Origin of the sequence: Rhizobium sp. TRM96647 (assembly GCF_025780115.1) — a bacterium.
In the GTDB taxonomy this organism is placed as follows: domain Bacteria; phylum Pseudomonadota; class Alphaproteobacteria; order Rhizobiales; family Rhizobiaceae; genus Mycoplana.
In genome coordinates this window covers 1-54,254 of record NZ_JAOXHF010000003.1, presented here as the reverse complement: position 1 = coordinate 54,254, position 54,254 = coordinate 1, and the positions used below count along the sequence as shown (strand labels likewise).

Sequence of the window (54,254 nt, the reverse complement as noted above, 5' to 3'; positions counted from 1 at the left end):
CGATCGCGACGACGCCGCGGGTGAGCGTGAAGCGCGGCAGGCCGGTCACCTCCTTGCCCTCGAAGACGTTGTAGTCGATCGCCGATTGCTGGGCCCCGGCAGAGATCGTCTTTTTCCGCTTCGGGTCCCAGACGACGATGTCGGCATCGGCGCCGACGAGGATCGCGCCCTTCCTCGGATAGACGTTGAGGATCTTGGCGATGTTGGTCGAGGTGACGGCGACGAATTCGTTCATCGTCAGGCGGCCGGTGTTGACGCCGTGGGTCCACAGCATCGGCATGCGGTCCTCCAGCCCCCCGGTTCCGTTCGGGATCTTGGTGAAGTCTCCGACGCCGAAGCGCTTCTGCTTGGTGGTGAAGGCGCAGTGGTCGGTGGCGACCACCTGCAGCGAACCGGAGGCCAGCCCCGCCCAGAGTGAGTCCTGATGCTGCTTGTTGCGGAAGGGTGGCGACATGACGCGGCGCGCGGCATGGTCCCAGTCCTTGTCGAAATACTCGCTCTCGTCCAGCGTCAGATGCTGGATCAGCGGTTCGCCGTAGACGCGCATGCCCTTCTGGCGGGCGCGGCGGATCGCCTCGTGTGCCTGCTCGCAGGAGGTGTGGACGATGTAGACCGGGCAGCCGGCCATGTCGGCGATCATGATCGCCCGGTTCGTCGCCTCGCCCTCGACTTCGGCGGGGCGCGAATAGGCGTGGGCCTCGGGGCCGTTGTTGCCTTCGGCCAAAAGCTTCGCCGACAGCGAGGCGACGACGTCGCCGTTCTCGGCATGGACCAGCGGCAGGGCGCCGAGCTCGGCGCAACGCTGGAACGAGGCGAACATCTCGTCGTCGTCCACCATCAGCGCACCCTTGTAGGCCATGAAGTGCTTGAAGGTGTTGATGCCCTTGTCCTGCACCACCGTCTTCATCTCGTCGAAGACCTGTTCGCTCCACCAGGTGATGGCCATGTGGAAGGAATAGTCGCAATTGGCCCGCGTCGACTTGTTCTCCCACATCGTCAGCGCTTCCAGCAGCGACTGTCCGGGCGAGGGCAGGGCGAAATCGACCACCATGGTGGTGCCGCCGGAAAGGGCCGCGCGCGTGCCGCTCTCGAAGTCGTCGGAGGAATAGGTGCCCATGAAGGGCATCTCGAGATGGGTGTGCGGGTCGATGCCGCCCGGCATGACATAGCAGCCGGCCGCGTCCAGCACCGTGTCGCCGGCAAGGTTCGGGCCGATCTCGACGATCCTGCCGCCCTCGATCCTGACGTCCGCCTTGTAGGTGAGGTCGGCGGTGACGACGGTGCCGCCCTTGATGACTGTGCTCATATCTCTCTACCTTCGCAACCATGAACCGGCGGCCTTGTGCCACCACGAAAAAGGGCGATGCTTTCGCGCCGCCCACCAATTCATTCGACGATTTTGGCCGTCTCTATCACCGCGTGGAACAGCACGTCCGCGCCGGCGCTGGCCCAGTCCTTGGAGATCTCCTCGGCCTCGTTGTGCGAAAGGCCGCCGACGCAGGGGCACATGATCATGGTGGCGGGCGCGACCTTGGCGGCCCAACAGGCGTCGTGGCCGGCGCCGGAGATGATGTTCATGTGGCTGTAGCCCAGGTCCTCGGCCGCCTTGCGCACAGCGGAGACAAGGGTCGGGTCGAAGGTGACGGGGTCGAAGTGGCCGACCGCCTCGACGGAACAGCCGACGCCGAGCGCCTCGCAGATCGTCGCCGCTTCCGCCTCGATCCTGGCCCGCATGCCGTCGAGTTTCTTCTGGTCCGGCGAACGGATGTCGACGGTGAAGATCACCGTTCCGGGCAGAACGTTGCGGGAATTGGGGGAGAACTTCACCTGGCCGACGCCGCCGACGCAGCCCGGCTGGTTCTCGATCGCCACCGCCTGCACCATCTCGATGATGCGCGACATGGCAAGCCCGGCGTTGACGCGCATGTTCATCGGCGTCGAGCCGGTGTGCGCCTCGCGGCCGGTCAGCGTGAATTCGAGCCACCACAGGCCCTGGCAGTGCGTAACGACGCCGATCTGCTTCTCCTCCGCCTCGAGGATCGGCCCCTGCTCGATATGATATTCGAAATAGGCGTGCATCTTGCGCGCGCCGACCTCCTCGTCGCCGACCCAGCCGATGCGCTTGAGTTCGTCGCCGAAGGCCTTGCCGTCCGGGTCCTTGCGGGAATAGGCGTAGTCGAGATCGATGGCGCCGGCGAAGACGCCGGAGGCGAGCATGGCAGGCGCAAAGCGCGCGCCTTCCTCGTTGGTCCAGTTGGTGACGACAACCGGGTGCTTCGTCCTGATGCCGAGGTCGTTCATCGAGCGGATGACTTCGAGCCCGGAGAGGACGCCGAGCACGCCGTCATACTTGCCGCCGGTCGGCTGGGTGTCGAGGTGCGAACCGATGTAGACGGGAAGGAGCTCGGGTTCGGTGCCGGGGCGGGTGGCGAACATCGTGCCCATCCTGTCGACGGAGACGCTCATGCCGGCCGCCTCGCACCAGCGCCTGAACAGGCTGCGGCCTTCGGCGTCGGCATCGGTCAGCGTCTGGCGGTTGTTGCCGCCGGCAACGCCCGGGCCGATCCTGGCCATGTCCATGAGGCTGTCCCACAGGCGGTCGGCATTGACGCGCATGTTCTCGCCGGGTGCGGCCATTTCGCTAGCTCCCTCTTTTTCGGCTCCTCGTGAAAGCCGTTATCTGTTCCCGCCGGTCACCGGGCGCGTTTGTCGTTTTTCTGCGCCTACCGAACAGCAGTTGCCTTTGTTCTGCAACTGGCTGATAATTTGACCGGTTGGTAAACATTACAGCTTCCGGTGCGGCACTCAAGTCGAAAAAGCGAAAAGCCACGGGCCTCGCCCACAGGAATGGCAGAGAGTTAAACTGGTGATTTTGACGGCACTTTCCCGTCCGTGCGAAGGCTAGGAAGCAGATGGTTCTACCGAGGGCAGCCAGGACCCAACGGCGCACGCGCATCCAGGAGGAGAAGGAGGAGCGGATTCTCGAAGCGGCGCTCGAGGTGTTTTCGCTGCACGGTTTCCGCGGCGCCACGGTCGACCAGATCGCCGAGGTGGCCGGCATGTCGAAACCGAACCTCCTGTACTATTTCCGCACCAAGGAGGCGATGCACCGGGCGCTGATCACGCGGGTGCTCGATACGTGGCTGGATCCCCTGCGCGAATTCGATGCGGCGGGAAATCCGGTTTCCGAGATCCGCAGCTACATTCGCCGCAAGCTGGAGATGGCGCGCGACTTCCCGCGCGAAAGCCGTCTGTTCGCCAACGAAATGCTGCAGGGGGCGACCAATATCGAGGACGAACTGAAAGGGCCGCTGAAATCGCTGGTGGACGAAAAGGCGGCGGTGATCCGCGCCTGGGCGAAGGCGGGCAAGATCGCCAGGTGCGACCCCTACCACCTGATCTTCTCCATCTGGTCGACGACGCAGCATTATGCGGATTTCGACGTGCAGGTGCGGGCGGTGCTCGGACAGGAAAAGGCGGGCGACGGGCGCTTCGAGGACGCGGCGCGCTTCCTGGAGCAGCTTTTTATCAATGGCCTGGAAGTGCGCGACGCGGCCCCGTGAAGGCCCCTTGGACGACCCCTTGAGGGCGTTGTGTCAGGCGGCCGTCTCGACGCGGTTCCGGCCGCCGGCCTTAGCCTGGTAGAGGGCCGCGTCGGCCGTTGCCAGCAGGGCATCCAGCGAGGGGCGGGCGATGGTGGCCTGGAGCGCAAGGCCGATGCTGACCGTGATCGTCAGGCGGGATCCGTCGCCGATATCGACCGGGCGTTCTTCCACGGCGCGGCGAATGCGTCCGGCCAGGGCCTGCGCCTCGGCCTGCGTTGCCTGCGGAAGAAAGACCGCAAATTCCTCGCCGCCGAGGCGCCCGAACAGGTCGCCCGGCCGAAGGGCCGCACGCACGGCGGCTGCGAAGGCGACGAGGGCGACGTCGCCGGCGGCGTGGCCATGGCGATCGTTGACCGATTTGAAGCGGTCGATATCGAGCATCAGCACGGCGGCGGTGCCGTCCGACGAGAGATGGCGTTCGCTGCGCTCCAGGAAGGTGGCGCGGGTCAGCGCGCCGGTCATCTCGTCGTGCTCGACCATGTCCTTCAGCCGCTTCAGCAACTGGTTCCGGTTCGCGTTGATGCTGGCGACCGCGAGCGGCGCAAGGGCGATGAGGGCCAGCGCCAGCCGGATGGACTTGCCCCAGGCCACGAGGTCGGTGTCGGCGGGCAGGTCGGCGAACGCGCCGGTGATGATGACCATGCCCCAGATGGTGAAGCAGAGCGTCAGGCTTGCGGTGGCGAACAGGGAATAGCTCACCGCGCACCACAGAAGGGCGGGCACGGGGAAGGCGAAGGAGCCGGGGCCGCCGATCAGGCTGCCCAGAAGGATGGAGGCCGCAAGTGCGATGGCCGGGGTCGCCCGTCGCAGGCCCTGCGCGGAGAGATCGATCCGCCTCGGCAGGCGGATATCGGCAAGCCGCGGCGCCGCCAGCATCACCGGCAGCATCACCGCGGTGTTCGCCAGTTCGGTGCTGAACCAGAGTTCGAGGCTGGTCGCGAAGTCGCGGCCGAAATAGGCGGTCGAGACCCCGGCGCCGACGAAGGCGCTCATGGCCGCGGCGCAGCAGCAGACGGCAAAGAGGACCACGATCGACTGCGGCCAGCGCATGCGCCGGTGGTCCTCGGCCAGCGCGCGGAACAGGACGTATCCGGTCAGGGCCTCGGTCAGGTTGGCCGCGGTGAGCCAGAGGGTCATGCGCAGCGTGCCGCCGGTCACGAGGTCGGCTGCGACATAGCCGGCGAAGGCAGCGATCCAGCCGCCGAAGGAGGCCAAGCGGGGTTCCCGGATCATCAGGCCGAGCAGGACGGCGTTGGCCGGCCAGAAGGCCGCCAGGAACCCGACCGGGCGGGTCATGATGCCGAAGAGCGCTGCGCAGAAGATCACCGAGGCGACCAGGAGCATGTCGGCCGGCAGGCGCATGGCCTGCGCCCCCCGGCAGCGTACCTGCTTCGTGCCGGACTTGATCGGCCATCTTCGCCCCTCGCTCGCCCTGACCGCCGAAGACGGCCTTCCCGGATGCCCCGCTGCAACGAGCCGTTGCCGAACGCGCGCCGTTGCGCGCTCGGGATCGGGGCGCCGCCTCGAAAGCATGGAGACGGTGGTCCAGGCAAGCATAATTGTTGGTCGCGGCTAGAAATACGGGGATGCGGGCAGGGGCGTGTGTCACAGATGCGAGCATCGCTCGCAATTCAGGGGCTTTGGGTCTGCGAAGAGGCCACCGGCAGCGCCGGCGGCCTCACGTCGGTTATTCGGCGGCCTGGCGCGCCATCGGGTTGTTCGGATGTGTGGTCCAGTTGGCGTAGTCGGGGTCGACCGGCTTGCCGGTGCGGCGGTCCGTGGCGCCGGCGGGCAGCGCATCCATGGTGATGCAGTTCTCGACCGGGCAGACGTTGACGCAGAGGTTGCAGCCGACGCATTCCTCTTCCAGAACCTCGAAATGGCGCACCCCGTCGACGAACGCGGTGATCGCCTGGTGCGAGGTGTCCTCGCAGGCGATGTGACAGCGGCCGCACTTGATGCAGACGTCCTGGTCGATATGCGCCTTGGCGATGTAGTTCAGGTTCAGGTACTGCCAGTCCGTCGTGTTCGGCACGGCGCGGGCGATGATGTCGTCCAGCGAGCGGTGGCCCTTCTCGTCCATCCAGTCGGACAGGCCGGTGATCATCTCCTGCACGATCTTGAAGCCATAGGTCATCGCCGCCGTGCAGACCTGCACGTTGCCGGCGCCGAGCGCCAGGAACTCGGCCGCGTCGCGCCAGGTGGTGATGCCGCCGATGCCGGATATGGGCAGCCCGTAGGTCTCCGGATCGCGGGCGATCTCGGCCACCATGTTGAGCGCGATCGGCTTGACCGCGGGGCCGCAATAGCCGCCATGCGAGCCCTTGCCGCCGACAGTCGGGTTGGGGGCGAAGCTGTCGAGATCGACGGAGACGATCGAATTGATCGTGTTGATCAGCGAGACCGCGTCGGTGCCGCCGGCCTTGGCGGCCCGTGCCGGCTTGCGGATGTCGGTGATGTTCGGCGTCAGCTTGGTGATGACAGGCATGCGGGTGTACTGCTTGCACCAGCGCACCACCATCTCGATATATTCCGGCACCTGGCCGACCGCCGATCCCATGCCGCGCTCGGACATGCCGTGCGGACAGCCGAAGTTGAGCTCGATGCCGTCGGCGCCCGTCTCCTCGACGAGCGGCAGGATGGATTTCCAGGCGTTCTCCTCGCAAGGCACCATGATCGAGGCGACCAGCGCCCGGTCCGGCCAGTTCATCTTCACCTGCTTCATCTCCTGCAGGTTGACCTGCAGCGGACGGTCGGTGATCAGCTCGATATTGTTCAGCCCGAGCAGCCGCCGGTCTGCGCCCCAGATGGCGCCGTAGCGCGGACCGTTGACGTTGACGATGGGCGGGCCTTCCTCGCCGAGCGTCTTCCAGACTACGCCGCCCCAGCCCGCCTTGAAGGCGCGCTCGACGTTGTAGGCCTTGTCCGTCGGCGGCGCGGATGCCAGCCAGAAGGGGTTCGGGGACTTGATGCCGACGAAGGAGTTGCGGAGATCAGCCATGTCTATTTCTCCCTTCAGGCGACGGCAACGGCGGGATCGGCCGCAGCGGCCAGCGCCCGGTTGATGGAATCGGCGGCGTCGCGGCCTTGCGCGACCGAGGTGACCGTCAGGTCCTCGCCGGACCTGATGCAGTCGCCGCCGGCCCAGACCCGGGCCATCGAGGTCTTGCCTTCCGCGTCGACGGCGATGCGACCGCCGTCCAGCCGCAGGTTGGGCACGCTCGCCGGATCGAAGGTCTGGCCGATCGCCTTGAAGATCTGGTCGGCGGCGAGGATGCCGGTCTCTCCGGTTCCCGACAGCTTGCCGTCCTGCATTCCGGTGTATTCGACCTCGATGCCGGCCACGCGGCCGTCCTTGCCGATGACGCGCTTCGGCTGCAGCCAGTGGCGGATCATCACGCCCTTGGAGGTCGCGAGCTCCTGCTCGAATTCCGAGGCGTTCATGTCCTCCTTGCCGCGGCGATAGCAGATCGTGACCTCCTCGGCGCCGAGAAGCTTGGCCTGCACGGCGGCGTCGATCGCCGTCATGCCGCCGCCGATGACGACGACGCGCCGGCCGATCGCGATGTCGGCCTTGTTGTCCACCTGGCGCAGGGCGGCGATGAAATCGACCGCGTCCTCGACGCCGGAAAGCTGCTCGCCTTCGACCCGCAGCGCGTTGACGCCGGCAAGGCCGATGCCGAGGAAGACCGCGTCGAAGTTCTCCGCCAGTTCGCCGAGCGTGAAGTCGCGGCCGAGCTTCTGGCCGTTGCGGATCTCGATGCCGCCGATCGACAGCAGGTAATCCACCTCGCGCTGGGCGAAGTCGTCCGTCGTCTTGTAGGTGGCGATGCCGTATTCGTTGAGGCCGCCCGGCTTGACCCGCGCGTCGAAGACGATGACGTCGTGGCCGCTCATGGCGAGGCGGTGGGCGCAGGCAAGGCCGGCGGGGCCGGCGCCGACCACGGCGATACGGCGGTGGGTCCGCTCCGGCCGCGTGTAGAACTGGATGCCGCGCTCCATCGCGGTGTCGGTCGCGTGGCGCTGCAGCAGGCCGATTTCGACCGGGCGGTCTTCGGCGGTGTTGCGTACGCAGGCCTGCTCGCACAGCGTTTCGGTGGGACAGACGCGCGCACACATGCCGCCGAGGATGTTCTGGTCGAAGATCGTCTTGGCCGCGCCGACGGCATTGCCGGTCGAGATCTGGCGGATGAACATCGGGATGTCGATCGCGGTCGGACAGGCCGTCATGCAGGGCGCGTCGTAGCAGAAGTAGCAGCGGTCAGAAGCGACAAGAGCCTGGTGCCGGTCCAGCGGCGGATGCAGGTCGGTGAAATTCTTCTCGTAGTCGGCCGGCGAAAGCCTGCCCTCCCGGATTCCGGAGATACTCGTTCCCATTATTGTCTCCCATTGTGTGGGCTTTTGACTGGAGAAACGGTAACACGGTTTATTTTTTTATCAAACGGTAAAAGTTCGGTCGGAAATGCCGGATTTCCAGGGTCTGGAAGGGTTTAAAACTTGAGCGTCACGGTTGTGTTTTTGCCTGCCGAAACGGGTGGTTTTCCGTTTCCTCCGGCCGCCCGCAGGACGGGTTTGACAGGACGGGGGAAATGATGGCAGCAAATCCCGAGAGCAGGTTAGAGGTCTGAAAGCGATGGCAAGGCGATCCGAAACGGGGGGCAGGCTGGACGACGCGGCGCGGGCCGGGTGGCTCTACTATGTCGCCGGTCGCACCCAGGACGAGATCGCCTCGGCCATGGGCATTTCGCGCCAGTCGGCCCAGCGGCTCGTCTCGCTCGCAGTCGCCGAGCGGCTGATCAAGGTCCGGCTCGATCATCCGATCGCCGAATGCCTCGAACTGGCGCAGCGTCTCAAGGAGCGATTCGCTCTCGTCCACGTGGACGTGGTGCCGACCGATCCAACCTCGACCTCCACCACGGTCGGCATTGCCGAAGCCGGGGCGGCGGAGATCGAACGCTGGCTCAAGCGGGCGGAGCCGATCGTGCTTGCGGTGGGCACGGGGCGCACGCTCAAGGCGGCGATCGACCAGTTGCCGGCGATGGAATGCCCGCAGCACCGCATCATGTCGCTGACGGGCAATATCGGCCCGGACGGTTCGGCCGCCTACTACAACGTCATCTTCAGCATGGCGGACGCGGTCAAGGCGCGGCATTTTCCGATGCCGCTGCCGGTGCTCGTCTCCTCGGCCAAGGAGCGCGATCTCCTGCACGAGCAGAGCCTGGTGCAGTCCACCCTGAAACTGGCGCAGGAGGCCGACGTCGCCTTCGTCGGCGTCGGCGAGCTCGGCCCGGACGCGCCGCTGTGCGTCGACGGCTTCCTCGACCGGGAGGAAATGGCGCAACTGATGGCGGAGGGCGCTGCGGGCGAGATCTGCGGCTGGATGTTCGACCGTGAGGGGAAGCTTTTGTCCGGCAGCATCAACGAGCGCGTCGCTTCCGTTCCGCTTCCCTCCCGCGACAATGCCGCGGTCATCGGGCTCGCCAAGGGCAGCCGCAAGCATCTGGCGATCCTCTCGGCGCTGAAGGGGCGGATGATCAACGGGCTCATCACCGACGAGGCGACGGCGAAATATCTGCTGCAGGCGTAAGCTGCGGGAGGAAAATGCCCGACCGCCGCCTTGTCCTCACCCTCCGTCGCCATAGTTGATAGGGCGCAAACCCATCGAGGCGCAACCACGACGGACCGGCGCGGACGCTGCCGGCAAGGGAGAACCAGATGAAAATCCAGAAGAACGGATCGGCCCACTGGAGCGGCGGGCTCAAGGACGGAAGAGGCCAGATTTCCACGCAGAGCGGCGCGTTGAAGGACTATCCCTACGGCTTTGCCGCGCGGTTCGAGGGCGTTCCCGGCAGCAATCCGGAGGAACTGATCGGTGCGGCGCATGCCGCCTGCTTCACCATGGCGCTGTCGCTGATCCTCGGCGAGGCCGGGCTGACCGCCGACAGCCTCGATACCCGGGCCGACGTCACGCTGGAGAAGGTCGCAGACGGCTTCGCCATCACCGCGATCGACCTGAAGCTGCGCGGGGTGGTGCCGGGCGCCGACGAAGCGACCTTTACCGAACTCGCCAACAAGGCGAAGGCCGGTTGCCCGGTCTCGAAGGCGCTGGCGGCGGTTCCGATCAGCCTCGCCGTCTCGCTCGGATAGGCTTGCGGGTAGGGCGTCTGGCAGACGCCGTCACTTCGCCCGCTTGAAGGTCCATTTGACGACGTATTCGCCGTCGCCCTTCATCCTGGTCTTCGTCTTGAGCCTGACGGGGCCGCCCAGCGCGGCCTCTGCGGCCTCGAAGGCCTGCCGGGCCTCGGCGATCGCCTTGTGGTAGGCGCTGTTGTCGCGCCGCGGGCTCTCGGCGACCGCCTTGATCAGGGCGCGCATCTCCGGTGTGTCCCGATCTGGTGTGTCCTTGCCCATGGCCGATCGCGCTCCGTCGCCGATGGCCGCGATCGTTGCCGCGGCTTGCCGTCGGGGTACACCAGCCGTCACGCGTGGATCAATCCGTTCGGCTGCATTCCGGCGGGCCGGGTGCCTTATTCCTGGGCGGCGTGCATATTTCCCCAGCGGTCTTTTCGACTGGAAACAGCGCTATATATCAATCGCATGACCACGACTTTCGGCGGGGCAGCGTAAAATGGCCGTTGACATTTTGGGCAATAAGTTGAGTAATTGCCCACGAGCGAAGCAAATGCTCATAACCCTTCTGGGAGGAAGTCATGAATTTGAAGACATTTCTGCTGGGCGCCTGCTCGGCTGTAGCCCTGTGCGGATTTGCGAATGCGGAGACCCTGACGATCGCCACCGTCAACAACGGCGACATGATCCGCATGCAGGGGCTGACGTCGGAGTTCACCAAGGCCAACCCCGACATCCAGGTCGAGTGGGTCACGCTGGAAGAGAACGTCCTGCGTGAACGCGTCACCACCGATATCGCCGCCAGCGGCGGCCAGTATGACATCGTCACGATCGGCAACTACGAGGTTCCGATCTGGGCCAAGCAGCAGTGGCTGCTGCCGCTCGATGGTCTCGGTGAAGCCTATGACATCGACGATCTGCTGCCGGCGATCCGCGGCGGCCTTTCGGTCGATGGCAAGCTCTATGCCGCGCCGTTCTACGGTGAATCGGCGATGATCATGTACCGCAAGGACCTGTTCGAGAAGGCCGGCCTTACGATGCCGGACAGCCCGACCTGGGAATTCATCGGCGAAGCCGCGCGCAAGATCACCGACCGCAACGCCGACATCTCCGGCATCTGCCTGCGCGGCAAGGCCGGCTGGGGCGAGAACATGGCCTTCGTCTCGGCGCTGACCAACTCGTTCGGCGGCCGCTGGTTCGACGAGAACTGGGCACCGCAGTTCGACCAGCCGGAATGGAAGGAATCGCTGCAGTTCTACGCCGACCTGATGAAGGATGCCGGTCCGTCCGGTGCCTCTTCCAACGGCTTCAACGAGAACCTGACGCTGTTCCAGCAGGGCAAGTGCGGCATGTGGATCGACGCCACGGTGGCTGCCTCCTTCGTCTCCAACCCGAAGGACTCGACAGTCGCCGACAAGGTCGGCTTTGCACTCTTCCCGAGCAAGGAAGGCGTCGCCAACCACGGCAACTGGCTGTGGTCGTGGAACCTCGCCATCCCGGCAAGCTCGCAGAAGGCCGAGGCCGCACAGAAGTTCATCGCCTGGGCGACCAGCAAGGAATACACCGACCTCGTCGCTTCCAAGGAAGGCTGGGCCAACGTTCCTCCGGGCACGCGCACCTCGCTCTACAACAACGAGGAATACAAGAAGGCTGCCGCCTTCGCAGTACCCACCCTTGCTGCGATGGATGCCGCCGACATCACCAAGCCGACCATCAAGCCGGTGCCCTATACGGGTGGCCAGTTCGTCGCGATCCCGGAATTCCAGGCTCTCGGCACCACGGTTGGCCAGCTGTTCTCGGCTGTCATCGCCGGCCAGTCCTCGGTCGACGACGCGCTCACGGCAGCACAAGCCACCGCAACGCGCGACATGACGCGTGCCGGCTACATCAAGTAGGGTTCCTCCCGAGAGCACGGGCTGTCCGGTCTTGTGACCGGGCGGCCCGCCCGACGGGCGAAGCGGCCCATCCGGCCTGCCGTTGCCCGACGGGCGTCCGACAACAAGAAACGCGAACTGCCACGCAGTCGTCCCCGCCTCGAAGCGGTGCGCCGGCCATGCTGGCTCCAGGGAGGGTCGTTCGAGATGGCAACGCAGAACACCAAGACGTTGGCGCGCCTGATGATGGCGCCTGCCGTCATCGTTCTCCTGGTGTGGATGGTCGTGCCGCTGGCGATGACGCTGTGGTACTCTTTCCAGAACTACAACCTTTTGACGCCGCAGAACGTCAGCTTCGCAGGCTTCTTCAACTACATCTATTTCTATACCGATCCGGCCTTCTTCCAGTCGATCTGGAACACGCTCGTGCTCGTGCTCGGCGTGCTGCTGATCACCGTGGTCGGCGGGATCGCGATCGCGCTCCTGATCGACCAGCCGATCTTCGGCCAAGGGATCGTGCGCATCCTCGTCATCTCGCCTTTCTTCGTCATGCCGCCGGTGGCGGCGCTCATCTGGAAGAACATGATCATGCACCCGGGCTACGGGGTGCTGGCGGATCTGGCGCGCTTCTTCGGCTTCCAGCCGATCGACTGGTTTGCGCAGTTCCCGCTGTTTTCGATCATCATCATCGTCGCCTGGCAATGGCTGCCGTTCGCCACGCTGATCCTGCTGACCGCGCTGCAGTCGCTGGACAGCGAGCAGAAGGAAGCGGCCGAGATGGACGGGGCGAATGCGTTCAACCGCTTCATCTACCTGACGCTGCCGCATCTTTCGCGCGCGATCACCGTCGTCATCCTGATCCAGACGATCTTCCTGCTCGGCATCTATGCGGAGATCCTGGTCACCACCAATGGCGGACCGGGCTACGCGTCGACCAACCTCACCTTCCTGATCTACCGCACCGCGCGTCTCGGCTATGACGTCGGCGGGGGCGCGGCCGGCGGCATCATCGCGGTCGTTCTCGCCAATTTCGTCGCCATCTTCCTGATGCGCGCCGTCGGCAGAAACCTGGACCGATAGGAGAAGATCATGGCCCGTACCGTTTCCAGAGGAAGCAAGATCGGCTGGACCATCGCCGCCTGGCTCGTGGCGCTGCTGATCTTCTTCCCGATCCTCTATGCCTTCATCACCAGCCTGAAGACGGAGCCGGAGGCGATCGCCGGCTTCAGCCTGATCCCGTCCGGCACCTTCGAGAACTACGTCACGGTGCAGACGCAGCGTGACTATTTCAAGCCGTTCATGAACTCGGTGGTGCTGTCGATCGGCTCGACCATCCTGGCATTGTTGTTCGCCATCCCTGCGGCCTGGTCGATGGCGTTCTCGCCGACCAAGCGGACGAAGGACATCCTCATGTGGATGCTGTCGACCAAGATGATGCCGGCGGTGGCGGTGCTGATCCCGATCTTCATCCTGTTCCGCAATTTCGGCCTGCTCGATACCCGTATCGGCCTGACCGTGATGCTGACGCTGATCAACCTGCCGATCGTCGTGTGGATGCTCTACACCTATTTCCGCGAAATCCCCGGCGAGATCCTCGAGGCGGCCCGGATGGACGGCGCCTCGCTGTGGAAGGAAATCGTCTACGTGCTGACGCCGATGGCGGTGCCGGGCATTGCCTCGACGCTGCTGCTCAACATCATCCTCGCCTGGAACGAGGCGTTCTGGACGATCCAGCTGACGACCACCAGCGCGGCGCCGCTGACGGCCTTCATCGCCTCCTTCTCCTCGCCGCAGGGACTGTTCTGGGCGAAGCTTTCGGCGGCCTCCACCATGGCGATCGCGCCGATCCTCATCCTCGGCTGGTTCAGCCAGAAGCAACTCGTTCGCGGCCTCACCTTCGGCGCGGTTAAGTAAGGGCACGATCCATGGGCAGCATTACCCTCAGCAAAGTGTCGAAGACCTTCGGCGAAGCCAAGGTCATCCCCTCCATCGACCTGGAGATCAACGACGGCGAGTTCGTCGTCTTCGTCGGCCCGTCGGGCTGCGGCAAGTCCACGCTGCTCCGCCTGATCGCGGGGCTGGAGGACGTGTCGGGTGGCCAGATCCTGATCGACGGCAAGGACGTGACCGGCAACGCGCCGGCCGAGCGCGGGCTCGCCATGGTGTTCCAGTCCTATGCGCTCTATCCGCACATGAGCGTCCGGAACAACATCGCCTTCCCGCTGAAGATGGCCAAGCTCGACAAGGCGGCGATCGACCGGAAGGTCGAGGATGCGGCAAGGGTGCTGAACCTGACCGACTATCTCGAGCGCCGGCCGTCGCAGTTGTCCGGCGGCCAGCGCCAGCGCGTCGCCATCGGCCGGGCGATCGTGCGCGAACCTTCGGCCTTCCTGTTCGACGAGCCGCTCTCCAACCTCGACGCGGCGCTTCGTGGCACGATGCGGCTTGAGATCAGCGAACTGCACAACACGCTGAAGACGACGATGATCTACGTCACCCACGACCAGGTCGAGGCGATGACCATGGCCGACAAGATCGTCGTGCTCAACCGCGGCAACATCGAGCAGGTCGGCTCGCCGCTCGACCTCTACCGCTCGCCGCGCAATCTCTTCGTCGCGGGCTTCATCGGTTCGCCGCGGATGAACCTGATCAAGGGCGAGATCGCCAAGGGCCACGGTGCGCATACGATCGGCGTCCGGCCGGAGCATATCGACCTTTCGACCTCCGCCGGCGCCTGGCGCGGCACGGTGGGCGTCGCCGAACACCTCGGCTCCGATACCTTCCTGCATGTGACCGCCGACGGCATCGGCACGCTGACCGCGCGTGTCGGCGGCGACCTGCCCGTCCGGCATGGCGATCAGGTCTATCTCACCCCGCAGGAAGGCCGGATCCACCGCTTCGACGACAAGGGAATGGCGATCCGATGACGGGAACTTCGATGAAGAGACTGGAAGGAAAGAGCGCGCTGATCACCGGTTCGGCACGCGGGATCGGCCGCGCCTTCGCCGAGGCCTATGTGCGCGAGGGCGCGCGGGTGGCGATCGCCGACATCAATATCGAGCGGGCACGGCAGACCGCAAGCGAGATCGGCGCCGCTGCCTATGCCGTGCAGATGGACGTCACCAGCCAGCAGTCGATCGACGATGCTGTCGGCGCCTGCGTGAGCGAGGCCGGCGGCATCGACATCCTGGTCAACAACGCGGCGCTGTTCGACCTGGCGCCGATCGTCGAGATCAGCCGCGAGAGCTACGACCGGCTGTTCTCGATCAACGTCGCCGGCACGCTGTTCACCATGCAGGCGGTCGCCAAGCAGATGATCGCGCAGGGGCGCGGTGGTAAGATCATCAACATGGCGAGCCAGGCTGGCCGACGCGGCGAGGCGCTCGTCGCCGTCTACTGCGCCACCAAGGCGGCCGTCATCAGCCTGACCCAGTCGGCCGGGCTGAACCTGATCTCGCACGGCATCAACGTCAATGCGATCGCCCCCGGCGTCGTCGACGGCGAGCACTGGGACGGCGTCGACGCGCTCTTCGCCAAGTATGAGAACCGGCCGCGCGGCGAGAAGAAGAAGCTGGTCGGCGAGGCCGTGCCGTTCGGCCGGATGGGGACGGCGGCGGACCTGACCGGCATGGCGACCTTCCTCGCTTCGCCCGAGAGCGACTACGTCGTCGCGCAGACCTACAATGTGGACGGCGGCAACTGGATGAGCTGACAAGGCCGTGCCGCATTGCCGCGGTGGCCAACGTGATTGATGAGAGCCGGCGACCGCGGATGGCGGGCACCGGCGGAGACAGGCTTGCGCCCAGCGCCCCGGATGCGGGCCGGGCCCGCGCGTGACCGGAAGGAAACGACCATGACCACCAAACTCTCGCTGGACAATCTCGAAACGGTGAAGAACACCGCGGGCGTGCCCTCCTATCCGCGCTCGGCCCTGAAGGCGGGCATCGTCCACTTCGGTGTCGGCAACTTCCACCGTGCGCACCAGGCGGTCTATCTCGATGACCTGTTCAATGCCGGCCGCGATCATGACTGGGCCATCATCGGCGCCGGCGTGCTTCCCTCCGACGAGGCGATGCGGGCCAAGCTCGAAGGCCAGGACTTCCTGACGACGGTGGTCGAACAGGACAACAACCGCACCGGCGCGCATGTGACCGGGGCGATGATCGACTACCTCAAACCCGGCGACGTCGCAGCCGTCGTCGCCCAGCTCACCGATCCCGCCATCCGCATCGTCTCGCTGACGATCACCGAAGGCGGCTATTTCATCGATCCGGCCTCGGGGGTCTTCAACCCCGCCCATCCGGCGATCGCCGCCGACGGCGAGAAGCCGGACGATCCCAAGACCGTGTTCGGCCTCATCCTCGCTGGGCTGAAGGCGCGCCGGGACAAGGGCATTGCTCCCTTCACCATCATGTCCTGCGACAACATTCCCGGCAACGGCGAGGTCACCCACGCCGCCGTTTCCGGCCTCGCGCGGCTCTCCGATCTGGACTTCGCAGACTGGATCGACGCCAACGTGGCCTTTCCGAATGGAATGGTGGACCGGATCACGCCGGCGACCGGGCCGCGCGAGATCGGGATCGTCGCCGACGAATACGGCATCGACGACCAGTGGCCGGTATTCTGCGAGGAATTCAAGCAGTGGGTGCTGGAGGACAAGTTCCCGCAGGGACGGCCGGCGCTGGAGACGGTGGGCGTGCAGTTCGTGCCCGACGTCGCGCCCTACGAGCACATGAAGATCCGCATCCTCAACGGCGGCCATGCGGCGATCGCCTATCCGGCGGCCCTGCTCGACATCCACTTCGTCCACGAGGCGATGGAGGACGACGATATCCGCGCCTTCCTCGCCAAGCTCGAGAAGGAGGAGATCATCCCGGTGATCCCGCCGGTGCCGGATACCGATCTCGGCGATTACTTCAAGCTGATAGAGAAGCGCTTCTCCAACCCGAAGATCGGCGACACCATTCCGCGGCTCGCGCAGGACGGCTCCAACCGCCAGCCGAAATTCATCCTTCCCTCGACCGCCGACCGGCTGCAGCGCGGCGAGGACGTCGTCGGCCTGTCGCTGGTCTCGGCGCTATGGTGCCGCTATTTCGCCGGCACGTCGGACAGCGGCAAGGCGATCGTCTTCAACGACGCGAATGCCGAGCGGCTGCAGGCGGCGGCGTTGAAGGCCAAGGACGACCCGGCCGCCTTCCTTGCGCTGTCCGACATCTTCGGCGAGGTTGCGGCCTCGGAACTGTTCCGGCGGCGATTCGCCAGGGCGCTTTCGAGCCTGTGGGAGAAGGGGACGCGCCAGACGCTGCGGCTCTATCTCGACGACAAGCTCGCGGACTGAGGCCGCGCAAGCGCAACGGCACGCCGCATCCGCGGCCGGAACTGGGTATGTGAGGCGATGGCGGCAGGTCCGATCGAACTGGTGATCTTCGATTGCGACGGCGTTCTCGTCGACAGCGAACCGATCTCGCTCGCCGTTCTCGTCGAGGCACTCGACGTGGCCGGCGTCAGCATGGGTGCCGACGAGGCGGCGGAACGCTTCCTCGGCAAGAGCCTCAAGACCATGTCGGAGATCCTGCACGACGAATATGGCCTGGCGATCGACGACCACTTTCTCGAAGGCATGCGCAAGACGCTCTATGCCCGCTTCCGCGAGGAATTGCAGCCGATCGAGAACATCCGCCAGGTGGTCGAGGCGCTGCCGGTCTCGTGCTGCGTCGCCTCCTCCAGTCAGCCGGAGCGCATCCGCCTGTCTCTGTCGGTGACGGGGCTGATCGACTGCTTCGAGCCGAACATCTTTTCCGCCAGCATGGTGCGCAACGGAAAGCCGGCGCCGGACCTGTTCCTGCATGCAAGCGAGGTCATGGGCGTCTCGCCGGATGCCTGCGTCGTGATCGAGGACAGCCCCGCCGGGGTAATGGCGGCGCAGGCCGCCGGCATGCGGGTCTGCGCGTTTGCCGGAGGATCGCATGCGCGAACCGGCCGGCATCGTGCAGCCCTCTCCATCCTGAAGCCCGACGTGCTGTTTGACGACATGCGGGAATTGCTCCAGTTTGTCGGCAACGCACAGCCGACGGGAACATGATTTCATGCGCGATCTGATCGTTGCGGTCGACATCGGGACCGGAAGCGCCCGTGCCGGCGTCTTCGATCGGGCGGGCAGCCTGCTTGCGCGCGCCGAGCGGCCGATCGCGATGAACCGGCCGCGGGAAAACGTCGCCGAGCACGATTCGGAAGATATCTGGAGCGCGGTCTGCGGGGCGGTGCGGGCGGCCTGCGCGGCGGCGGGTGCTGCTGCCGGACGGGTGGCGGCCCTCGGTTTCGACGCGACCTGCTCGCTCGTCGTGCGTGACGGTGAGGGCGGCCAGCTCGCGGTCTCGGGCGGCAAGGACCCGCGCTGGGACACGATCGTCTGGCTCGATCACCGCGCGCTAAAAGAGGCCGATTTCTGCACGGAAACGCAGCATCCGGTGCTCGACCATTCCGGCAAAGTCATGTCGCCGGAAATGCAGATGCCGAAACTGATGTGGCTGAAGCGCCACCAGCCGGAACAGTGGGCCCGGGCCGGCTATTTCTTCGACCTCGCCGACTTCATGACCTGGAAGGCGACCGGCTCGACCGGGCGCTCGCGCTGCACCATCACCTCGAAATGGAACTACCTGGCGCATGAGCGGGAGGGCTGGCGGGAGGACTTCCTGGACCGGATCGGGCTGTCGGACCTGCGCAGGCGCGGGGCGCTTCTGGACGAGACGATCCCGGTCGGAGCTCCGATCGGACGCTTGAGCGAACGGGCCGCGACCGAACTCGGGCTCGACACGGAATGCATCGTCGGTGCCGGCATGATCGACGCCTATGCGGGCGCGCTCGGGGTGCTCGGCCAGTTTGCCGGCGAACCGCGTGCACTCGAGCGCCAGCTGGCGCTGATCGGCGGCACCTCCAGCTGCATCGTCGCCTTTTCGCGCGAGAAGAAATTCGGTTTCGGCATGTGGGGTCCCTACTACGAGGCCGTCCTGCCGGGGCACTGGCTGGTGGAGGGCGGCCAGTCGGTGACCGGCGGGTTGCTCGACCATATCGTCAGGCTCCACAGCGCCGGCGGCGATCCGGTGCCGACCACCCACCAGAGGATCGTCAGGCGCATCTACGAACTGCGGGCCATGGAGGGCGACGACTTCGCCGCACGGCTGCACGTCCTGCCGGACTTCCACGGCAACCGCTCGCCGCTCGCCGATCCGCACGGGCTCGGCGTCATCAGCGGCCTGTCGCTGGATGCGACCTTCGACAGCCTGTGCCGGCTCTACTGGAAGACCTGCGTCGCGGTCGTGCTCGGCATCCGTCGCGTCATCGACACGCTCGGCGAATGCGGTTACGCGCTGGAGACTCTGCACGTGACCGGCGGCCACCTCCACAATCCGCTGCTGATGGAACTCTACCGTGACGTGACCGGCTACCGGGTCGTGGTGCCGAAGGCGAGCGATTCGGTGCTGCTCGGAACGGCGATGGCGGCATCGGTCGCAGGCGGTCTCTATCCGGATATCGCCACAGCCGGCAAGGCCATGCATCCGGGCGGGGAGGAGCTCCCTTCCGATCCGGGCAGGCGCGCGCTCTACGATCGTGAATATCGCCGTTTCCTGGCGCTCTACCGCCACCGTGACGAGCTGGAAAAAATCCTCTGAGGTGCCGAAAAAAGTTTGAACGCGGCGGAACCTTTTTTCTGTGTCGGTGTTTCTACACTGTCACCGGCCAGCGCATTCCCCCAGTGCGAGGCCCTCGAAGCCGGTGAACACAGCCGCTCGCCGTGTCCCCTCCGGCCAGCGGGAATTCAGGCAGCCAGCGCCCCCCGCGCTGGCTGCTTTATTTTTGCCGCCGGCGGATCCCATGGTGACAGCGGAGACGAAAAAAGGACGAGGCGCAGGCCTCGTCCTCAGGTGGTGCTGCAACTGGATCCGGTGAAACGTTCAGGCGGCGACGGCGTGAACGGGGTTGGTCATCAGCGCCTGGTTGATGAGGACCTTGACGGTGTCCGGATGGAAGGGCTTGCTGACCAGGTAGGCCGGTTCGGGGCGTTCGCCGGTCAAGAGCTTTTCCGGATAGGCGGTGATGAAGATGACGGGCAGTTCGGTGCGGGAGAGGATGGCCGTGACGGCGTCGATGCCGGAGCTGCCGTCGGCAAGCTTGACGTCGGCGAGAATGAGGCCCGGCCTGGTCTCGAGCCACAGTTTCTCGGCTTCGGCCTGCGTGCGTGCGATGCCGGTCACGCGATGGCCCATGTCGCTGACCATGTCGGCCAGGTCCATGGCGATCAGCGGCTCGTCCTCGATGATCATGATGCCGACCTCGGTTTGCGCGGCAATCTCGCGGAAGGCCGTGTCGAGCAGGGTGCGGACCTCGGCCTCGTCGGTCTCGAGGATCTCGGCCACATGCGCGGTCGGGAAATTCTCCATCGTCACCAGCAGGAGGGCCTGGCGGACGCGGGGCGGAACCGCGCCGAGATCGACCGGCGACGGGGCGCCGGGGCGCAGCGAGACGGTGTCGCTGACGGAAATGGGCAGCGACGCGACCATCCGCGACAGCAGCCGGAAAAGGCGCACGCGGTCGTCGTCGCCCTCGGCGAATGCGGCGGGATCCATCAGGATCGCTTCGAGCGTGGCGGCGACATAGGCGTCACCCGAGGCCTGCGTGCCCGTAAGCGCGCGGGCGTAGCGGCGCAGGTAGGGCAGATGAGGCGTTAGGCGGTCGGAAATCGGCATCGTAAGCTCCCCTGTGATGCGGACGGCTGCATTGTCGGTCAACCGGAAAACTAACATGATGAATTTTGGTTCCGCGCCTCGGAACCTTTTTCGGACGGGCGCATTCCTGTGTCGAATTCCCTTGAGGGGGACGATGGAAGCAGTCGAAAGTCAGAGATGTGAAACAACAGCAAAGACAAGAATATCCAATGACGACAGAGGGGGTTGACGGGCAGATCGCCCACAGGCTTCGCTCGTTCTATCTCTCCGTCCAGGAAGAGCCGATCCCGGAGAAATTCCTCGAACTCCTCGAAAAGCTCGACCTTGCGGAGCAGCGGGGGAAGAGTACGGCCGAGCAGGACGGAGACATGCAGCTGGGGAGCAAAGATCGGTGAGCGCACAGGAACCGGCAAACACTTTCAAGCGCGAACTGCTCTCGATCCTTCCCAGCCTGAGAGCCTTCGCCATTTCGCTCGTCGGTCGCCATCACGAGGCCGACGATCTGGTGCAGGACACCATCATGAAGGCCTGGGCCAAGCAGGACCAGTTCGAGATGGGCACCAACATGAAGGCGTGGCTGTTCACGATCCTTCGCAACGAGCTCTACAGCAAGCTGCGCAAGCGCGGCCGCGAAGTGCAGGACAGCGACGGCCTGCTGACGGCCAATCTCGCCCAGCATCCCGCGCAGTATGGCAAGCTCGACATGCAGGATTTCCAGCGCGCGCTGGAACAACTCCCGGATGAACAAAGGGAGGCGATTATCCTTGTGGGTGCGTCCGGTTTCTCCTATGAAGAGGCCGCCGAAATCAGCGGTTGTGCCCTTGGGACGATCAAGAGCCGCGTCAACCGTGCAAGGCAGAAACTGCAGGAGATCCTGCAGATCACGAACGAGGGCGAGTTCGGTCCGGATGCGGTGTCGGCACCGCTGACGTCGCGAGCCTTCATGACATAAGGGGACGACCGCGCCTGTCCTGGGCCGGCAGGCGAGGGGCAGGTTTCGGAGAACAATCATGCAGGTTCTCAGCATGACGCAAAGGCACGCAAGGGCACCGTCCGCGTGGCCGGCAGGTTCGCGATGAACCGCCGGCCGTCGTCCGTGCCGGTGGCCGTCGCCACTGCCCTGACCTCCCCGGCGCGGCTGGAGGCGGTGCGGGCGACGTTGCCTGCCTATGCCGGTCCGGATGCGGACTTCACGGATATCGCCGATCTTGCGGCGGGCCTCTTTTCCGCACCGATCGCGCTCGTCACCCTGATCGGCGACACGACCCAATGGTACCTCGCCCGCAAGGGGCTGGGCGAGGTCAGTTCCAGCGCGGCCGATACCTTCTGCGCCCGCCTTCTTGCGGAGAGGGGCGCCCCCATCGTCGTCCCCGACGCGCGGGCCGACAGCAGGTTCTCCGACTTGCCGAGCGTCACCGGCGCGCCGCATGTGCGCTTTTATGCCGGGGCCCCGATCCTCCATGCCGGCCAGCCGATCGGCAGCGTCTGCGTGCTGGACGTCGAGGCCCGTGCCGGCGCCAGCGACGACGCGCTGCTGCATCTGCAGCAGCTTGCCAAGCTTGCGGGCTCGCTGCTGCTCCTCAAGGAGGAGGCGCGGCGCAGGGCGCTGGCCAATGCGGCGATCGCGCGCGAGGAGCAGCGGCATGCCGCAGCGCTCAACGCCGCCAATGTCGGGAGCTGGCTATGGGACATCAAGGCCGGGACGGTGATCGGCAATGCGCCGCTTCTGCGCATGCTGGACCTCAAGCGCGGCGAGAACCTGACGGCGCGCCAGATCTTCTCGGCGATCCACGCCGCCGACAGGGGCGCCGCCATCGGCAAGCTCCGCAACGCGCTGGAAACCGGCGGTGAATATGACGGCATGTTCCGGGCAGGCTCGACCGGACGCTGGCTCCTGGGCCGCGGGCGCGTGCATGAATGGGACGCGGACGGAAAGCCTTCCATGTTCCTCGGCATCACGCTGGACGTCACCGAGGGCCAGCTCGCCTCGGAGCGGATGCGGCTGTTGCTGCGCGAGCTCAACCACCGGGTCAAGAACACGCTCGCCATGCTGCAGTCGCTGGCGCGGCAGACGCTGCGGCAGACCAAGGATCCGGAGGCCTTCATGGCGGCCTTCGCCGGGCGGCTGCAGTCGATCTCCGAGGCGCACGGGCTTCTCAGCGACCATGAATGGGGCATGATCTCGCTGACCGCCCTGTTGCAGGCGCAGATCCGCCCCTTCGTCGATGATTTCCAGAGGCAGGTCGAGATCCACAAGGACGAGGTCCGGCTCGGTCCAGACCAGTCGATCGGACTTGGGCTCGTCCTGCACGAACTCGCCACCAATGCGCGCAAATACGGCGCGTTGTCCGTCCCGGGCGGCAGGCTGGTGATCACCGCCCGCGTCATGCAGGAAGACGGCCAGTCGGTGCTGCACATGACGTGGCACGAAATGGGCGGGCCGCATGTCGAGCCACCCAAGGCCAAGGGCTTCGGGCTCATCCTGATCGAGCGCAGCCTCGACAAGGTGCTCGGCAGCGACGTGCACCTCGAATTCCTGCCGAGCGGCTTGACCGCGATCATCAGGCTTCCGCTCGACCAGGTGTGAGAGGCGTCGCCGATCCGCGTGCCCGAGGAACCGGGTTGGATGCGGCGCACGACGCTTCAATGGCTTCACGTTTCAAAGGCTTCAACGGACAGACCGACCAGCCCACGATGGCGGGCCGGCCGGTCTGTCCGGGTGTTTCAAGTATTTCCGGGAGGATCAGTCGTCGTCGCGCCTGCGGCGCCCCGGGCGCAGGAACAGCGCCAGCGCGACGCCGAGGGCTGCGGTCGCAAGCGGATTGCGGACCGCACCGCCGGCCGCGATCGCTGCAAGCTGCGTGCGCGCGCGCATCTGCTCGCGCCGCCTGCGGCGAAGCCTGGCGTCGCGATTGTTCAGATAGAGGAGCACCGCGATCAGGACGAGCGCCAGGGTGGCCACCCCGCCGGCGAGCCCGAGCAAAGCGGGAACCGTGCCGTAGCGCTCGGCGAGGCTGACCGAAATGGCCGCGACTGCCAGCACATAGGCGGTCAGCAGGAGCAGGCCGGCAATGCCGGCGAAGATGGCATTGCGCTTCGAGCGCTGCAGGGTTTCCTCTATCCTGTCCTCGACCCGGAAGACCATGTTCTGGGCGAGGGCGGTTACGATCGACAACATGAATTCCCGCTCCTGGATGTGGTTTCGTCGCGCCTTGCCCGGCCCGCCGGTGCATGCGGCAGCTGTCCTGTGCGAGCCGCCGCGATCAGGGCCGCGGCTTGCGTCTCAGGACGGCGGCGATGGCCGCATGCGTGCGTCAGGCAAGGTCCCCAAAGGCGAGTGTCAGCGCCGCAGGATGGCGGCGATGACGAAGCCGGCGACGGCGGCGGCGCCGAGGGTGGCGAAGGGATGTTCCTTGACGGTGCGGCGCACCTCGCGGCCGGTGTCCCTGTAGCGCGCCGTCAGCTCGGCCAGGATGTCCTCGCCGTTGGCGATCAGTTCGTCGAGGCCGTCGGTCGCCTCCGCGCGGGCGTGCCTTGCGTTCTCGCGGGCCTTCCTGCGGAACATCGAGAAGCGGTCGCGGGCGTCTTCCGCCCCGTCGGCCACGTCTTGGGCGACGAGCTTGGCCAGCGTGGAAATCTGGTCGCGCAGCTCGGCGATCTGGTCCTCGACCGTTTCTGCTGCCTCGGAAACCGTGCGGTCCTTGCCGCGGGAGAACATTCCGGATGCCATTACACCCTCCTTTGCCTGTTCGAACGCAAAACTAAAGTTGTGCCGGCACAACAACGTCGACGGGCTGGAAAGGTTCCGCTCCAACGCGGTGAGAGAGGGTCCTACAGAACAGCCGTCTGCGGCAGAATGAACGGAGTTCCCGCGGCAGGCAAGCCACTGACGCGCATGCGGCAGCCGAAGACCTCTTCCATCGCCGCGTCGGTAAGCACCTCCGCCGGTGCTCCCGCGGCGGCGACCTTTCCCCGCTTCATCATGACCATGTGATCGGCATACATCGCCGTCAGGTTGAGGTCGTGCATCACGGCGATCACCCCGCCGCCGCGCGTGCAGTAGTCCCTGGCGAGCTGCATGATGGTCAGCTGGTGGCGGATGTCGAGGCTGGAGACGGGCTCGTCGAGCATCAGGAAGCAGGGCATGCCGTCGAGGACCGGGTCCCAGATCTGCGTCAGCACGCGGGCAAGCTGGACGCGCTGCTGCTCTCCGCCGGAGAGCTCCTGGTAGAAGCGGCCCTCGAAGCCCTCAAGATCGACGGCGGCCAGCGCCTTGGCGGCAATCGCCTGCGCATGGGCCGCGTCGTTGTTCAGCCCGGTCGACAACCCCATGCGCACGATCTCGCGAACGGTGAAGGGGAAGGCGATCGTGGTCGCCTGCGGCAGTACGGCCCGCCGCGTGGCGAGTTGCCAAGGCTCGAGCGCGCGGACGTCGTCGCCGTTGATGGTCAGGTCGCCGGTGCTGGCGATCTCGCCGGAGATGGCCTTCATCGTCGTGGTCTTGCCGCTGCCGTTCGGGCCGACGATCGCCGTCACCTGGCCGGCCTTTGCCATGAGCGACAACGTATCGACGATCAGCTTTCCGGAAAGCCGGACGGAGAGGTTCTTGGCGCAGATCATGTCGGTCCCGAATGCGTTTGGTCGCCCGCCGCCGTTACAGGCCGGTGGACGTACGGTGCCGCAGCAGCACCCAGAGGAAGAACGGCGCGCCCGCGAGCGCGGTGACGATGCCGATCGGCAGCTCGGCCGGCGCGACGATGGTGCGGGCGAACATGTCCGCGGCCAGGAGCAGGATGCCGCCGAGAAGGGCTGCGGCGGGCAGCAGGTAGCGGTGATCGGGGCCGATCACCATGCGCAGGATATGCGGAACGACGATGCCGACGAAGGCGATGCCGCCGCTGACGGCCACCGAGGCGCCGATCGCCGCGGCCACGCTGACGATGGCGATGTTCTTCAGCTTCTGGACCTTGACGCCCATGTGGAAGGCGGTGGCTTCGCCGAGCGTGATCGCGTTCAGCCCGCGGGCGAGAAACGGCAGGACCGCGAGCGAGAGCAGGATCACCGGGCCGGCGGTCAGCACCTTCGGCCAGGTCGAGCCGGCGAGCGAGCCGAGGCTCCAGAAGGTGACGTCGCGAAGCTGGCGGTCGTCGGCGACGTAGATCAGCACGCCCGTGACGGCGCTGGCGAGTGCCGCGATCGCGAGGCCTGCCAACAGCATGGTCGCGACCGACGTCTGGCCGTGCAGCGTGGCGATGCGGTAGAGAAAGAGCGTTGCCAGCAGGCCGCCGACGAAGGCTGCGAGCGGCAGGGCGAAGGCGCCGACAAGGCCGAGAAGGGCGGCCGGCAGCGCCCCGCCGAGCACGATCATCAGCACCGCGCCGAGTGCGGCGCCGGAGGAAATGCCAATCAGTCCGGGATCGGCCAGCGGGTTGCGGAACAGACCCTGCATCACCGCGCCCGAGACTGCCAGCGCTGCGCCGATCAGGAGCCCGAGCAGGGCGCGGGGCAGGCGGATGTCGATGACGATGATGCGGTCGCGCTGGCTGAGAACCGAGGACGGTTCGCCGCTGACCAGCGACAGGGCGACATCGACCACCGAGGCGTCCGAGGCGCCCGTCGCCGTCGACAGCAACAGGACGACGACCGTCAGCACGGCGAGCGCGGCGATGACGAGCCGCGCGAGGGCGGTCCGGTCACCCCCGGCGGCAAGGCGCAGGCGGTGCGCCGTCATGCCCTGCATTCCGGTCTTTGCGGCATCACTGAGAGACATTGGCCTTGCCGTACAGCCGTTCGTTCAGGTCGCGGATCGCCGATGCGGTGCGCGGACCGAAACCGAGGAGTTCAAGGCTGTTCATGCGGATGATCGTCTTGGAGGCGGCAGCAGGCGTCAGCGCGATGGCCGGATGGGCCAGCAGTTGCTCGTCGCTGCTGTCGTGGCCGCCGCGCGACATGACCATGATCGCGTCCGGCCTGGCGTCGGCGATCGCCTCGTCGGCCATCGCCTTGTATCCGGGGAAGGCCGCGTCGGTGGCGTTGACGGCGCCGGCGAGCTTGAGGATGCCGTCGGCGGCGGTATGGGCGCCTGCCGCCATGATCTTTCCATCCTGGAAGCTCAGGATGAAGAGCACGCGCTTGCGCTCGCTCTCGGGGCGCTTCGCCGCGTCGGCGATGGCTGTGTCGAGATCGGCGCCGACCTCGTCTGCGAGCGTCTTCGCCTTGTCCGGAACGCCGAGGAAATCGCCGACCTTGGCAATCTTGTCGAGGATGGCGGCGCGGTCGTAGCCCTCGGGGACGGTCGTGAACGACACGCCCGCATTCTTCAGGACCGCCAGCGCATCCGGCGGGCCGCTTCCCTCGATGGCGAGGATGGCGCTCGGATTGACCCCGAGCACGCCTTCGGGCGACAGCGCGCGCATGTAGCCGACATCAGGCAGGCTCATTGCGGCCTCGGGAAAGGTGCTGGTGGTATCGCGGGCGATCAGCCGGTCCTGCTCGCCGAGCGCATAGACGATCTCGGTCAGGGCGCCGCCGATCACGACGATGCGCGAGGTATCGGCCTTCTGCGTCTCCTGCGCGGCGGCGGGGGACACGAGGGCGCTCGCGGGCAGGAGAAAGGGTGCTGCGAGCGTCAGGGCCGTCAATGCGAGCGCCGTGCGGCGCGCTGTCTGGAAAAAGGAGCGCTTCATCTTCGGATCCTCAGGCTGCGACGCTGGCGTCGGCGCGCGGCAGGCCGTCGAGGATGTCGCGCCAGGCCGCAAGCTCGACGTTTCCTTCCTTCCGCTTGCCGAAGAACTGGATGATCATCTCGCCCTTGGCGTCATAGGCTTCCAGCGAGGTGACGTGGCCGTCCTTGGTCGGCTTGCGCACGACCCAGCATTCGGAAATGTGATCCTGGCGCAGGTGGAGATGGAAGGTCGGATCCATCACGTTGATCCACGGTCCCATCGGCTCGACCTTGCTGACCGGGCCGGTATGGATCTGGATCGTGCCGTTGTTGCCGACGAAGCACATGATGTCGGTGCCCCTTTCGGCTGAGGCCCGCAGCATGAGTTCGGCGGCGTTGGAGGCGACCTGCCAGGCATAGTCCTCGCCGACGCTGCGAACGGCCTCCCGGCGGCCGATCTTGAGCTTCTTCAGCATGCCGAAGAACTGGTGCGTGTCGGTCATCTCGCTCCAGTTCTGGCGCAGGACCGGAACGTCGACGGGGCCGGTCTCGTCCGCATCGGAGGCGGCGGGCTTCACCTCGGCGAAGTCCTGCGACTGGTCATCCAGCCGGAATTCGTCGACGAGCGCCAGATAGGCGTCGAGATTGGAGGCCGGGCGCAGGTGGATCTTCTGCACGGCGTTTCCGGCGGCATCGAAATATTGCAGGCTGCGGCGCACGTCGTCGCCTTCGCCTTTCTTGCTGACCGCAAATCCGTGCTTCCACGCTTGCGGGAAGATGCGCAGGTCGACGTTTTCGCCGAGCACGATCGAGGCATGCTGGCCGACGTTGATCTTCTCGTAGACGCCGATCTTCTCGTGCACGGCGCTGTCGTTGCGGGTCAGCACCATGACCTCTCCGAGCGAAGGCGCCCTTTCCAGCAGGCGGTTGGCGCTGCCGTCGATGCGCACCGCCGTCAGTCCGACCTCGGCGGCAATGAGCGCGGCTTCGGAGATCCCGAGCTGCATGGCAACGTCGCGCTCGCGCAGTTTGGGGTTTTCCGCTCGATAGGCACGGATCTCGGAAGGGGTGGGGCGCTGCTTTTCCGTCATGGTGTCTGCCTGCTCACGTTCATCTGTTCAAATATCGTCGTGCCCCCTGTGTCGCGTCACTGTGGAGCGCCGGACTGCGAGACACCTCGCGATCGCGGCTTCAGGCACATCGTCCCGCAACAAATTTGCGAGCATTCACAGGGGATTGAACGTCGTTTCCGTTAAACTTTCTTGACTTTCATAGTCATATTTATTTATGGACGCAATACCGGATCGGCCGCTGGTTGAAATGCGCGATGCAATCCGCAATCGCTTCATTGCGGGGTGGCGTGTCCGGGTCCTGTTCGTGTCCAACAGTCGAGGCGTCCCGATGATCCGAAATGCAGCCCTGTCCGTGATGGCTCTGGCCCTGACGACGGCCCTGCCTGCCGCAAACGCATGGGCGCAGGACGCCCAGCCGGGCAAGGGCCTGCAGGTTGAGCTCAATGCGGTGGCGCCGTCCGAGCGCGGCTGCGTCCTCACCTTTGTCATCGGCAACCAGCTGGAGAAGAGCGTCGCGAGCGCCAAGTTCGAATTCGTGCTCTTCAACGGCACGGGAACGGTCGAGCGCATGATCGTGCTCGATTTCCGCGACCTGCCGCAGGGCAAGACGAAGGTGCGGCAGTTCGACCTGCCCGGCACGCAATGCGACAACGTCAAGCGGATCCTGATCAACGATTCCCCCGTATGCGAGGGCGAGGGCATTGCGGCCGGCGCGTGCATGAACGGCATCGTGACCCGCAGCAACACGCAGGTCGGTTTCGAAGGATAATCCGGGGCGCGACGGCGCGACCGGATCGAGTAGAGATGAAGGTGTAGCCATGGCCGGCAGCAAGACAATCTGGAGCGCGGCGATCGTCCTGTCGCTGATCACGCACGCGGGTGCGGCAGCGATCCTGACGCTTTCGCCCGAGCCGGAAGCGGACGTGGCGCAGGTCGCCGGCGGCGCGGTCGTCGCCGAGGTGGCGATGCTCGGAAACAATGCCTTCGACGCGATCGAATCCGGCGCGCCGGACGAGATCCAGCCGACCGAGGAGATGGAGCCGGAGACGATCGAGCCGGTTGCCCAGCCGGTGGCCGAGATCGAGCCGCAGGAGATCGTTCCGGACGAGATCACCCCGAGCGAGGTCGCGCCGACGCCGGATGCGGAGGAATTCATTCCCGAGATGAGCGAGGCCGTCGAGATCGACGGCGCCGAGGTCGAGATCGCCGCCATTCCCGTTCCTGACATCAGGCCGGAGATCGTGGAGAAGCCGCCGGAGGCGATCCAGCCGCTGGAAAAGAAGGTCGAGAAGCCGGCGGAGAAGAAGCCCGAGAAGAAGCGGGCGAAGAAATCCGGCGACAAGGGCAATAGCCCGCGGGCGGCAAAGCGCGGCGAGGTCAATGGCTCCGACGGCGTCACCCTGTCTGCGCCCGGCGGCCAGAAGAAGGGCAGCGCCACGGCCGGAAACGCCGCCGTCAGCAATTATCCGGGCAAGGTCCGCAGCAAGATCAATCGCGCCAAGCGGCGCGTGCGGGGCGCCGGCGTCGTGACCGTCGCCTTCACCGTCTCGGCCTCCGGCAAGGCCACGAGCATTCGTGTCGCCAAGAGTTCCGGTGAGCCGGATGTCGACCAGGCGGCCCTCGATGCCGTCCGCCGCGCCGCACCCTTCCCGGAGATACCGGCGGGCGCGGGCCGGTCCTCCTGGCCCTTCAACGTTCCGATCGTCTTCAAGCGATAGGCCCTCGGGCAGGTCCTCCTTTCGTTCCGGAATTCCGGCCGTCCGGCCCGTCAGGGCCGTGCCGGTCGCGCGGGTATTTCGGTGCGATTTGCGGTTGATCAAAAAAGATGATGAAATTTATCATGTTTATACTTTACTCCATAACTCATGTTTTGTAGGGTCGCGCCAATCGAAACGGGTTGTAAGGCCCAGAGCGCGAGGAATGACGCATGCAGGCAGGCAAGGACGGCCAGCGCGAGGCAATGCTGAGGGCGATGGTGACGGCGCGTGACGCACGGATCGCTTCGCTGGAAAAAGAGGTCGCCGCATTGAAGGCCCGCCTTTCTGCCGCATCGGCCAATGCCGGCGAGGGCAAGGCGCAGCCGGCGCGTCCGGCGGCTCCGGATCCGCGCCAGCAGCGGGCCGTCGAGGTGACGCGGGTGAAGCGGCGGACGATCGAGATCGACCGCAGGGCGGCTGCCGACAGGCAGGGCCAGCAGGCGGGTGGTGCGGACGGCGACGGCGATGCCTCGGCCAAGGCCGCGCTCGAGGGCCGCAACTTCCTCTATGTCGGCGGACGCGACTGCCAGGTTGCGCACCTGCGCCAGATCGCAAGTTCGTTCGGCGCCAACCTGATCCATCACGATGGCGGCCTTCGCGAGGCGGTCTCGCGGATCGACAACGTTCTTCCTTCGGTCGACTGTGTGTTCTGCCCGATCGACTGCATCAGCCATGATGCGTGTCTCAGGGTGAAGACGGGCTGCAAGAAGTGGGAAAAGGCCTTCGTGCCGCTGCGCAACGGCAGCAAATCCAGCTTCGAGCGGGCCCTGCAGAGCCTCAGCGAAGGAACTCCGATACAATGAGCAGTGACAGGCCTGACGGCTTCATGATGATCGGCCTGCATAAGCTCGCCGCGCAGAACGGGGATGGCCTCATCCCCGAACTCCATGCCCTTCTGACGCGCGAAGCGCGCATGCAGGCAGAGAACCCGAACGTCTCCGTCTTCCCGGTGTGGGAGGCGCGCCCGCCTGCGCGCGCCGTGCCGTTCGAACCGACCGACGATGCGCCGGTCGCCGCCGCCGACAACGTCGTCGCCTTCCCGCAGCGCATCGTACCGGTGGATCGGCGGAAGGATTCAGCCTGAAAGTGCGCACCTGAAGAGCGGGGCACGCCATGCCTGATCCGGCATGGCGGCGTCTGCGGCTCGTCTCGCAAGCGGGGACGGCCTTGGCCGTCCAGTGCTCCGGGGTCACGCACGCTTGGCCGTTGCGGGCCGTGCACAGCGAGGTTCGCCCCGCTGTTCACCTCGCTCGTTCAGATGTCGCGCGGTTTCAGCAGGCTGCCGAGGGCGATTGCGAGCCAGCCGGCCATCATCAACGTGCCGCCGGTGGGGGCGGACATGGGGAACAGGCCGTGCCCCAGCGCGTGGCGCATCGTCAGGTCGCCGGCAAACAGTAGCGTGCCGGCGATGAGAAGGACCGCGGCGAGCGGGGCGGTGCGCAGGTTCGGCCAGGCGGCATAGAGCGCGAGCAGGGCGGGCGCATGCGCAAGGCACATGGCCGAGGCGCCGCCCATCAGCCGCGGGTCGCCGCTCGCATGCGAGGCGATGGCGGCGCTGACGACGCCGGCGAAGCCGAACAGGCCGGCGACAAGGAGCGTTGCCCGGCGTGCAGTCGAGACGGTCATCGATCCCCCTCCTGTTCCTGGTTGACCATGTGCTCGGCGAGCCGGGTCACCGGCGTCAGCACGATGTCCCGCAATTGCCGGCTCGGAACCGTTTCCTCCAGCGCCTGCGTGAAGCAGAGAAGCCAGCCGTCGCGCTCGGCGGCCCCGATCGGGGCTGCGAAGTGGCGCCGGCGCAGCATCGGATGGCCGCGCTTGTCGGTGTAGAGCGGCGGACCGCCGAGCCAGCCGGTCAGATATTCGAACAGCTTCTCCTCGCTGTCCGACAGGTCCGCGGGGTGGATCGCGCGGCAGGCGGCCGCCTCCGGCAGCGTATCCATCAGCGCATAGAAGCGCCGCGTCAGCGCGCGGACGCCCGCCTCGCCGCCGACGGCCTCGTAGAGGGTGATCGTTCCATTTGCCTGCCCGTCCTGTTTCTGCCTGTCCTGCACCCGCAAGCCTCGCCCGAATTTCGCCTGTGCCACAGATAGTTCACGACCGGGAAGGGGACAACGGCATTGCGCGACCTCTGACATCGGATCGCGGGCGCGTGCGTGCGTCGGGCGGGCAATAGCGATTAGCCTTCCGGCTCGTCCTTGTGCGGTAGTCTTCTGCCATCGATGCTGATGATCTCTTGCAATAAAACCGTCCAGACGGTATGTTTATCCCATGAGCACCGCCCACAAGCGCAAGAAGGATCCGCAGGCCGTCCGCCAGCAGTTGCTGGAGGTTGCGGCCGACCTGTGCGTGGAGAAAGGGGCTGCCGGCCTGACGCTCGATGCTGTCGCGGCCGCCGCCGGCGTCAGCAAGGGTGGCCTGCTGCATCATTTTCCGAGCAAGGCCGATCTGCTGTTCGGGCTGCTGGACGACCTGATCGCGCGGATGGATGCGGCAATCGCCGCGGCGATGCGGGCCGATCCGGAACCGCACGGCCGGTTTACCCGGGCCTATGTCGGCGTCACCTTCGGCACCGGGGCCATGGCGGAGGAGGCGCGCTGGAAGGCGATGACGATACCGCTCCTGGCCGAGCCGGACCTGCGCGCGCGCTGGCGGGACTGGATCGCGCTGCAGGCCGAACGGCATGCCGGCACCGATACCTCGCTCGACTGCACGCTTGCGCGCTTTGCCCTCGACGGGCTGTGGCTCGCCTCCGTCCTCGAAAGCCATCCGATGGATGCCGCTCAGGCGGAGCGGATGAAAGAACGTCTCTTCGACCTCTCCCGCGGCTGAACGCCTGCCCCCCGAACTTCCATCCCCTCTGCGGAGCCTGCCATGAACCTCGCCCTCGTCTATTCCGTCCTGGTGGTCGCGATCATCTTCGAGGTGATCGGCACCTCGGCCATGCAGGCCGCCCAGCACTTCACCCGGCTCGGGCCGACACTCGTCATGGTGGCCTCCTATGCGGTCGCCTTCTATTTCCTGTCGTGGAGCCTCAGCTACGTTCCGGTCGGCATCGCCTATGCCATCTGGAGCGGGCTCGGCATCGTGCTCATTTCGCTGATCGGCTATCTCGTCTTCGGCCAGACGCTCGACCTCGCCGCCGTGATCGGGCTCGGGCTCATCATCGCCGGCGTTCTCGTCCTGAACCTGTTCTCGAAATCCACGTTCCATTGACGGCCAGTGACGGCCGGGTCGCCGGTTGGGGCTTGCCTTCGGCAGCCATGGCTGTAAAACTTCAATTCAAACCGCTTTGGATTGACGTGGACGCAGACCGGGAGGCTGTCTTTATGACGATACGGACCATCGTTTGGGGCGAGAACATCCATGAGCAGACCAACGAGGTCGTGCGTTCGATCTACCCCGACGGCATGCATGCGGTGATCGCCGCAGCGCTGAATGCCGATCCTGCGATCGCGGCGTCGACGGCGACGCTGCAGGAGGAGGAGCATGGCCTGCCTTCGGCGCGGCTCGCCGAGACGGACGTGCTTTTATGGTGGGGCCACAAGGACCATGGCGCGGTTTCCGACGCGGTTGTCGAGCGGGTGGCGAGGCGGGTCTGGGAGGGAATGGGGCTCATCGTCCTGCATTCCGGACATTTCTCCAAGATTTTCAAACGGTTGATGGGGACGCCCTGCGCGCTGAAATGGCGCGAGGCGGGCGAACGCGAGCGGCTGTGGACGATCAATTCGGCCCATCCGATCGCCGCCGGCCTGCCGGAGCATTTCGTGCTGGAGAACGAGGAGATGTATGGCGAGGCATTCTCGGTGCCCGAGCCGCTCGAGACGGTGTTCATCTCCTGGTTCGCCGGCGGCGAGGTGTTCCGTTCGGGGATGACCTGGCGGCGCGGGGCAGGGAACATCTTCTACTTCCGACCGGGTCACGAGACCTATCCGACCTATCACGACGGAACGGTGCAGCAGGTGCTGCGCAACGCGGTGAAGTGGGCCCACAACCCGCAGGCGCCGTACCTGACCGTCCACGATGCGCCGAACGTGCCGGTTGAAAGCGCTTTGGAGCCGATCGTTGAACGTGGCCCGCGCCTGCACCAGGCCGGCGAAGCCGGTTACCGGTGAGGGATCCCATGCGTCTCCTCGTTCTCGGCACCGGCGGCATGGCCAACACGCATGCCGAACACTTCTCCGCCATTCCCGGTGTCGAACTGGTCGGCGCCGTGGATGTCGACCCGGCGCGGGCTGCGGCATTCGCCGAGCGCTTCGGGATCGCCCGCATTTTTGCGGACCTGCAGCAGGCGCTCGACTGGGGCGATTTCGACGCAGCCGCCAACGTCACGCCGGACCGGGTCCATCATCCGACCACGCTCGCCCTGCTTGCGGCGGGCAAGCACGTCCTGTGCGAGAAGCCGCTGGCGGAGACCTTCGCCAAGGCGGACGAGATGGCGCAGGCAGCCGAGCGCTCGGGTCTCGTGACCATGGTCAACCTGACCTATCGCAACGTCGCCCCCTTGCAGAAGGCGCGCGAACTGGCGCTGTCCGGTACGCTCGGCACGGTCCGCCACATCGAGGCGTCCTACCTGCAGAGCTGGCTGGTGTCGCGGGCCTGGGGCGACTGGACGACCGAGAGCCAGTGGCTGTGGCGGCTGTCGACGCGGCACGGCTCGAACGGCGTTCTTGGCGACGTCGGCATCCATATCCTGGATTTCGCCGCCTATGGCAGCGGCAGCGAGGTGGAGGCGATCTATGCCCGCATGAAGGCCTTCGACAAGGCGCCGGGCAACCGCATCGGCGAATACGACCTCGACGCGAACGACAGCTTTGCGATGACGGCGGAATTCTCCAATGGCGCGCTGGGGGTGATCCATGCCAGCCGCTGGGCCACCGGCCATCTCAACGAACTGCGTCTGCGCATGCACGGCGACCGGGGCGCGCTGGAGGTGATCCATACGCCGGAGGGTTCGAGCCTGCGGGGCTGCCTCGGCGAGGACGTGGAAACCGCGCGCTGGCGGGACATCGACGGCGGTGCGGTGCCGACCAATTACGAGCGGTTCGCTGTGGCGGTGCGCGAAAGGCGGCAGGTCGAGCCCGGCTTCCGCCATGCCGCAAACCTGCAGAAGGTCCTCGACCTTGCGATCGAGGCGGAGAAGGCGAGGCGCGAACTCGCGGTCTAGGGAGTGGGCCGCCCAGTACTCTGCCTTGCGCCAAGGCAGCCGCCTCGGACGATGCCGGCCCTGATCGGGAGCGTTTTCCGAGGCCGTCAGCCGTCCCCAGCGGACTACCGCGTCTTTTCCTCCAGCCACAACGCCAGCGCGGCCGCGTTGTTGTGGTGTTCGTCGCGGGCGGCGTAGAGGAGCGTCACCGGGCCCTGTGCGATATGGCGGCGGAGCTCCGCCGCGGCCGCCTGCTCGGCTTCGCCTTCCAGTTCCGCGGCGTAGTGCTGGCGGAACTCGTCCCAGCTTTCGGGCCGGGCATGGAAGCGCCGGCGCAGGTCGTCGCTGGGGGAAATGTCCTTCAGCCAAAGATCGACCCGCGCCTTCTCCTTTGCGACGCCGCGCGGCCACAGCCGGTCGACGAGGATGCGCATACCGTCGGAAGGTTCCGGCGTATCGTAGACCCGCTTGATCCGGACAGTCATCTCTTCCTCCTCGATCTGGCGCGGCGGGGCCGCGCGAATCCCGTGTAAAGCATGCACCGCGCCCGCCTGCCGGGCAACACATGCCGCCTCCGAGGCGGCGATCCGCCTGTTCGGTTCTTCGTTGACTTCGCCGATGATGGGAGGACAATGGCCCTGTTACGCGTCGCCAGCAGACAGGAAGGGACGCCTACCATGACCATCGCCAGAAGGCTTCAGGACTATATCGAACGGGAAGGGATCGCCTACGACACCGTCCCGCATCATCGCACCGCCACGACCAGCCAGTCGGCCCAGGCAGCCCATATCCCCGGCAGCAGGCTCGCCAAGACCGTGGTCGTCCACCACGAGATGGGCTATGTGCTCGCCGTCGTCCCCAGCACCCACCGCATCGAGCTCTCCACCCTGCAGGACGTGATCGACCGCAGGCTCGGACTGGCGTCGGAGGAGGAGGTCTGCACGCTCTTTTCGGATTGCGACGAAGGTGCCGCCCCGCCGGTCGGCATGGCCTATGACATCCCGGTCATCCTCGACGAAAGCCTGGGGCGGGTCAGCGACGTCTATTTCGAGGGGGGCGACCACCGGACGCTGGTCCACGTCACCGGCCCCAATTTCCTCAGCCTGATGAAGGACGCCCAGGTCGCCCGTATCAGCCACCCGCATTGAACCGAGCGGGGACATCGTCCGGTGCATCCGGCGTTCGGCCGCCTATTCCTCGGCGCGACCCGTGCCGTCGCGATCCCGGTCGTATCGTCTGGCGAGCGGAAACGGCGGCAGCCAGGCTTCGCGGCGGATGGTCCAGAGTTCGTAGGTCGGCCGGAACTGGTCGGGCGCATCGAGCGATCCGAGGTTTATCTCGATCTCGTCCGCGGTGCGGGCGAAGACCGGCGAGCCGCAGCGGGGACAGAAGAACCGCCCGGCATAGTCGCGCGTCTCGCCCTCAACCGTCACCGCATCCTGCGGGAAGATCGCCGAGGCGTGAAAGAGCGCGCCGTGATGTCTACGGCAGTCGAGGCAATGGCAGATGCCGACCCGATACGGGCTGCCCGAGGCCACAAACCGGACATTGCCGCACAGGCAGCCGCCGGAAAACCGATCCATCTTCACCTCCCTTGCCATCAACGGGACCGAAGGGTTACAGCGACGGCGCCTCGCCTGCAAATGCTGGCTGCTTCGCGGGGACGTCGCATGTCATTGCAACCTTTGTTCATGAAACCTCAGGTAGGCAGCACAACGCGCCCCTTCGGCAACGAAGACGTTGTACCGGAAAGCATCAAAAGACGTAGCGCTGTTGCAGGGAAATGACCGTTCATATGGCGGAATGCCCGCGGTCATGGGTATGCCCTCGACCGAAATGAGGCATTGCAGCGCAGGTGCCGCCGGAGCCACAGTTTGGGCCATACGTCCCGATCGGTGCCGGACAGCTTGATCTGCTCTGAACGGAGGCGGGCAACCGGCAGTGGAGACCCTTCAAACGATGCCGACTTCGATTCTGAGTTCTGCGCGCCGCCAGTTTGGCCGGCGCAGTCGCCAGGTTGGCGCGATCCTTGCGAAAGACGGGTACAAGGGGATTGTCGATCGTGCGCGGTTCATGGCGTCAGACTGGGTCCGGCCACGGAATTCGATGTGGGAGGTCTTCCCCCATGATGTCGTGGCAGCTGATCTGAGCCAGCCCTTCAAGCCGAAAATTCCGAAAGTCGCTCCGGACGAACCGCTTATCATCAACTGGGTGGAGCAACCCGCGGGGCCCGGATCGGGCGGGCATACGACGTGCTATCGAATGGTCAAGTACTTCGACAGGCTCGGATACAAGAACCGTGTCTATCTCTACAACACCTATGGCGCGGATCTGAAGTATTTCGAAGGAATCGCCAGGGATTACTATGGCCTGACCTGCCCGATCGCCGACGTCAGCGAGGGAATGGTGGACGCACATGCGGTCGTCGCCACAGCATGGCCGACCGCCTATGCCGTCTTCAATTCCCGCTGCAGCGGAAAACGCTTCTATTTCGTCCAGGACTACGAGCCCTACTTCGATCCCGTCGGCTCCCAGAGCGTGCTGGCGGAAAACACCTATCGAATGGGTTTTCACGCCATCACCGCCGGCAAGTGGCTGGCGCAGAAACTGTCGAGCGAGTTCGACATGGACGCCGACTACTTTCCGTTCGGCTGCGACACATCCCGCTATGGCTTGAAGCCGGGTGGAAAGAAGCGAACGGGTGTCGCCTTCTACGCCCGGTCGAGTACGCCGAGGCGCGGAACCGAGCTCGGGTTCCTGGCGCTCGAAATACTGGCAAAACGGCTTCCGCAGCTCGAACTGCACATTTTCGGGGAGAAGGTCGGAGGGCTTCCGTTCAAGTCCATCAATCACGGACAGGTCGGGCCGGCTGAACTGAACGATATCTACAACCAGTGCTTTGCCGGACTGAACCTTTCGCTGACCAACGTATCGCTCGTGCCCTACGAGATGCTTGCTGCAGGCTGCATCCCGGTCGTCAACGATGCGGAGCACAACCGCATTGTGCTCGACAACCCTCACGTTCGGTATGCACCCGCCACGCCGCACTCGCTCGCGGCCGCGCTGGAAGCGGTGGTGAACATTCCCGACTTCGAGGCCGTCTCCAGACGCGCCTCCGAAAGTGTCGCTTCGGTCTCCTGGGACAATGCCGGCGCGGCCGTCGAAGCCGCCTTCCGTCGTGTCCTTGCGGCCTGACACGCGAGAGTAAAGCCGGCTGCTTCGAATTGAGTAAACCCGCATGGCACATAAGTTGGTTTCCCGTCAATTGCGACGCCAGGCCGGTCATGTAGACTCTCATTGGGCCAGAACAACGGTACCGTCAGATACTCTTGGGGACAGATCATGGTTTATCTGCATGAAATGGAAGAAAAATTCGGGCTTGTTTCCAGCAATATCGACCGGGAAAAAGGCGCAGAACTTCACCAGAGCTACCAGCAGGCCGATCCGTTCCCGCACATCGTGATCGAGGACTTCCTGCCGCCGAACGTGCTTGAAACCTGCCTGAAGGATTTTCCGGCAGGTTCCGATGCGGCCGAACAGAAATTCGACCGACATCAGGAGCGTCTGAAGGAAAGCTTCAGCCCCGACATCCTGCCTCCGTCCACGCGGCAGATCTTCTATTCGTTCAACTCACGGCCGTTTATCCGGGTGATCGAGAACATCACCGGCATCAAGGGGCTCATCCCCGACCCGTACTTTGCCGGCGCCGGTCTCCACCGCATTCATCAGGGCGGGCACCTGTCGATTCATGCGGACTTCAACCATCACAAGCCGATGAATCTGGAACGTCGCGTCAACATGCTGATCTATCTCAACAAGGACTGGCAAGCGGACTACGGCGGACAGCTCGAACTGTGGAACCAGGAGATGACCCGCTGCGCCCAATCGGTCGTTCCGAGCTTCAACCGATGCGTCATATTCAACACCACGCAAGAGAGCATGCACGGCAATCCGCAGCCGATCAATCACCCCCAGGGCACACCGCGACGCTCGATTGCACTCTACTACTACACCTCGACCTGGGATGACACGAAACGGGACGCAACAACCCAGTTCCGCGTCCGCCCCGGCACGCAGGACCGCGTGGACTGGCGAACGAAGGTCAACGAAATGGCGATGGAACTCGCCCCACCGCTCGTAATGCGCAACTTCCGACGCCTGAAGAAGCATCTGGCGGGTACGCATTAGGTTGGGGCGTCAGGAGCGGTACACTGGGCCTACGACGGAGCATGCCGTCGAGTGTATGCAGGTTCGTACCTTTGCCGAACCCGTTCGGCCCGAAAGTGTTGCCTATGTCTCTGGAATGAACCTGTGGAACTTTGGCGCGCCCGTGAGGATGAAACCGGGCACCGCTATGCTATTGTAGGCGCTCTATAATTTATAGCGACTGCCTGTCCTGGGGTGGATTCCTGCTATTCGCATCGCTGGGCAACGAGGGCGGCCATCGCTGACAAACCAGATGTTGAGCGCCGGGGCAGATTGCGGCAGATTGCAGCCGCGTATCTTGAACCTGGTGGAATCTGAAATGAATGGAATTGGCTACACGATGGTCGGCACGACAGACCTGCCGCGCGCATTGGTGTTCTATGATCCAATATTTGCTGCAATGAGCCTGGATAATTGCTGGCGTGACGAGCGCTCTGCCTCATGGGGCAAGTCCGGTGACGAGAAATTCCCGCGCTTCTTTACAGGCTACCCATTCGATGGCGGTGAAGCTAACGTTGGAAATGGAACGATGACGGCATTCTTGTGCGCCCCCGGCCTCATCGACCAACTTCATGAGCTGGCTTTGGAAAACGGTGGAGTTTGCGAAGGCGCGCCGGGACGGCGTCCACAGTATGGGGATGGATTCTACGGCGCGTATGTTCGCGATCCGGACGGCAACAAACTCGCCTTCGTCTGTTACGATGCTCCATAGGTTCACCTGAGCGGTGAAGAACTCCACTGGCAGCTTTGACGTCCGAAGCCTTCATTGCGAAGGCCGAGTGTCAACGGCTGAAATGAGGTCGTCGGAGGAGTTCCCAGCTTTGTTCCGGAATGGTGGAGACTTGGCGCACCCGACAGGATTCGAACCTGTGACCTTTGGAATCGGAATCCAACACTCTATCCAGCTGAGCTACGGGTGCTAACCGTTTCCGGCGAGGAATCGCCGGGCCGATGGCTGGTTCTTAACCCAGGTCGCGTGCCGCTTCAATCGGCAATTTCGCTTGCCCTGGCGAAACCGGGGGAGGGGGGCGGTTTCTGTGACTGCCGAGGTTCGGCTGGGCGGGCAGGAAAACTCCGCCGTATCCTTGGGGCCGGCGGAGTTTGGCGGGTGTCGGGGCGGCGCCTGCGCGGAGGGTCAGGCCGTCTGCATGGCGCCGGGGCCGGGGATGGCCTTGGGCGGGCACTTGCCGAGGATGATCATGCCGAGCACCTCGTCCTTGGTCACGTCCTCGGTCCGCGCATGGCCGACGACCTGGCCGTTCTTCATCACCGAGACGCGGTCGGCGAGGTCGAAGACGTCGTGGATGTCGTGGCTGATCAGGAAGATGCCGATACCCTCCTTCTTCAACTGCTTGATCAGTTCGCCGACCTGCGCCGTCTCCTGCGGGCCAAGGGCTGCCGTCGGCTCGTCCATGATCAGGATGCGGGCGTCGAACAGGATGGCCCGGGCGATGGCCACCGATTGGCGCTGGCCGCCGGAGAGCGCCTTCACCGGCTCCTTGAAGCGCTGGAAGTTGGGGTTGAGCCGCCCCATCACCTCGCGGGCCTTCGCCTCCATCGCCACGTCGTCCAGCGTGCCCCAGGGGGTGCGCAGCTCGCGGCCGAGATAGAGGTTGGCGGCGGCGTCGACGTTGTCGGCGACGGCGAGCGTCTGGTAGATCGTCTCGATGCCGTATTTCTTGGCGTCGCGCGGATTGTTGATCTCGGCCGGCTCGCCGTTGACCAGGATCTCGCCGGCGTCGCGCCGGTAGGCGCCGGAGAGGATCTTGATCAAGGTCGACTTGCCGGCACCGTTGTGGCCGAGCAGGGCCACGACCTCGCCCGGATGAAGATCGATCGAGGCGTTGTCGACGGCGTGGATGCCGCCGAAGGAGATGGAGATGTTCTTCATTTCCACGAGCGGAGTGCGTTGGTCTGACATGGGCGTACTCCTTCTTACTTGGCTCGGGCGCGGTAGACGGTGTCGAGCCAGACGGCGACGACGAGGACCACACCGACGACGATGCGCTGGAACGGGCTGTCGATGCCGAGAAGCACCATGCCCGACTGCAGCGACTGCATGACGAGGGCGCCGATCATGGCGCCGGCGATGGTGCCGACGCCGCCGGCGAGCGAGGTGCCGCCGATGACGGCGGCGGCGATCGTGTAGAGCTCGTCGAGCTCGCCCTGGGCGTTCGTCGCCGCATTGAGGCGGGCGGTGGAGATTGCCGCCGCGATGGCGCAGAGCACGCCCATCAGCATGAAGATCTTGACGGTCACCCAGCGGGTCTTGATGCCGGCCAGTTCGGCCGCTTCCGGGTTGCCGCCGAGGGCGAAGACGTAGCGGCCGAAGCGCAGGCGGGTGGCGATGAAGGTCATGACGATGCCGACGGCGATCGCCATCAGCACGGGAATGGCGATGCCGTGCGAGATCTGCAGGCCGCCGTCGGGCCAGGCGATGCCGTTGGCGTCGGCATAGCGGCGGGCGATGTTGGTCGGCCAGTAGTAGGCGTTGGCGATGGCGACCGCGCCGAGGACCAGCACGCAGCCGAGCACCGACAGGAAATACTCCGCCCAGACGGGGCGCAGCGGAAAGCCGAAGCGCTTGCGCTGCTTGCGGGAGTTGAGGATCGCGCCGACGATGGCGACGCAGGCGAGGATGCCGACGATCCAGCTGGCGGTCGCGCCGATCGAGCCCTCGGTGCCGCCGCCCATCAGGCGGAAGGTGGCGTTCATGGGCGCAACGGTCTGGCCTGACGTGACAAACCAGGTGGCGCCGCGCCAGACGAGCAGGCCGCCGAGCGTGACGATGAAGGCGGGCACGTTGAGGAAGGCGATGATCGAGCCCTGCAGCGCGCCGATGGCGGCGCCGACGAGGACGCCGCAGCCAAGCGTGATGATCCAGATCGCCGGATGCTCGAGGCCCAGATATTGCGGCAGGATCTTCGCCTGCATGACGCCCATGATCATGCCGCAGAAGCCGAGCACGGAGCCGACCGAGAGGTCGATGTTGCGGGTGACGATGATCAGCACCATGCCGGTCGCCATCACGGCGACGGAGGAGGTCTGCACCGTCAGGTTCCACAGGTTGCGCGGCGTCAGGAACAATCCGCCGGTCAGAAACTGGAAGCCGAGCCAGATGATGACGAGCGCGCCGACCATGCCGAGCAGGCGGGTGTCGATCTCGGTTGCCCGGAAAAAGCGCCGGATCGGATTTTCATCCGCATTCCGGGCGCGGTTTGCCTGGCGTGTTTGTGTGATGTCGGCCATTTCTGTGCCTTTCCCCCCACGTCGTATTTGTTGTTTTTGCCGCTCCCCGCCCGACAGGACGCATGTAGGGAGGTAGCCTGCCCGTGTCGGGTCGCTGCCCTTGCGAGAGGCGTTCGCCCCTCATCCCCCTGCCGGGACCTTCCCCCCGCAAGACGGGGAGAAGGAGCTTGTGGCGCTGCCGGCGACCCCATCGTCCCCTCTCCCGCTTGCGGGAGAGGGGACGATGGGGTCAATGCCTCGACGATACCACTTGTGAAACGTCTGCGCAGGGCTGCCGTGTCGTTCGCACGAGCGCCGCAACGGGTCGCGTTGCGGCGCTCGTGAGGTCGGTTTCACCCTCGTCCGGATGGATCACTTGCAGGCGGCGAGGTCGCCCTTGACGCCCTGGCAGGCTTCGTCCTTGGAGATCCAGCCGGCGTCGATGACGACGTTCAGGTTTTCCTGGGTGATCGGCAGCGGCGCCAGGAAGACCGACTGCATGGCAACGCCCTTCGGACCGCCGTCGAAGGTCGTCACACCGGCGATCTCTTCCATCTTCTTGCCGCCGGCGAGTTCGACGGCGATTTCGGCCGCGCGCTTGCCGAGTTCGCGGCTATCCTTCCAGACCGAGACGGTCTGCGTGCCGAGCGCGATGCGGTTCAGCGCCGCCTTGTCGGCGTCCTGGCCGGAGACTGGCACAGAGCCGGCCAGCCCCTGGGCGTCGAGCGCTGCGATCGCGCCGCCGCCGGTGCCGTCGTTGGAGGCGACGACCGCGTCGACCTTGTTGTCGTTGGCGGTCAGGAACTGCTCCATGTTCTTCTGGGCGATCTCGGGCTTCCAGCCGTCGGTATAGGCTTCGCCGACGTTCTTGATCTTGCCGCCGTCGATCGCTTCCTTCAGCACTTCCATCTGGCCGGAGAAGAGGAAGTCTGCGTTCGGGTCGGCGGAGTTGCCCTTGATGAAGACGTAGTTGCCTTCCGGCTTCACCTTGAACACCTCGCGGGCCTGCATGCGGCCGACTTCCTTGTTGTCGAAGGTGATGTAGAAGGCGGCCGGGTTCTCGATCAGGCGGTCGTAGCCGACGACCGGGATGCCCTCGGCTGCGGCCTTTTCGATCGCCGGGCCGATCGCGTCGGAATCCTGCGCCAGCACGATCAGGGCGTTGGCGCCCTGGGCGATCAGCGATTCGACGTCGGTCAGCTGCTTGGCGGCGGACGACTGGGCGTCGGCCGAGATGTACTTGTCGCCGGAGGCTTCGAGTGCTGCCTTGATCGCGGCTTCGTCGGTTTTCCAGCGCTCTTCCTGGAAGTTCGACCAGGAAACGCCGACCACGAGGTCCTTTGCCTGCGCGACCGAGTGCAGCGATACGATGACAGCAACCCCTGCCATCAGCTTCAGAACTGATTTCATTTCATCCTCCCAAATGAATGCCGGCCGTCCGGACGAACCCTCCCGTCACCGTCGACGACCAACCAGGACACTGCCGCAAATTCCCTGCCCTCAAGCTCTCCCGGAATTTTCTCGACAGTCGAGAAAATAAATGTCAGATGTTGCGAAGGCTGTCAACAAGGGGGTCTGGCCCTTGTGGAGGGTTGCAACTGATGCTTTGGGAGGAGCATTCGTTGGACGTGCGCATCGAGATCGGAGTTCCTGCATGCTGACGCGATCGAGCACCGAGCTGGTGCGTCAGCAAAACAGCGCGCTGGTGCTGGCGTCGCTGCGCCGGCTCGGCGCACAGTCGCATACCGAACTCTCCGCCCGCACCGGCCTTGCCTCCGCCACGGTCTCGGCCATCACCGCCGAGCTGGAGCGGGCCCGGATCATCGAGAGGCTGGAGCACCAGAGCGCCGGCGGCCGCGGCCGCCCGCGGGTGCTCTTCAGCCCGCGACGGGACTGCGGCTATCTCGTCGCCGTGCGCATCTCCTCAGACGTCGTGCAATATTCGCTCGCCGACTATGCGGGCACGCTGATCGATCGCTTCGAGGAGCCGCGCCAGCATGCCGATCCCTCGACGGAGCGGTTCGTCGTCACGTTGCGGGAAGGGCTCGCCAAGGCGCTGCAGCGTTCCGCGCTTGGCCGCGAGCGCGTGCTCGCCGTTTCGATCAGCAGCAAGGGCATCGTCGATCCGACCGCGACGCGGCTCCTCTGGTCGCCGGTCTTCGGGGCCGCGGAGATCGACTTCGCGTCGGTCCTTTGCGAATGGTCCTCCGTCACGCTCAGCAACGAGACGCTGCTCGTCGCCCATGCGCTCGGCCGGCGGGCGGAGAAGGCGGGCGAGGGCGGGCGGTCGCTGGCGGCGCTGTCGCTCGGCCACAGCGTCGGGCTTGGCATCGCCAGCGGTGACGCCGACGGCGACCTCAAGGTGTCCGCCCCCAACTTCGGCCACATGCTGCACGCCACCGACGGCAAGGCCTGTCGCTGCGGCGCGCAGGGCTGCATCGAGGCCTCTGCCGGGTTCTACGGCATCCTGCGCACCGCCTTCGAGGTGCCGCCGGACACGATCCCGGCCAAGTTCGTCCCGCTTGCGGAGATGGACAAGATCGCGCTGCGGGCCCGCCAGGGGCACCGGATGTCGGAATATGCCTTCCGCCAGGCTGGCCTTGCGCTCGGCCAGGGCCTGTCGCGTGTCTTCAGCCTGCACGAGAGCATGCCGGTCACCATCACCGGGCTGGGCGCGCGCTTCATGGATCTCCTGTCGCGTGGGATCGAGGAAGGGCTGATGCAGACACAGCAGGGGCGCCTGCAGGGCATGCCCGCGATCACCATCGCGCCGGACGAGGCGACGCTCGTCTTCGAGGGGCATCTCGACCGGGCGCTGACGCAGGTCGACCGGATGCTCGCAGGAGAACGGCCGGTAACGGGCGACAAGTGACGGGTACAGGGTGAGGGGCGGCGATCCCGCCCGGCCCGGCCGGGGAGCCGGGCGCAAAAAAAAAGGCCGGGCTCGGAGCCCGGCCAGTTGCTGGGAGGAACCGTCGTCAGCAGATCGCGACCTGCCGCTTTTCCTTGACCGATGCCAGCGCCGCATCGGCGATGACGAGCGCTGCGAGACCGTCCGCGCCGGAGGGGGCAAGCGGTGCTCCTTTCTCCAGGGAGGCGATGAAACCGGCGATCTCGTTGGCATAGGCTGCGGTGTAGCGGGTCATGAAGAAATCGTGCAGCGGCGGGCGGGTGTAGCCGTCGCCGGTGGCGACCTCGATGGAAACCGGGCGCTGGTTTTCCGCAGCCACCATGCCCTTCGAGCCGTGCACCTCGATGCGCTGGTCGTAGCCGTAGGTGGCGCGGCGCGAATTGGAGATGATCGCCTGCCGGCCGGACGCCGTCTGCAGGATCACCGAGACGCTGTCATAGTCGCCGGCCGCGCCGATCGCCTTGTCTACCAGCACGGCGGCCGTCGCGGTGACCGCGACCGGCTCCTCGCCGAGCAGGAAGCGGGCCATGTCGAAATCGTGGATGGTCATGTCGCGGAAGATGCCGCCGGAGCGCTTGATATAGTCCACCGGCGGGGCGCCGGGGTCGCGTGAGGTGATCGTGACCATCTCGACGTCCCCGATCCTGCCGGCGTCGATCGCTGCGCGCACGGCCATGAAATGGGGGTCGAAACGACGGTTGAAGCCGACCATCAGCTTGCCGTTCGTCTCCTTGACGACCTTCATGCAGGCGCGCACGCGCTCGACGTCGAGGTCGATCGGCTTTTCGCAGAAGACCGCCTTGCCGGCCCGGCAGAAGCGCTCGATCAGGTCGGCATGGGTATCGGTCGGGGTGCAGATGACGACGGCATCGATGTCGCCTGCCGCCTCGATCTCGTCGATCGTGCGCACGGCGCAGCCATATTGCGCGGCAATCGCCTCGGCGGCCGAAGGAAAGGCGTCGGCAACGGCGACGAGGGTGGCGTCGGGGTTGCCGGATACCGCCTTGGCGTGAACCTTGCCGATGCGGCCGGCGCCGAGGAGACCAAATCTGACGGTCATCTGTCGTGCTCTCATGTAGCCGGACGGTTCCGTCCGGCAGGGGCGGGGCTCTGCGCTTCCCCGGATCGCGCCCGCCGCCAGGCGGGATTCGGGCGAGGATCGGTCCGACATAACCGATATGGAATATGTAGTCTGAATTCTCTCTACCGTGGAATATTCATTCCATTTCGGACCTGTCTCGTCAAGGGCCGGATTGCCGTTTGCATGGTGAAAACATAGCCGCTTCCCGCATCTCCTGCATGGGCGTGCCGCCCGATCGGGCACCATGTTTCATTGGAGACGACAGAACCGGTTTTCCTTTGGCAAGGAATGGCTCTAAGAGGGCACTGGAGAAAAACGGGAGCCAGCCTCATGAAATTCATAGATCCGACCCATCCGGTCTATCGTCCGCTTTGGGTGCGGCTTCTGATCGTGGGGAGCTGCGCGGCCTGGACGGCGGTCGAGTACTATAACGGCCAGGAGACCTGGGGGCTGATCTTCCTTGTCGTCAGCGCCTATGCCTTCGCCCAGCTGATCCTGTTCTACAAGCCGGACGAGGCGCGCATGCCTGAGAAGAAGGCGCCGGAGGAAAAGGCGTCGGAGGAAGACGGCGAGACGTGACGGAGGGCTCCAAGGCGTGTCGCGATCTATTACGCGACATGCTTTAGCGGCGAAGGCCCAGGGACGTCTCCGCCTGCATCCGCCGCAGCGTCTCGTCGATCAGCATGTTGGCGATCATCATGCGCCGCGTGGCGTTTTCCCGCAGCTCCGGCGGCGCGGTGTCGGGGTGGTTGTCGCGGGCGAAGGCACGGCGGATGTCTGCCAGCTGTGCCCGCGTCTCCTTCCCGGTGAGGCCGAGATCGGCGGCGATCGCCTCCGGCCCGGTCCGCAACAGATGCGGCGGCGGCTCGGGCGTGGCCGGCATGGCCTCGGCGGGAGGGTCGGCCTGCGCGACAGGTTCGGCCCGTCCAGGCGCGTCGAAGCCGTCCAGGTCGCGATAGGCGGCTGCGGCAGCGCCCGGCGCGACCGAAGGCCGGCCGGTGGACAGCACGGTGAAGTCCGGATGGGCGCTGCGGACAGCTTCGCCCGTGTCTTCGACGGGGGCGGCCTGCTCGGCGTCCTCTTCTTCCCGCAGGCGTTCCAGCACGCTCTCGAATACGCTCTTGCCGAACATCCGTCGTCCTCAGCCGTCCGCACGGTCCGGAAAGAGCATCCGGCTGCGCTGGAGAATCAGATCATAGAACAGCTTGGCGCTCGGCGGCAGCTCCCGGCCTTTGACCGAGATGAGGCTGTAGGGCTTGATGTCGATGTCGAAGTCGGTCTTCAGGATGCGCACCTCGCTCGGACCCCCGCCGTTCCCCGTGACGAACTCGGCCATGTCGAGGGCGATCGGGGCGATCGCATTGGAGGAACAGACGAGCGCCACCGTCAGGAGCAGCGAGGCGGTGTTGACCACCGTCGCCGGCAGGGGAACGTCGCCGGCGATGAAGAGCTCCTCGACCCGCCGGCGCAGCAGCGTTCCCGGCGGCTGGAACACCCAGTCGTAGGAGGGCAGGTCCGTCAGCGACACGGTATCCTTCTCGGTCAGCGGATGCCCCTTGCGCACGATCAGGCAGGCCTTCTCCACCCCGATCTCCTGGACGTGGAAGAGGCGCGGGTCGAGGTCGTCGGGCACGCGCGCCATGATGAAGTCGTGCCTCGAGGAGATCAGCTCGCGGGCCAGCACGTTGCTCGTCTCGATGCGGACGTTGACCTCAATGCCGGGATAGGCGGCGCTGACCTGCTGGATCGCGGGCACGGCGAGGCTGATCGCCGGTGCCGCCACCGTGCCGAGGAAGACCGTGCCGCCGGCGCCGGATTTCAGCGCGGCGATTTCCCGGTCGACCTCGTCCAGTTCCAGCAGGATGGTGCGGGCGCGGCGGGCGAAGGCCTGGCCGAACTGGGTGAGTTCGACCCCGCGCGAAACCCGTTCACAGAGCGGAACCTTCACGATACTCTCCATCTCCGTCAGCATTCGCGACGCCGCCGGCTGGGAGATGTTGAGGGCCGCGGCCGCCGCGCTGACCTGCTTGTGCTGGTCGATCGCGACGATCATGCGCAGGTGGTTCAGCTTCAGTCCCGAGCGCAGCAGCCCGACGCCGAGCTGGTCGTCCGCGGGGCGCTCGGGCGTCGGCTGGCCGACGAATATGGCTTCGTGCATGTGTTAACCGTGTTCCTTCACGCAAAAATCATATCATTGGCGATCAGTATATCGTTTTTGGTATGGGATTAGAAGCTTATTGTATTTGACAGATATAGCGTTTCGGTAGAGTTTGCCGCCAGGTGCGCTCGTGCCCAAGGGAGTTGAGGCCGGGAGGGGTAATTATCCTTTTCCTCCGTTGGAAACCGTCGTCTGCGACAGCGGGCAGCGAAGCACTGAATTCGGTCTGGACGTGGAGTCAGGCCTGTACAAGGGAGAGACTTTATAATGAAATTGATCACTTCGCTTCTTGCTGCGGCTGCCATCAGCGTGGCGTCGTTTGCTGTCCCTGCGTTTGCGCAGGACAAGGGCACCGTCGGCATCTCCATGCCGACCAAGACCTCGACCCGCTGGATTTCCGACGGCGAGACCATGGAGAAGCTGTTCACGGAGGCCGGCTACACGGCCGACCTGCAGTTCGCCGACGACGACATTCCGAACCAGCTGGCCCAGATCGAGAACATGGTCACCAAGGGTGCCAAGGTCCTCGTCATCGGCGCCATCGACGGCACCACGCTGTCCGACATCCTGGCCAAGGCGCACGACGCCGGCGTCAAGGTGATCGCCTATGACCGCCTCATCCGCGATTCGGGCAATGTCGACTACTACGCCACCTTCGACAACTTCCAGGTCGGCGTCCTGCAGGCGACCAGCCTCGTCGACGGCCTGAAGGCCCAGTTCGGCGACGTCAAGCCGTGGAACGTCGAGCTCTTCGGCGGTTCGCCTGACGACAACAACGCCTTCTTCTTCTACGATGGCGCGATGTCGGTTCTGCAGCCGCTGATCGACAGCGGCGATATCGTCATCAAGTCCGGCCAGCAGGGCATGGACCAGGTCGGCACGCTGCGCTGGGATGGTGCGGTCGCCCAGGCCCGCATGGAAAACCTGCTGTCCTCGACGTACACGGATGCACAGGTTCATGGCGTCCTGTCGCCCTATGACGGGCTGTCCATCGGTATCCTCTCGGCCCTGAAGGGCGTCGGCTACGGCTCGGGCGACCAGAAGATGGCGATCGTCACCGGTCAGGACGCCGAGCTGCCGTCGGTCAAGTCGATCCTTTCCGACGAGCAGTACTCGACGGTGTTCAAGGATACCCGCGAGCTCGCCAAGGTCGCCGTCAACATGACGGACGCCATCCTCGGCGGCAAGGAGCCGGAAGTGAACGACACCAAGACCTACGACAACGGCGTCAAGGTCATTCCGTCCTACCTGCTGAAGCCGGTCGCCGTAGACAAGTCCAACGCCAAGGACATCCTGGTCGGCGCGGGCTACTACACCGAAGATCAGATCAACAACTGATAGCGGTCTGAAATCGGAGGGTCCGCGATCGGTTGCGGACCCTTTTATCTTGGCGGGGGAGCCTGTAGACTCTGGCTCCAGACCGTCGCACGCAGAATGCTGCGGGAATGCCTGAACATGGACAACATCATCCTCGAAATGCGGAGCATCACCAAGACGTTTCCAGGCGTCAAGGCGCTCGACGACGTCAGCTTCAAGGTCCGCGAAGGTGAGATCCACGCGCTGGTCGGCGAAAACGGTGCCGGCAAGTCGACCCTGATGAAAGTGCTGAGCGGCGTCTATCCTGCCGGCACCTACGAGGGCGAAATCCACTATGACGGCGAACTGCGCCGCTTCGCCACGATCGCCGACAGCGAAGAACTCGGCATCATCATCATCCACCAGGAGCTGGCGCTGGTGCCGCTGCTCTCGATCGCCGAGAACATCTTCCTCGGCAACGAGATCGCCACCAATGGCGTGATCCACTGGCCGCAGACGTTTGTCCGCACGCAGGATCTCCTGAAGAAGGTGGGGCTGACGGAATCGCCGGCCACCCTCATCACCGACATCGGCGTCGGCAAGCAGCAGCTGGTCGAGATCGCCAAGGCGTTGTCGAAGAAGGTGCGCCTGCTGATCCTCGACGAGCCGACCGCGTCGCTGAACGAAAAGGATTCCGAGGCGCTTTTGAAGCTCCTGATGGAGTTCCGCGCCCAGGGCATGACCTCGATCATCATTTCGCACAAGCTGAACGAGATCAAGAAGGTCGCCGACAAGATCACGATCCTGCGCGACGGCGGCACGGTGGAGACGCTGGACTGTCACAAGGAAGACATCAGCGAGGACCGGATCATCAAGGGCATGGTCGGCCGCGACATGGAAGACCGCTATCCGCCGCGCCAGCCGAAGATCGGCGAGAATCTGCTGGAAGTGAAGAACTGGAACGTCTTCCACCAGCATCACCGCGACCGGCAGTTCCTGCACGACATCCATTTCAACGTCCGCGCCGGCGAGGTCGTCGGCATCGCCGGGCTGATGGGCGCGGGCCGCACCGAGACCGCGATGAGCCTGTTCGGCAAGTCCTGGGGCCACAAGATCACCGGCGAAGTCTATATGCGCGGCAAGCCGGTCGACGTCAGCACGATCCCGAAGGCGATCGACGCGGGGCTGGCCTACGTCACCGAGGACCGCAAGCATCTCGGTCTCGTGCTGATGAACAACATCAAACAGAACACCACGCTGTCGAACCTCGAGGCCGTCTCCAAGAACGGCATCATCGACGACCACAAGGAAACGAAGGTCGCCACCGACTACCGCTCGAAGCTGCGCATCCGCTCGCATTCGATCTATCAGGAGACGGTGAACCTCTCCGGCGGCAACCAGCAGAAGGTGGTGCTGTCGAAATGGCTGTTCACCAATCCGGAGGTGCTGATCCTCGACGAGCCCACCCGCGGCATCGACGTCGGCGCCAAGTTTGAAATCTACAGTATCATCAACCAGCTTGCAGCCGAGGGTAAAGGCATTCTGATGATCTCTTCGGAGATGCCCGAGCTGCTTGGAACCTGCGATCGCATCTATGTCATGAATGAAGGACGTATCGTCGCGGAGCTTTCCAAGGAGGAGGCAAGCCAAGAATCCATCATGCGCGCCATCATGCGCTCCGGGGAGAAACACTAATGGTCGCCGATACCAGCGCTCCAACTTCGAAACCGTCCATCGGGGACTATCTCAAGAACAATATCCGTGAGTACGGCCTGCTCGTCGCGCTCGTGGTTATCATGGTGTTCTTCCAGATCTTGACGAACGGCGTCCTGTTCCGGCCGGTCAACATCACCAACCTGGTGCTGCAGAACTCGTTCATCGTCATCATGGCGCTGGGCATGCTCTTGATCATCGTCGCCGGGCACATCGACCTGTCGGTCGGCTCGATCGTCGCCTTCATCGGCGCGATTTCGGCGATCATGCTGGTGAAATGGGGCCTGCCCGCCATCGTCGTGGTTCCGGCATGTCTCATCGTCGGGGCCATCATGGGGGCGGCGCAAGGCTACTGGGTGGCCTACCAGAAGATCCCTGCCTTCATCGTCACGCTGGCCGGCATGCTCGTCTTCCGCGGCATGACCTATGTCGTGCTCGGTGGCCGCCCGATCGGTCCGTTCCCGAAGGAATTCCAGATCCTCTCGACCGGCTTCGTGCCCGACTTCCTGTACTTCCTCAATCCCGCGCCCGAGACCATCAAGAACATGGTCGCGCTGGTGGCCGTCGTCGTCCTCGTCGCGCTGGCGATCTGGGCCGGATTCCGCAGCCGGCGGATCAACGAGGCGCATGGAACGGAGAACGAGCCCTTCGTGTTCTTCGCAATCCAGATGGCCGTGATCACCGTCGTAGCGCTGTTCATCGGCTTCCAGCTCTCGACCTATCGCGGCCTGCCGAACGTGCTGGTCGTCATGGGCGTGCTGATCGCGCTCTATTCCTTCGTCACCACCCGCTCGACCGTCGGCCGGCGCATCTACGCCATGGGCGGCAACGAGAAGGCGGCGAAGCTTTCGGGCATCAACACCGAGCGGCTGACCTTCTACACCTTCGCCAACATGGGCGTGCTGGCCGCACTCGCCGGCATGATCATCACCGCGCGCCTCAACTCGGCGACGCCGAAGGCGGGCGTCGGCTTCGAGCTGGACGTGATCGCGGCCTGCTTCATCGGCGGCGCCTCGGCTTCCGGCGGCGTCGGCAAGATCACCGGCGCCGTGATCGGCGCCTTCATCATGGGCGTGATGAACAACGGCATGTCGATCATGGGCATCGGCATCGACTACCAGCAGCTGATCAAGGGTCTGGTGCTGCTCGCTGCCGTGTTCTTCGACGTCTACCAAAAGAACAAGGGCTGATCGGCCCAGCGCCGGACAGCCGCACCGTCGTCAACCAATCGGGCCGCGGGGCGGTCGGGCGGCGCGGCAACTGTCGCGCCGGTGGCGGAGCCTTGCGGAGGCGAGCCGTCGCGAACGAACAAGGACAAGGACCATGCTGGTATCACAGTTGAAGAATGCCGACGGCTCGATCACGGTGGCCGCACGCGAGGACGGGCAGGGCGCCCGAGCCGTCAGGAACGCAGCGAGCCTGCATGCGCTGGCGATGGAAGCCGCCGACGGCGGCAAGAGCCTGAAGGCGGTGATCGAGGCGCACGGCTATGGCGAGGCGATCGACCTGGAGAAGGCCTATGCCGAAGGCCGGCTGATCTCGCCGATCACCCATCCCGACCCCGCCCATCTGCACCTGACCGGCACCGGCCTGACGCATCTGGGCTCGGCTGCCACCCGTGACGCGATGCACAAGAAGACGACCGAGGCCGCCGCCGAGACGCTGACCGATTCCATGAAGATGTTCAGGATGGGTCTCGAAGGTGGCAAGCCGAAGCCGGGCGAAAAGGGCGTGCAGCCGGAATGGTTCTACAAGGGCAACGGCACGCAGGCCGTGGCCCCGGGCGGCGCGCTGACCTCGCCCTCCTTTGCCGAGGATGGCGGCGAGGAGCCGGAAATGGCCGGCATCTACATCATCTCGTCGAAGGGCCAGCCCTTCCGCCTCGGCTTCGCCGTCGCCAACGAATTTTCCGACCACGTCACCGAGCGGGTGAACTACCTGTGGCTGGCCCATTCCAAGCTGCGCCAGGCGAGCTTCGGCCCGGAGATCCGCATCGGGGCTGCGCCTGACGACATTCGCGGCTTCTCGCGCATCGTCCGCGACGGCAAGGTCTTGTGGGAAAAGCCATTCCTGTCGGGCGAAGCGAACATGTCGCACACCTTCGCCAACCTCGAATACCATCATTTCAAGTACGACCTGTTCCGCCAGCCGGGCGAGGTGCATGTGCACATGTTCGGTACCGCGACGCTGTCGTTCGGCGACGGCGTCAAGACGCAGGAAGGTGACGTCTTCGAGATCGGCGCCGACGGTTTCGGCCTGCCGCTGCGCAATCCCCTGGCAATTGCCAAGGAAGAAAAGATCGAAATCCGGCAACTCTAGAGCAACTCCGGTGGAATGGTTCACCAGAATTGCTCCAGATTGTAGTTTTTGCCGCATTGTCCGACGTCGAAGCGATCCCGTTTCGGCTGGAAATGCTCCAGTAACAGACCCGGGCGCGGCGTCCGCGCCGGGTCGCGATGAGACAGGAGGGCCTTGCCCATGACCATCCACCAGAACCTGATCGCCGGCGAATGGGTCGGCAGCGATGCGATCAAGAACATCAACCCGTCGAACACCAACGACGTGGTCGGCGAATATGCCCGTGCGTCCGCCGACGATGCCAAGGCGGCGATCGCCGCCGCCAAGGCCGCCTTTCCGGGCTGGTCGCGTTCCGGCATCCTCGAGCGCCATGCGATCCTGAAGAAGACCGC

At 65.2% G+C, this 54,254-nt stretch carries 57 protein-coding genes and 1 tRNA gene (1 of these 58 running past the window's edge); 33 read left to right on the top strand and 25 right to left on the bottom strand.

Going from position 1 to position 54,254, the window contains the following annotated elements:
* Window positions 1-1,306 carry the 5' portion of a dihydropyrimidinase gene (hydA, locus tag OCK02_RS06135; protein WP_263812269.1) on the bottom strand. The gene continues 149 nt to the left of window position 1, outside the view, so the window shows 1,306 of its 1,455 coding nt (coding positions 1-1,306); the start codon lies at window positions 1,304-1,306; its stop codon lies off the left edge, out of view.
* A gap of 80 nt (window positions 1,307-1,386) precedes the next feature.
* Window positions 1,387-2,637, bottom strand: a complete 1,251-nt coding sequence (locus OCK02_RS06130) for a Zn-dependent hydrolase (protein WP_263812268.1) — start codon at window positions 2,635-2,637, stop codon at window positions 1,387-1,389.
* Between the two features lie 275 nt (window positions 2,638-2,912).
* Here OCK02_RS06130 and OCK02_RS06125 point away from each other — a divergent pair, with 275 nt between their 5' ends.
* Window positions 2,913-3,563, top strand: a complete 651-nt coding sequence (locus tag OCK02_RS06125) for a TetR family transcriptional regulator C-terminal domain-containing protein (RefSeq protein ID WP_230807050.1) — start codon at window positions 2,913-2,915, stop codon at window positions 3,561-3,563.
* Window positions 3,564-3,596: 33 nt separating this feature from the next.
* On the opposite strand, the gene OCK02_RS06120 is transcribed toward OCK02_RS06125, so the two are convergent.
* The 3 genes from OCK02_RS06120 to OCK02_RS06110 all read right to left on the bottom strand — a co-directional run bounded on the left by OCK02_RS06120 (window position 3,597) and on the right by OCK02_RS06110 (window position 7,982).
* Complete coding sequence (locus OCK02_RS06120) at window positions 3,597-4,967, bottom strand: GGDEF domain-containing protein (RefSeq protein ID WP_263812267.1); 1,371 nt, start codon at window positions 4,965-4,967, stop codon at window positions 3,597-3,599.
* A 325-nt stretch (window positions 4,968-5,292) separates the two neighbouring features.
* Complete coding sequence (gene preA, locus OCK02_RS06115; protein ID WP_263812266.1) at window positions 5,293-6,606, bottom strand: NAD-dependent dihydropyrimidine dehydrogenase subunit PreA; 1,314 nt, start codon at window positions 6,604-6,606, stop codon at window positions 5,293-5,295.
* Between the two features lie 14 nt (window positions 6,607-6,620).
* On the bottom strand, window positions 6,621-7,982 hold the full coding sequence (locus OCK02_RS06110) for an NAD(P)-dependent oxidoreductase (RefSeq protein ID WP_263812265.1): 1,362 nt from the start codon (window positions 7,980-7,982) through the stop codon (window positions 6,621-6,623).
* Between the two features lie 256 nt (window positions 7,983-8,238).
* Between OCK02_RS06110 and OCK02_RS06105 the strand changes: the two genes are divergently transcribed.
* Together OCK02_RS06105 and OCK02_RS06100 are read left to right on the top strand one after the other, a co-directional pair.
* The gene (locus OCK02_RS06105; RefSeq protein ID WP_230807054.1) at window positions 8,239-9,192 is read left to right on the top strand and encodes a sugar-binding transcriptional regulator; all 954 of its coding nucleotides are present in this window, start codon (window positions 8,239-8,241) and stop codon (window positions 9,190-9,192) included.
* Between the two features lie 128 nt (window positions 9,193-9,320).
* Window positions 9,321-9,752, top strand: a complete 432-nt coding sequence (locus OCK02_RS06100; RefSeq protein ID WP_263812264.1) for an OsmC family protein — start codon at window positions 9,321-9,323, stop codon at window positions 9,750-9,752.
* Between the two features lie 30 nt (window positions 9,753-9,782).
* Here OCK02_RS06100 and OCK02_RS06095 read toward each other — a convergent pair whose 3' ends face one another.
* Window positions 9,783-10,016: a hypothetical protein gene (locus OCK02_RS06095; RefSeq protein ID WP_263812263.1), complete on the bottom strand. Its 234-nt coding sequence runs from the start codon at window positions 10,014-10,016 to the stop codon at window positions 9,783-9,785.
* A gap of 299 nt (window positions 10,017-10,315) precedes the next feature.
* On the opposite strand from OCK02_RS06095, the gene OCK02_RS06090 reads away from it, so the two are divergent.
* The 8 genes from OCK02_RS06090 to OCK02_RS06055 all read left to right on the top strand — a co-directional run bounded on the left by OCK02_RS06090 (window position 10,316) and on the right by OCK02_RS06055 (window position 19,278).
* A complete protein-coding gene (locus OCK02_RS06090; protein WP_230807057.1) occupies window positions 10,316-11,629 on the top strand; it encodes an ABC transporter substrate-binding protein in 1,314 nt (437 codons plus the stop codon).
* Window positions 11,630-11,815: 186 nt separating this feature from the next.
* Entirely contained in the window at window positions 11,816-12,688 is an 873-nt protein-coding gene (locus OCK02_RS06085; protein ID WP_263812262.1) for a carbohydrate ABC transporter permease, read from the top strand.
* A gap of 9 nt (window positions 12,689-12,697) precedes the next feature.
* Entirely contained in the window at window positions 12,698-13,522 is an 825-nt protein-coding gene (locus OCK02_RS06080) for a carbohydrate ABC transporter permease (RefSeq protein ID WP_263812261.1), read from the top strand.
* An 11-nt stretch (window positions 13,523-13,533) separates the two neighbouring features.
* A complete protein-coding gene (locus tag OCK02_RS06075) occupies window positions 13,534-14,535 on the top strand; it encodes an ABC transporter ATP-binding protein (RefSeq protein WP_230807060.1) in 1,002 nt (333 codons plus the stop codon).
* An 11-nt stretch (window positions 14,536-14,546) separates the two neighbouring features.
* On the top strand, window positions 14,547-15,320 hold the full coding sequence (locus OCK02_RS06070; RefSeq protein ID WP_263812260.1) for an L-iditol 2-dehydrogenase: 774 nt from the start codon (window positions 14,547-14,549) through the stop codon (window positions 15,318-15,320).
* A gap of 141 nt (window positions 15,321-15,461) precedes the next feature.
* The gene (locus tag OCK02_RS06065; protein WP_263812259.1) at window positions 15,462-16,946 is read left to right on the top strand and encodes a mannitol dehydrogenase family protein; all 1,485 of its coding nucleotides are present in this window, start codon (window positions 15,462-15,464) and stop codon (window positions 16,944-16,946) included.
* Window positions 16,947-17,003: 57 nt separating this feature from the next.
* A complete protein-coding gene (locus OCK02_RS06060; protein WP_263812258.1) occupies window positions 17,004-17,690 on the top strand; it encodes an HAD family hydrolase in 687 nt (228 codons plus the stop codon).
* Window positions 17,691-17,694: 4 nt separating this feature from the next.
* Complete coding sequence (locus OCK02_RS06055) at window positions 17,695-19,278, top strand: FGGY-family carbohydrate kinase (RefSeq protein ID WP_263812257.1); 1,584 nt, start codon at window positions 17,695-17,697, stop codon at window positions 19,276-19,278.
* A 282-nt stretch (window positions 19,279-19,560) separates the two neighbouring features.
* On the opposite strand, the gene OCK02_RS06050 is transcribed toward OCK02_RS06055, so the two are convergent.
* Window positions 19,561-20,352: a response regulator gene (locus tag OCK02_RS06050; protein ID WP_263812256.1), complete on the bottom strand. Its 792-nt coding sequence runs from the start codon at window positions 20,350-20,352 to the stop codon at window positions 19,561-19,563.
* 188 nt (window positions 20,353-20,540) lie between these two features.
* Between OCK02_RS06050 and OCK02_RS06045 the strand changes: the two genes are divergently transcribed.
* From OCK02_RS06045 to OCK02_RS06035, 3 genes are all read left to right on the top strand, one after another.
* Window positions 20,541-20,726: a NepR family anti-sigma factor gene (locus tag OCK02_RS06045; RefSeq protein WP_263812255.1), complete on the top strand. Its 186-nt coding sequence runs from the start codon at window positions 20,541-20,543 to the stop codon at window positions 20,724-20,726.
* On the top strand, window positions 20,723-21,283 hold the full coding sequence (locus OCK02_RS06040; protein ID WP_230807067.1) for an RNA polymerase sigma factor: 561 nt from the start codon (window positions 20,723-20,725) through the stop codon (window positions 21,281-21,283). The genes OCK02_RS06045 and OCK02_RS06040 overlap by 4 nt, the downstream gene beginning before the upstream one ends.
* Before the next feature lie 123 nt (window positions 21,284-21,406).
* Window positions 21,407-22,918: a sensor histidine kinase gene (locus tag OCK02_RS06035; RefSeq protein ID WP_263812664.1), complete on the top strand. Its 1,512-nt coding sequence runs from the start codon at window positions 21,407-21,409 to the stop codon at window positions 22,916-22,918.
* Between the two features lie 156 nt (window positions 22,919-23,074).
* Here OCK02_RS06035 and OCK02_RS06030 read toward each other — a convergent pair whose 3' ends face one another.
* The 6 genes from OCK02_RS06030 to OCK02_RS06005 all read right to left on the bottom strand — a co-directional run bounded on the left by OCK02_RS06030 (window position 23,075) and on the right by OCK02_RS06005 (window position 28,086).
* The gene (locus tag OCK02_RS06030) at window positions 23,075-23,509 is read right to left on the bottom strand and encodes a hypothetical protein (protein ID WP_263812254.1); all 435 of its coding nucleotides are present in this window, start codon (window positions 23,507-23,509) and stop codon (window positions 23,075-23,077) included.
* 162 nt (window positions 23,510-23,671) lie between these two features.
* Complete coding sequence (locus tag OCK02_RS06025) at window positions 23,672-24,061, bottom strand: DUF883 family protein (RefSeq protein ID WP_263812253.1); 390 nt, start codon at window positions 24,059-24,061, stop codon at window positions 23,672-23,674.
* A gap of 101 nt (window positions 24,062-24,162) precedes the next feature.
* Window positions 24,163-24,951 (bottom strand): heme ABC transporter ATP-binding protein, encoded by a 789-nt coding sequence (locus tag OCK02_RS06020; protein WP_263812252.1) that lies wholly within the window; start codon window positions 24,949-24,951, stop codon window positions 24,163-24,165.
* A gap of 34 nt (window positions 24,952-24,985) precedes the next feature.
* Complete coding sequence (locus OCK02_RS06015) at window positions 24,986-26,071, bottom strand: FecCD family ABC transporter permease (protein ID WP_230807149.1); 1,086 nt, start codon at window positions 26,069-26,071, stop codon at window positions 24,986-24,988.
* Between the two features lie 16 nt (window positions 26,072-26,087).
* Window positions 26,088-27,017, bottom strand: coding sequence for a heme/hemin ABC transporter substrate-binding protein (locus OCK02_RS06010; protein ID WP_263812251.1), 930 nt, complete (start codon window positions 27,015-27,017; stop codon window positions 26,088-26,090).
* A gap of 10 nt (window positions 27,018-27,027) precedes the next feature.
* Window positions 27,028-28,086 carry a hemin-degrading factor gene (locus OCK02_RS06005; RefSeq protein ID WP_263812250.1) on the bottom strand — a complete coding sequence of 353 codons (1,059 nt, stop codon included), beginning with the start codon at window positions 28,084-28,086 and terminating at the stop codon, window positions 27,028-27,030.
* Window positions 28,087-28,396: 310 nt separating this feature from the next.
* Between OCK02_RS06005 and OCK02_RS06000 the strand changes: the two genes are divergently transcribed.
* The 4 genes from OCK02_RS06000 (at window position 28,397) to OCK02_RS05985 (ending at window position 30,909) form a co-directional block, all read left to right on the top strand.
* Window positions 28,397-28,837, top strand: coding sequence for a hypothetical protein (locus tag OCK02_RS06000; RefSeq protein ID WP_412178770.1), 441 nt, complete (start codon window positions 28,397-28,399; stop codon window positions 28,835-28,837).
* Window positions 28,838-28,886: 49 nt separating this feature from the next.
* Window positions 28,887-29,786 (top strand): energy transducer TonB, encoded by a 900-nt coding sequence (locus tag OCK02_RS05995; RefSeq protein ID WP_263812249.1) that lies wholly within the window; start codon window positions 28,887-28,889, stop codon window positions 29,784-29,786.
* Window positions 29,787-30,226: 440 nt separating this feature from the next.
* A complete protein-coding gene (locus OCK02_RS05990; protein WP_412178778.1) occupies window positions 30,227-30,628 on the top strand; it encodes a DUF2325 domain-containing protein in 402 nt (133 codons plus the stop codon).
* Complete coding sequence (locus OCK02_RS05985) at window positions 30,625-30,909, top strand: hypothetical protein (protein WP_263812248.1); 285 nt, start codon at window positions 30,625-30,627, stop codon at window positions 30,907-30,909. Before OCK02_RS05990 ends, OCK02_RS05985 begins: the two co-directional genes overlap by 4 nt.
* A gap of 170 nt (window positions 30,910-31,079) precedes the next feature.
* Here the strand turns inward: OCK02_RS05985 and OCK02_RS05980 are convergent, their stop codons facing one another.
* Window positions 31,080-31,451 (bottom strand): DUF423 domain-containing protein, encoded by a 372-nt coding sequence (locus tag OCK02_RS05980; RefSeq protein ID WP_263812247.1) that lies wholly within the window; start codon window positions 31,449-31,451, stop codon window positions 31,080-31,082.
* Entirely contained in the window at window positions 31,448-31,879 is a 432-nt protein-coding gene (locus tag OCK02_RS05975) for a group II truncated hemoglobin (RefSeq protein ID WP_263812246.1), read from the bottom strand. The genes OCK02_RS05980 and OCK02_RS05975 overlap by 4 nt, the downstream gene beginning before the upstream one ends.
* Window positions 31,880-32,096: 217 nt before the next feature.
* On the opposite strand from OCK02_RS05975, the gene OCK02_RS05970 reads away from it, so the two are divergent.
* The 4 genes from OCK02_RS05970 to OCK02_RS05955 all read left to right on the top strand — a co-directional run bounded on the left by OCK02_RS05970 (window position 32,097) and on the right by OCK02_RS05955 (window position 34,992).
* Window positions 32,097-32,657, top strand: coding sequence for a TetR/AcrR family transcriptional regulator (locus OCK02_RS05970; RefSeq protein ID WP_263812245.1), 561 nt, complete (start codon window positions 32,097-32,099; stop codon window positions 32,655-32,657).
* A gap of 42 nt (window positions 32,658-32,699) precedes the next feature.
* Window positions 32,700-33,041, top strand: a complete 342-nt coding sequence (locus OCK02_RS05965; protein WP_230807078.1) for an SMR family transporter — start codon at window positions 32,700-32,702, stop codon at window positions 33,039-33,041.
* Window positions 33,042-33,154: 113 nt separating this feature from the next.
* Window positions 33,155-33,940, top strand: coding sequence for a ThuA domain-containing protein (locus OCK02_RS05960; RefSeq protein WP_263812244.1), 786 nt, complete (start codon window positions 33,155-33,157; stop codon window positions 33,938-33,940).
* A gap of 8 nt (window positions 33,941-33,948) precedes the next feature.
* Complete coding sequence (locus tag OCK02_RS05955; protein ID WP_263812243.1) at window positions 33,949-34,992, top strand: Gfo/Idh/MocA family protein; 1,044 nt, start codon at window positions 33,949-33,951, stop codon at window positions 34,990-34,992.
* A 104-nt stretch (window positions 34,993-35,096) separates the two neighbouring features.
* Here the strand turns inward: OCK02_RS05955 and OCK02_RS05950 are convergent, their stop codons facing one another.
* The gene (locus OCK02_RS05950; RefSeq protein WP_263812242.1) at window positions 35,097-35,456 is read right to left on the bottom strand and encodes a DUF488 domain-containing protein; all 360 of its coding nucleotides are present in this window, start codon (window positions 35,454-35,456) and stop codon (window positions 35,097-35,099) included.
* 192 nt (window positions 35,457-35,648) lie between these two features.
* Between OCK02_RS05950 and OCK02_RS05945 the strand changes: the two genes are divergently transcribed.
* Window positions 35,649-36,119 (top strand): aminoacyl-tRNA deacylase, encoded by a 471-nt coding sequence (locus OCK02_RS05945; RefSeq protein WP_230807082.1) that lies wholly within the window; start codon window positions 35,649-35,651, stop codon window positions 36,117-36,119.
* 42 nt (window positions 36,120-36,161) lie between these two features.
* Here OCK02_RS05945 and OCK02_RS05940 read toward each other — a convergent pair whose 3' ends face one another.
* The gene (locus OCK02_RS05940; RefSeq protein ID WP_263812241.1) at window positions 36,162-36,554 is read right to left on the bottom strand and encodes a GFA family protein; all 393 of its coding nucleotides are present in this window, start codon (window positions 36,552-36,554) and stop codon (window positions 36,162-36,164) included.
* 679 nt (window positions 36,555-37,233) lie between these two features.
* Here OCK02_RS05940 and OCK02_RS05935 point away from each other — a divergent pair.
* The 3 genes from OCK02_RS05935 to OCK02_RS05925 all read left to right on the top strand — a co-directional run bounded on the left by OCK02_RS05935 (window position 37,234) and on the right by OCK02_RS05925 (window position 39,889).
* The gene (locus tag OCK02_RS05935; protein ID WP_263812240.1) at window positions 37,234-38,166 is read left to right on the top strand and encodes a glycosyltransferase family 1 protein; all 933 of its coding nucleotides are present in this window, start codon (window positions 37,234-37,236) and stop codon (window positions 38,164-38,166) included.
* Window positions 38,167-38,313: 147 nt separating this feature from the next.
* On the top strand, window positions 38,314-39,159 hold the full coding sequence (locus tag OCK02_RS05930) for a 2OG-Fe(II) oxygenase (RefSeq protein WP_263812239.1): 846 nt from the start codon (window positions 38,314-38,316) through the stop codon (window positions 39,157-39,159).
* Window positions 39,160-39,484: 325 nt separating this feature from the next.
* Window positions 39,485-39,889 carry a VOC family protein gene (locus OCK02_RS05925; protein ID WP_263812662.1) on the top strand — a complete coding sequence of 135 codons (405 nt, stop codon included), beginning with the start codon at window positions 39,485-39,487 and terminating at the stop codon, window positions 39,887-39,889.
* 131 nt (window positions 39,890-40,020) lie between these two features.
* On the opposite strand, the gene OCK02_RS05920 is transcribed toward OCK02_RS05925, so the two are convergent.
* From OCK02_RS05920 to xylF, 4 genes are all read right to left on the bottom strand, one after another.
* A tRNA-Arg gene (locus OCK02_RS05920) sits at window positions 40,021-40,097 on the bottom strand.
* A 215-nt stretch (window positions 40,098-40,312) separates the two neighbouring features.
* Window positions 40,313-41,098: an ATP-binding cassette domain-containing protein gene (locus OCK02_RS05915; protein WP_263812238.1), complete on the bottom strand. Its 786-nt coding sequence runs from the start codon at window positions 41,096-41,098 to the stop codon at window positions 40,313-40,315.
* A gap of 14 nt (window positions 41,099-41,112) precedes the next feature.
* Window positions 41,113-42,426, bottom strand: coding sequence for a sugar ABC transporter permease (locus tag OCK02_RS05910; RefSeq protein WP_263812237.1), 1,314 nt, complete (start codon window positions 42,424-42,426; stop codon window positions 41,113-41,115).
* A gap of 351 nt (window positions 42,427-42,777) precedes the next feature.
* Complete coding sequence (gene xylF, locus OCK02_RS05905) at window positions 42,778-43,815, bottom strand: D-xylose ABC transporter substrate-binding protein (RefSeq protein ID WP_230808015.1); 1,038 nt, start codon at window positions 43,813-43,815, stop codon at window positions 42,778-42,780.
* Window positions 43,816-44,059: 244 nt separating this feature from the next.
* Here xylF and OCK02_RS05900 point away from each other — a divergent pair, with 244 nt between their 5' ends.
* Window positions 44,060-45,277 carry an ROK family transcriptional regulator gene (locus tag OCK02_RS05900; protein ID WP_263812236.1) on the top strand — a complete coding sequence of 406 codons (1,218 nt, stop codon included), beginning with the start codon at window positions 44,060-44,062 and terminating at the stop codon, window positions 45,275-45,277.
* 106 nt (window positions 45,278-45,383) lie between these two features.
* Here OCK02_RS05900 and iolG read toward each other — a convergent pair whose 3' ends face one another.
* Entirely contained in the window at window positions 45,384-46,376 is a 993-nt protein-coding gene (gene iolG / locus OCK02_RS05895; RefSeq protein WP_263812235.1) for an inositol 2-dehydrogenase, read from the bottom strand.
* 351 nt (window positions 46,377-46,727) lie between these two features.
* Here iolG and OCK02_RS05890 point away from each other — a divergent pair, with 351 nt between their 5' ends.
* Window positions 46,728-46,976 (top strand): hypothetical protein, encoded by a 249-nt coding sequence (locus tag OCK02_RS05890; protein ID WP_263812234.1) that lies wholly within the window; start codon window positions 46,728-46,730, stop codon window positions 46,974-46,976.
* Between the two features lie 43 nt (window positions 46,977-47,019).
* Here OCK02_RS05890 and OCK02_RS05885 read toward each other — a convergent pair whose 3' ends face one another.
* Both OCK02_RS05885 and OCK02_RS05880 read right to left on the bottom strand, forming a co-directional pair.
* Entirely contained in the window at window positions 47,020-47,529 is a 510-nt protein-coding gene (locus tag OCK02_RS05885) for a hypothetical protein (protein ID WP_263812233.1), read from the bottom strand.
* Window positions 47,530-47,538: 9 nt separating this feature from the next.
* The gene (locus OCK02_RS05880; RefSeq protein WP_263812232.1) at window positions 47,539-48,555 is read right to left on the bottom strand and encodes a LysR family transcriptional regulator; all 1,017 of its coding nucleotides are present in this window, start codon (window positions 48,553-48,555) and stop codon (window positions 47,539-47,541) included.
* Between the two features lie 267 nt (window positions 48,556-48,822).
* On the opposite strand from OCK02_RS05880, the gene chvE reads away from it, so the two are divergent.
* The 4 genes from chvE to araD1 all read left to right on the top strand — a co-directional run bounded on the left by chvE (window position 48,823) and on the right by araD1 (window position 53,883).
* Complete coding sequence (chvE, locus tag OCK02_RS05875; RefSeq protein WP_263812231.1) at window positions 48,823-49,893, top strand: multiple monosaccharide ABC transporter substrate-binding protein; 1,071 nt, start codon at window positions 48,823-48,825, stop codon at window positions 49,891-49,893.
* Between the two features lie 117 nt (window positions 49,894-50,010).
* Window positions 50,011-51,546 (top strand): multiple monosaccharide ABC transporter ATP-binding protein, encoded by a 1,536-nt coding sequence (gene mmsA, locus OCK02_RS05870; RefSeq protein WP_263812230.1) that lies wholly within the window; start codon window positions 50,011-50,013, stop codon window positions 51,544-51,546.
* Window positions 51,546-52,754 (top strand): multiple monosaccharide ABC transporter permease, encoded by a 1,209-nt coding sequence (gene mmsB / locus OCK02_RS05865; protein WP_230808023.1) that lies wholly within the window; start codon window positions 51,546-51,548, stop codon window positions 52,752-52,754. The genes mmsA and mmsB overlap by 1 nt, the downstream gene beginning before the upstream one ends.
* Before the next feature lie 133 nt (window positions 52,755-52,887).
* Window positions 52,888-53,883, top strand: a complete 996-nt coding sequence (gene araD1 / locus OCK02_RS05860) for an AraD1 family protein (RefSeq protein ID WP_230808024.1) — start codon at window positions 52,888-52,890, stop codon at window positions 53,881-53,883.
* A 20-nt stretch (window positions 53,884-53,903) separates the two neighbouring features.
* Here the strand turns inward: araD1 and OCK02_RS05855 are convergent, their stop codons facing one another.
* Window positions 53,904-54,044, bottom strand: a complete 141-nt coding sequence (locus OCK02_RS05855) for a hypothetical protein (protein WP_263812229.1) — start codon at window positions 54,042-54,044, stop codon at window positions 53,904-53,906.
* On the opposite strand from OCK02_RS05855, the gene OCK02_RS05850 reads away from it, so the two are divergent.
* A partial coding sequence (locus OCK02_RS05850; protein WP_263812228.1) for an aldehyde dehydrogenase family protein occupies window positions 54,043-54,254 on the top strand: 212 nt, incomplete at its 3' end. The two genes, OCK02_RS05855 and OCK02_RS05850, sit on opposite strands and share 2 nt — an antisense overlap.

Excerpts from the sequence above, each read along its gene's own strand:
- OCK02_RS05880 (WP_263812232.1), bottom strand. The coding sequence starts at position 48,555 with ATGCACGAAGCCATATTCGTCGGCCAGCCGACGCCCGAGCGCCCCGCG.
- OCK02_RS06005 (WP_263812250.1), bottom strand. The coding sequence starts at position 28,086 with ATGACGGAAAAGCAGCGCCCCACCCCTTCCGAGATCCGTGCCTATCGA.
- iolG (WP_263812235.1), bottom strand. The coding sequence starts at position 46,376 with ATGACCGTCAGATTTGGTCTCCTCGGCGCCGGCCGCATCGGCAAGGTT.
- OCK02_RS06010 (WP_263812251.1), bottom strand. The coding sequence starts at position 27,017 with ATGAAGCGCTCCTTTTTCCAGACAGCGCGCCGCACGGCGCTCGCATTG.
- OCK02_RS05995 (WP_263812249.1), top strand. The coding sequence starts at position 28,887 with ATGGCCGGCAGCAAGACAATCTGGAGCGCGGCGATCGTCCTGTCGCTG.
- preA (WP_263812266.1), bottom strand. The coding sequence starts at position 6,606 with ATGGCTGATCTCCGCAACTCCTTCGTCGGCATCAAGTCCCCGAACCCC.
- OCK02_RS06055 (WP_263812257.1), top strand. The coding sequence starts at position 17,695 with ATGCGCGATCTGATCGTTGCGGTCGACATCGGGACCGGAAGCGCCCGT.
- OCK02_RS06130 (WP_263812268.1), bottom strand. The coding sequence starts at position 2,637 with ATGGCCGCACCCGGCGAGAACATGCGCGTCAATGCCGACCGCCTGTGG.
- OCK02_RS05915 (WP_263812238.1), bottom strand. The coding sequence starts at position 41,098 with ATGTCAGACCAACGCACTCCGCTCGTGGAAATGAAGAACATCTCCATC.
- OCK02_RS06125 (WP_230807050.1), top strand. The coding sequence starts at position 2,913 with ATGGTTCTACCGAGGGCAGCCAGGACCCAACGGCGCACGCGCATCCAG.
- OCK02_RS05940 (WP_263812241.1), bottom strand. The coding sequence starts at position 36,554 with ATGGATCGGTTTTCCGGCGGCTGCCTGTGCGGCAATGTCCGGTTTGTG.
- OCK02_RS05985 (WP_263812248.1), top strand. The coding sequence starts at position 30,625 with ATGAGCAGTGACAGGCCTGACGGCTTCATGATGATCGGCCTGCATAAG.
- OCK02_RS05890 (WP_263812234.1), top strand. The coding sequence starts at position 46,728 with ATGAAATTCATAGATCCGACCCATCCGGTCTATCGTCCGCTTTGGGTG.
- OCK02_RS06030 (WP_263812254.1), bottom strand. The coding sequence starts at position 23,509 with ATGTTGTCGATCGTAACCGCCCTCGCCCAGAACATGGTCTTCCGGGTC.
- OCK02_RS05935 (WP_263812240.1), top strand. The coding sequence starts at position 37,234 with ATGGTCAAGTACTTCGACAGGCTCGGATACAAGAACCGTGTCTATCTC.
- OCK02_RS05950 (WP_263812242.1), bottom strand. The coding sequence starts at position 35,456 with ATGACTGTCCGGATCAAGCGGGTCTACGATACGCCGGAACCTTCCGAC.
- OCK02_RS06000 (WP_412178770.1), top strand. The coding sequence starts at position 28,397 with ATGATCCGAAATGCAGCCCTGTCCGTGATGGCTCTGGCCCTGACGACG.
- OCK02_RS06025 (WP_263812253.1), bottom strand. The coding sequence starts at position 24,061 with ATGGCATCCGGAATGTTCTCCCGCGGCAAGGACCGCACGGTTTCCGAG.
- OCK02_RS05855 (WP_263812229.1), bottom strand. The coding sequence starts at position 54,044 with ATGGGCAAGGCCCTCCTGTCTCATCGCGACCCGGCGCGGACGCCGCGC.
- xylF (WP_230808015.1), bottom strand. The coding sequence starts at position 43,815 with ATGAAATCAGTTCTGAAGCTGATGGCAGGGGTTGCTGTCATCGTATCG.
- OCK02_RS05900 (WP_263812236.1), top strand. The coding sequence starts at position 44,060 with ATGCTGACGCGATCGAGCACCGAGCTGGTGCGTCAGCAAAACAGCGCG.
- OCK02_RS05980 (WP_263812247.1), bottom strand. The coding sequence starts at position 31,451 with ATGACCGTCTCGACTGCACGCCGGGCAACGCTCCTTGTCGCCGGCCTG.
- OCK02_RS06095 (WP_263812263.1), bottom strand. The coding sequence starts at position 10,016 with ATGGGCAAGGACACACCAGATCGGGACACACCGGAGATGCGCGCCCTG.
- OCK02_RS05910 (WP_263812237.1), bottom strand. The coding sequence starts at position 42,426 with ATGGCCGACATCACACAAACACGCCAGGCAAACCGCGCCCGGAATGCG.
- OCK02_RS05885 (WP_263812233.1), bottom strand. The coding sequence starts at position 47,529 with ATGTTCGGCAAGAGCGTATTCGAGAGCGTGCTGGAACGCCTGCGGGAA.
- OCK02_RS05965 (WP_230807078.1), top strand. The coding sequence starts at position 32,700 with ATGAACCTCGCCCTCGTCTATTCCGTCCTGGTGGTCGCGATCATCTTC.
- OCK02_RS06100 (WP_263812264.1), top strand. The coding sequence starts at position 9,321 with ATGAAAATCCAGAAGAACGGATCGGCCCACTGGAGCGGCGGGCTCAAG.
- OCK02_RS05955 (WP_263812243.1), top strand. The coding sequence starts at position 33,949 with ATGCGTCTCCTCGTTCTCGGCACCGGCGGCATGGCCAACACGCATGCC.
- OCK02_RS06050 (WP_263812256.1), bottom strand. The coding sequence starts at position 20,352 with ATGCCGATTTCCGACCGCCTAACGCCTCATCTGCCCTACCTGCGCCGC.
- OCK02_RS06075 (WP_230807060.1), top strand. The coding sequence starts at position 13,534 with ATGGGCAGCATTACCCTCAGCAAAGTGTCGAAGACCTTCGGCGAAGCC.
- chvE (WP_263812231.1), top strand. The coding sequence starts at position 48,823 with ATGAAATTGATCACTTCGCTTCTTGCTGCGGCTGCCATCAGCGTGGCG.
- OCK02_RS06090 (WP_230807057.1), top strand. The coding sequence starts at position 10,316 with ATGAATTTGAAGACATTTCTGCTGGGCGCCTGCTCGGCTGTAGCCCTG.
- OCK02_RS06035 (WP_263812664.1), top strand. The coding sequence starts at position 21,407 with ATGAACCGCCGGCCGTCGTCCGTGCCGGTGGCCGTCGCCACTGCCCTG.
- OCK02_RS06085 (WP_263812262.1), top strand. The coding sequence starts at position 11,816 with ATGGCAACGCAGAACACCAAGACGTTGGCGCGCCTGATGATGGCGCCT.
- OCK02_RS06120 (WP_263812267.1), bottom strand. The coding sequence starts at position 4,967 with ATGCGCCTGCCGGCCGACATGCTCCTGGTCGCCTCGGTGATCTTCTGC.
- mmsB (WP_230808023.1), top strand. The coding sequence starts at position 51,546 with ATGGTCGCCGATACCAGCGCTCCAACTTCGAAACCGTCCATCGGGGAC.
- OCK02_RS06060 (WP_263812258.1), top strand. The coding sequence starts at position 17,004 with ATGGCGGCAGGTCCGATCGAACTGGTGATCTTCGATTGCGACGGCGTT.
- OCK02_RS06065 (WP_263812259.1), top strand. The coding sequence starts at position 15,462 with ATGACCACCAAACTCTCGCTGGACAATCTCGAAACGGTGAAGAACACC.
- OCK02_RS06080 (WP_263812261.1), top strand. The coding sequence starts at position 12,698 with ATGGCCCGTACCGTTTCCAGAGGAAGCAAGATCGGCTGGACCATCGCC.
- OCK02_RS06015 (WP_230807149.1), bottom strand. The coding sequence starts at position 26,071 with ATGCAGGGCATGACGGCGCACCGCCTGCGCCTTGCCGCCGGGGGTGAC.
- OCK02_RS06020 (WP_263812252.1), bottom strand. The coding sequence starts at position 24,951 with ATGATCTGCGCCAAGAACCTCTCCGTCCGGCTTTCCGGAAAGCTGATC.
- OCK02_RS05930 (WP_263812239.1), top strand. The coding sequence starts at position 38,314 with ATGGTTTATCTGCATGAAATGGAAGAAAAATTCGGGCTTGTTTCCAGC.
- OCK02_RS06070 (WP_263812260.1), top strand. The coding sequence starts at position 14,547 with ATGAAGAGACTGGAAGGAAAGAGCGCGCTGATCACCGGTTCGGCACGC.
- OCK02_RS06110 (WP_263812265.1), bottom strand. The coding sequence starts at position 7,982 with ATGGGAACGAGTATCTCCGGAATCCGGGAGGGCAGGCTTTCGCCGGCC.
- OCK02_RS06105 (WP_230807054.1), top strand. The coding sequence starts at position 8,239 with ATGGCAAGGCGATCCGAAACGGGGGGCAGGCTGGACGACGCGGCGCGG.
- OCK02_RS05970 (WP_263812245.1), top strand. The coding sequence starts at position 32,097 with ATGAGCACCGCCCACAAGCGCAAGAAGGATCCGCAGGCCGTCCGCCAG.
- OCK02_RS06045 (WP_263812255.1), top strand. The coding sequence starts at position 20,541 with ATGACGACAGAGGGGGTTGACGGGCAGATCGCCCACAGGCTTCGCTCG.
- OCK02_RS05945 (WP_230807082.1), top strand. The coding sequence starts at position 35,649 with ATGACCATCGCCAGAAGGCTTCAGGACTATATCGAACGGGAAGGGATC.
- OCK02_RS05960 (WP_263812244.1), top strand. The coding sequence starts at position 33,155 with ATGACGATACGGACCATCGTTTGGGGCGAGAACATCCATGAGCAGACC.
- mmsA (WP_263812230.1), top strand. The coding sequence starts at position 50,011 with ATGGACAACATCATCCTCGAAATGCGGAGCATCACCAAGACGTTTCCA.
- araD1 (WP_230808024.1), top strand. The coding sequence starts at position 52,888 with ATGCTGGTATCACAGTTGAAGAATGCCGACGGCTCGATCACGGTGGCC.